This window comes from Streptomyces sp. NPDC052012 (assembly GCF_040689265.1).
Taxonomy (GTDB): domain Bacteria; phylum Actinomycetota; class Actinomycetes; order Streptomycetales; family Streptomycetaceae; genus Streptomyces.
Map to the genome: position 1 here is coordinate 1 of NZ_JBFAXA010000002.1, position 55,320 is coordinate 55,320.

The 55,320-nt window shown below is 71.6% G+C and carries 56 protein-coding genes, 1 rRNA gene, 1 pseudogene and 1 riboswitch (1 of these 59 only partly in view); of the genes and pseudogenes, 36 read left to right on the top strand and 22 right to left on the bottom strand.

The genetic code is table 11. The features are described 5' to 3' along the window. The first annotated feature begins 149 nt into the window (after window positions 1-149). The 11 genes from rrf (at window position 150) to AB0412_RS03685 (ending at window position 10,607) form a co-directional block, all read left to right on the top strand. A 5S ribosomal RNA gene (gene rrf / locus AB0412_RS03635) occupies window positions 150-266 on the top strand. Window positions 267-376: 110 nt separating this feature from the next. Continuing rightward, window positions 377-985, top strand: coding sequence for a CDP-alcohol phosphatidyltransferase family protein (locus tag AB0412_RS03640; RefSeq protein ID WP_366400817.1), 609 nt, complete (start codon window positions 377-379; stop codon window positions 983-985). 115 nt (window positions 986-1,100) lie between these two features. Beyond that, a complete protein-coding gene (locus AB0412_RS03645) occupies window positions 1,101-3,596 on the top strand; it encodes a mannose-1-phosphate guanyltransferase (protein ID WP_366400818.1) in 2,496 nt (831 codons plus the stop codon). A 111-nt stretch (window positions 3,597-3,707) separates the two neighbouring features. Next, the gene (locus AB0412_RS03650) at window positions 3,708-4,613 is read left to right on the top strand and encodes a DUF881 domain-containing protein (RefSeq protein ID WP_366400819.1); all 906 of its coding nucleotides are present in this window, start codon (window positions 3,708-3,710) and stop codon (window positions 4,611-4,613) included. Next, on the top strand, window positions 4,610-4,942 hold the full coding sequence (locus tag AB0412_RS03655) for a small basic family protein (RefSeq protein ID WP_003988855.1): 333 nt from the start codon (window positions 4,610-4,612) through the stop codon (window positions 4,940-4,942). The genes AB0412_RS03650 and AB0412_RS03655 overlap by 4 nt, the downstream gene beginning before the upstream one ends. Before the next feature lie 5 nt (window positions 4,943-4,947). Then, entirely contained in the window at window positions 4,948-5,868 is a 921-nt protein-coding gene (locus tag AB0412_RS03660; protein WP_366400820.1) for a DUF881 domain-containing protein, read from the top strand. A 61-nt stretch (window positions 5,869-5,929) separates the two neighbouring features. Beyond that, window positions 5,930-6,862, top strand: a complete 933-nt coding sequence (locus AB0412_RS03665; protein ID WP_366400821.1) for an FHA domain-containing protein — start codon at window positions 5,930-5,932, stop codon at window positions 6,860-6,862. Between the two features lie 39 nt (window positions 6,863-6,901). Next, the gene (locus tag AB0412_RS03670; protein WP_366400822.1) at window positions 6,902-7,642 is read left to right on the top strand and encodes a MerR family transcriptional regulator; all 741 of its coding nucleotides are present in this window, start codon (window positions 6,902-6,904) and stop codon (window positions 7,640-7,642) included. Window positions 7,643-7,725: 83 nt separating this feature from the next. After that, window positions 7,726-8,199: a bifunctional nuclease family protein gene (locus tag AB0412_RS03675; protein WP_026253112.1), complete on the top strand. Its 474-nt coding sequence runs from the start codon at window positions 7,726-7,728 to the stop codon at window positions 8,197-8,199. A 190-nt stretch (window positions 8,200-8,389) separates the two neighbouring features. Continuing rightward, window positions 8,390-9,073, top strand: coding sequence for a MerR family transcriptional regulator (locus AB0412_RS03680; RefSeq protein WP_366400823.1), 684 nt, complete (start codon window positions 8,390-8,392; stop codon window positions 9,071-9,073). 121 nt (window positions 9,074-9,194) lie between these two features. Then, entirely contained in the window at window positions 9,195-10,607 is a 1,413-nt protein-coding gene (locus AB0412_RS03685; protein ID WP_366400824.1) for a DNA polymerase IV, read from the top strand. Between the two features lie 509 nt (window positions 10,608-11,116). On the opposite strand, the gene AB0412_RS03690 is transcribed toward AB0412_RS03685, so the two are convergent. Continuing rightward, window positions 11,117-11,491 (bottom strand): PRC-barrel domain-containing protein, encoded by a 375-nt coding sequence (locus AB0412_RS03690; protein ID WP_366400825.1) that lies wholly within the window; start codon window positions 11,489-11,491, stop codon window positions 11,117-11,119. Between the two features lie 114 nt (window positions 11,492-11,605). Further along, window positions 11,606-11,701, top strand: a riboswitch (glycine riboswitch). A 173-nt stretch (window positions 11,702-11,874) separates the two neighbouring features. On the opposite strand from AB0412_RS03690, the gene gcvP reads away from it, so the two are divergent. Next, window positions 11,875-14,760, top strand: a complete 2,886-nt coding sequence (gene gcvP / locus AB0412_RS03695) for an aminomethyl-transferring glycine dehydrogenase (protein WP_366400826.1) — start codon at window positions 11,875-11,877, stop codon at window positions 14,758-14,760. Between the two features lie 60 nt (window positions 14,761-14,820). Here gcvP and AB0412_RS03700 read toward each other — a convergent pair. From AB0412_RS03700 to AB0412_RS03715, 4 genes and pseudogenes are all read right to left on the bottom strand, one after another. After that, window positions 14,821-15,855: pseudogene (locus AB0412_RS03700) on the bottom strand (ABC transporter ATP-binding protein); the annotation flags it as partial. Between the two features lie 465 nt (window positions 15,856-16,320). After that, entirely contained in the window at window positions 16,321-17,178 is an 858-nt protein-coding gene (modB, locus tag AB0412_RS03705) for a molybdate ABC transporter permease subunit (RefSeq protein WP_366400827.1), read from the bottom strand. Then, window positions 17,175-17,990 (bottom strand): molybdate ABC transporter substrate-binding protein, encoded by an 816-nt coding sequence (modA, locus tag AB0412_RS03710; protein WP_366400828.1) that lies wholly within the window; start codon window positions 17,988-17,990, stop codon window positions 17,175-17,177. Before modA ends, modB begins: the two co-directional genes overlap by 4 nt. Window positions 17,991-18,189: 199 nt before the next feature. Further along, a complete protein-coding gene (locus AB0412_RS03715) occupies window positions 18,190-18,585 on the bottom strand; it encodes a helix-turn-helix transcriptional regulator (RefSeq protein ID WP_366400829.1) in 396 nt (131 codons plus the stop codon). 292 nt (window positions 18,586-18,877) lie between these two features. Between AB0412_RS03715 and AB0412_RS03720 the strand changes: the two genes are divergently transcribed. The 4 genes from AB0412_RS03720 (at window position 18,878) to AB0412_RS03735 (ending at window position 23,252) form a co-directional block, all read left to right on the top strand. Beyond that, entirely contained in the window at window positions 18,878-20,170 is a 1,293-nt protein-coding gene (locus AB0412_RS03720; protein ID WP_366400830.1) for an extracellular solute-binding protein, read from the top strand. Window positions 20,171-20,176: 6 nt separating this feature from the next. Then, a complete protein-coding gene (locus AB0412_RS03725; RefSeq protein WP_366400831.1) occupies window positions 20,177-21,175 on the top strand; it encodes a sugar ABC transporter permease in 999 nt (332 codons plus the stop codon). A gap of 122 nt (window positions 21,176-21,297) precedes the next feature. Continuing rightward, complete coding sequence (locus AB0412_RS03730) at window positions 21,298-22,062, top strand: carbohydrate ABC transporter permease (RefSeq protein WP_366401484.1); 765 nt, start codon at window positions 21,298-21,300, stop codon at window positions 22,060-22,062. A 104-nt stretch (window positions 22,063-22,166) separates the two neighbouring features. Next, entirely contained in the window at window positions 22,167-23,252 is a 1,086-nt protein-coding gene (locus tag AB0412_RS03735; protein WP_366400832.1) for an endo-1,4-beta-xylanase, read from the top strand. A 126-nt stretch (window positions 23,253-23,378) separates the two neighbouring features. Here AB0412_RS03735 and AB0412_RS03740 read toward each other — a convergent pair whose 3' ends face one another. Further along, the gene (locus AB0412_RS03740) at window positions 23,379-23,585 is read right to left on the bottom strand and encodes a DUF5999 family protein (RefSeq protein ID WP_167996991.1); all 207 of its coding nucleotides are present in this window, start codon (window positions 23,583-23,585) and stop codon (window positions 23,379-23,381) included. 325 nt (window positions 23,586-23,910) lie between these two features. Next, on the bottom strand, window positions 23,911-24,495 hold the full coding sequence (locus AB0412_RS03745; RefSeq protein WP_366400833.1) for a hypothetical protein: 585 nt from the start codon (window positions 24,493-24,495) through the stop codon (window positions 23,911-23,913). A gap of 563 nt (window positions 24,496-25,058) precedes the next feature. Between AB0412_RS03745 and AB0412_RS03750 the strand changes: the two genes are divergently transcribed. Then, complete coding sequence (locus AB0412_RS03750; protein ID WP_366400834.1) at window positions 25,059-26,576, top strand: glutamate--cysteine ligase; 1,518 nt, start codon at window positions 25,059-25,061, stop codon at window positions 26,574-26,576. A gap of 511 nt (window positions 26,577-27,087) precedes the next feature. Further along, on the top strand, window positions 27,088-27,891 hold the full coding sequence (locus tag AB0412_RS03755) for a type II CAAX endopeptidase family protein (protein WP_366400835.1): 804 nt from the start codon (window positions 27,088-27,090) through the stop codon (window positions 27,889-27,891). Window positions 27,892-27,924: 33 nt separating this feature from the next. Here AB0412_RS03755 and AB0412_RS03760 read toward each other — a convergent pair whose 3' ends face one another. Next, window positions 27,925-28,734 (bottom strand): PhzF family phenazine biosynthesis protein, encoded by an 810-nt coding sequence (locus tag AB0412_RS03760; RefSeq protein WP_366400836.1) that lies wholly within the window; start codon window positions 28,732-28,734, stop codon window positions 27,925-27,927. Between the two features lie 173 nt (window positions 28,735-28,907). Between AB0412_RS03760 and AB0412_RS03765 the strand changes: the two genes are divergently transcribed. After that, a complete protein-coding gene (locus AB0412_RS03765) occupies window positions 28,908-29,546 on the top strand; it encodes a PadR family transcriptional regulator (protein WP_366400837.1) in 639 nt (212 codons plus the stop codon). Between the two features lie 110 nt (window positions 29,547-29,656). Here the strand turns inward: AB0412_RS03765 and AB0412_RS03770 are convergent, their stop codons facing one another. Then, window positions 29,657-29,845, bottom strand: coding sequence for a hypothetical protein (locus AB0412_RS03770; RefSeq protein ID WP_366400838.1), 189 nt, complete (start codon window positions 29,843-29,845; stop codon window positions 29,657-29,659). Between the two features lie 199 nt (window positions 29,846-30,044). Between AB0412_RS03770 and AB0412_RS03775 the strand changes: the two genes are divergently transcribed. The 3 genes from AB0412_RS03775 (at window position 30,045) to AB0412_RS03785 (ending at window position 32,975) form a co-directional block, all read left to right on the top strand. Continuing rightward, a complete protein-coding gene (locus tag AB0412_RS03775) occupies window positions 30,045-30,662 on the top strand; it encodes a Clp protease N-terminal domain-containing protein (protein WP_366400839.1) in 618 nt (205 codons plus the stop codon). A gap of 93 nt (window positions 30,663-30,755) precedes the next feature. After that, complete coding sequence (locus AB0412_RS03780; RefSeq protein WP_366400840.1) at window positions 30,756-31,760, top strand: EamA family transporter; 1,005 nt, start codon at window positions 30,756-30,758, stop codon at window positions 31,758-31,760. Window positions 31,761-32,012: 252 nt separating this feature from the next. Further along, window positions 32,013-32,975 (top strand): EamA family transporter, encoded by a 963-nt coding sequence (locus tag AB0412_RS03785; protein WP_366400841.1) that lies wholly within the window; start codon window positions 32,013-32,015, stop codon window positions 32,973-32,975. Between the two features lie 55 nt (window positions 32,976-33,030). Here AB0412_RS03785 and AB0412_RS03790 read toward each other — a convergent pair whose 3' ends face one another. Continuing rightward, a complete protein-coding gene (locus tag AB0412_RS03790) occupies window positions 33,031-33,714 on the bottom strand; it encodes a pyridoxamine 5'-phosphate oxidase family protein (protein WP_366400842.1) in 684 nt (227 codons plus the stop codon). Between the two features lie 35 nt (window positions 33,715-33,749). Here AB0412_RS03790 and AB0412_RS03795 point away from each other — a divergent pair, with 35 nt between their 5' ends. Beyond that, window positions 33,750-35,087, top strand: coding sequence for an aminotransferase class I/II-fold pyridoxal phosphate-dependent enzyme (locus AB0412_RS03795; protein ID WP_366400843.1), 1,338 nt, complete (start codon window positions 33,750-33,752; stop codon window positions 35,085-35,087). Window positions 35,088-35,351: 264 nt separating this feature from the next. On the opposite strand, the gene AB0412_RS03800 is transcribed toward AB0412_RS03795, so the two are convergent. Then, window positions 35,352-36,308 carry a DMT family transporter gene (locus tag AB0412_RS03800; RefSeq protein WP_366400844.1) on the bottom strand — a complete coding sequence of 319 codons (957 nt, stop codon included), beginning with the start codon at window positions 36,306-36,308 and terminating at the stop codon, window positions 35,352-35,354. Between the two features lie 74 nt (window positions 36,309-36,382). Between AB0412_RS03800 and AB0412_RS03805 the strand changes: the two genes are divergently transcribed. Further along, the gene (locus AB0412_RS03805; RefSeq protein WP_366400845.1) at window positions 36,383-37,285 is read left to right on the top strand and encodes a LysR family transcriptional regulator; all 903 of its coding nucleotides are present in this window, start codon (window positions 36,383-36,385) and stop codon (window positions 37,283-37,285) included. Between the two features lie 17 nt (window positions 37,286-37,302). Here the strand turns inward: AB0412_RS03805 and AB0412_RS03810 are convergent, their stop codons facing one another. Next, window positions 37,303-37,773 (bottom strand): pyridoxamine 5'-phosphate oxidase family protein, encoded by a 471-nt coding sequence (locus AB0412_RS03810; RefSeq protein ID WP_366400846.1) that lies wholly within the window; start codon window positions 37,771-37,773, stop codon window positions 37,303-37,305. A gap of 145 nt (window positions 37,774-37,918) precedes the next feature. Between AB0412_RS03810 and AB0412_RS03815 the strand changes: the two genes are divergently transcribed. Next, a complete protein-coding gene (locus AB0412_RS03815) occupies window positions 37,919-38,569 on the top strand; it encodes a cysteine hydrolase (protein ID WP_366400847.1) in 651 nt (216 codons plus the stop codon). Between the two features lie 4 nt (window positions 38,570-38,573). Here AB0412_RS03815 and AB0412_RS03820 read toward each other — a convergent pair whose 3' ends face one another. Then, entirely contained in the window at window positions 38,574-39,068 is a 495-nt protein-coding gene (locus AB0412_RS03820; protein WP_366400848.1) for a Rieske (2Fe-2S) protein, read from the bottom strand. A 170-nt stretch (window positions 39,069-39,238) separates the two neighbouring features. On the opposite strand from AB0412_RS03820, the gene AB0412_RS03825 reads away from it, so the two are divergent. Together AB0412_RS03825 and AB0412_RS03830 are read left to right on the top strand one after the other, a co-directional pair. Beyond that, a complete protein-coding gene (locus tag AB0412_RS03825; RefSeq protein ID WP_366400849.1) occupies window positions 39,239-40,003 on the top strand; it encodes a HipA family kinase in 765 nt (254 codons plus the stop codon). Further along, window positions 40,000-40,407 carry a DUF3037 domain-containing protein gene (locus AB0412_RS03830; protein WP_366400850.1) on the top strand — a complete coding sequence of 136 codons (408 nt, stop codon included), beginning with the start codon at window positions 40,000-40,002 and terminating at the stop codon, window positions 40,405-40,407. Before AB0412_RS03825 ends, AB0412_RS03830 begins: the two co-directional genes overlap by 4 nt. 13 nt (window positions 40,408-40,420) lie before the next feature. On the opposite strand, the gene AB0412_RS03835 is transcribed toward AB0412_RS03830, so the two are convergent. Further along, the gene (locus AB0412_RS03835) at window positions 40,421-40,858 is read right to left on the bottom strand and encodes an excalibur calcium-binding protein (RefSeq protein ID WP_366400851.1); all 438 of its coding nucleotides are present in this window, start codon (window positions 40,856-40,858) and stop codon (window positions 40,421-40,423) included. A 278-nt stretch (window positions 40,859-41,136) separates the two neighbouring features. Between AB0412_RS03835 and fabG the strand changes: the two genes are divergently transcribed. From fabG to AB0412_RS03860, 5 genes are all read left to right on the top strand, one after another. Then, window positions 41,137-41,898: a 3-oxoacyl-ACP reductase FabG gene (gene fabG, locus AB0412_RS03840; RefSeq protein WP_366400852.1), complete on the top strand. Its 762-nt coding sequence runs from the start codon at window positions 41,137-41,139 to the stop codon at window positions 41,896-41,898. A gap of 21 nt (window positions 41,899-41,919) precedes the next feature. Then, on the top strand, window positions 41,920-42,678 hold the full coding sequence (locus tag AB0412_RS03845; RefSeq protein ID WP_366400853.1) for an SDR family oxidoreductase: 759 nt from the start codon (window positions 41,920-41,922) through the stop codon (window positions 42,676-42,678). Between the two features lie 216 nt (window positions 42,679-42,894). Next, complete coding sequence (locus tag AB0412_RS03850) at window positions 42,895-44,481, top strand: ABC transporter substrate-binding protein (protein WP_366400854.1); 1,587 nt, start codon at window positions 42,895-42,897, stop codon at window positions 44,479-44,481. Window positions 44,482-44,595: 114 nt separating this feature from the next. Then, window positions 44,596-45,279: a uracil-DNA glycosylase gene (ung, locus tag AB0412_RS03855; RefSeq protein ID WP_366400855.1), complete on the top strand. Its 684-nt coding sequence runs from the start codon at window positions 44,596-44,598 to the stop codon at window positions 45,277-45,279. 450 nt (window positions 45,280-45,729) lie between these two features. Beyond that, a complete protein-coding gene (locus AB0412_RS03860; protein ID WP_366400856.1) occupies window positions 45,730-46,239 on the top strand; it encodes a hypothetical protein in 510 nt (169 codons plus the stop codon). Window positions 46,240-46,253: 14 nt separating this feature from the next. On the opposite strand, the gene AB0412_RS03865 is transcribed toward AB0412_RS03860, so the two are convergent. From AB0412_RS03865 to AB0412_RS03875, 3 genes are all read right to left on the bottom strand, one after another. Further along, window positions 46,254-46,739: a hypothetical protein gene (locus tag AB0412_RS03865; RefSeq protein ID WP_366400857.1), complete on the bottom strand. Its 486-nt coding sequence runs from the start codon at window positions 46,737-46,739 to the stop codon at window positions 46,254-46,256. 112 nt (window positions 46,740-46,851) lie between these two features. After that, window positions 46,852-47,364, bottom strand: coding sequence for a DinB family protein (locus tag AB0412_RS03870; protein WP_366400858.1), 513 nt, complete (start codon window positions 47,362-47,364; stop codon window positions 46,852-46,854). A 43-nt stretch (window positions 47,365-47,407) separates the two neighbouring features. Beyond that, window positions 47,408-47,998, bottom strand: coding sequence for a TetR/AcrR family transcriptional regulator (locus AB0412_RS03875; RefSeq protein ID WP_366400859.1), 591 nt, complete (start codon window positions 47,996-47,998; stop codon window positions 47,408-47,410). Between the two features lie 116 nt (window positions 47,999-48,114). On the opposite strand from AB0412_RS03875, the gene AB0412_RS03880 reads away from it, so the two are divergent. Both AB0412_RS03880 and AB0412_RS03885 read left to right on the top strand, forming a co-directional pair. Then, on the top strand, window positions 48,115-49,308 hold the full coding sequence (locus AB0412_RS03880; RefSeq protein ID WP_366400860.1) for an FAD-dependent monooxygenase: 1,194 nt from the start codon (window positions 48,115-48,117) through the stop codon (window positions 49,306-49,308). Window positions 49,309-49,321: 13 nt separating this feature from the next. Next, complete coding sequence (locus AB0412_RS03885; RefSeq protein WP_366400861.1) at window positions 49,322-50,227, top strand: Gfo/Idh/MocA family oxidoreductase; 906 nt, start codon at window positions 49,322-49,324, stop codon at window positions 50,225-50,227. On the opposite strand, the gene lnt is transcribed toward AB0412_RS03885, so the two are convergent. Together lnt and AB0412_RS03895 are read right to left on the bottom strand one after the other, a co-directional pair. Beyond that, the gene (gene lnt / locus AB0412_RS03890) at window positions 50,151-51,710 is read right to left on the bottom strand and encodes an apolipoprotein N-acyltransferase (protein ID WP_366400862.1); all 1,560 of its coding nucleotides are present in this window, start codon (window positions 51,708-51,710) and stop codon (window positions 50,151-50,153) included. The two genes, AB0412_RS03885 and lnt, sit on opposite strands and share 77 nt — an antisense overlap. A gap of 90 nt (window positions 51,711-51,800) precedes the next feature. After that, window positions 51,801-52,289: a nuclear transport factor 2 family protein gene (locus AB0412_RS03895; protein ID WP_366400863.1), complete on the bottom strand. Its 489-nt coding sequence runs from the start codon at window positions 52,287-52,289 to the stop codon at window positions 51,801-51,803. A gap of 98 nt (window positions 52,290-52,387) precedes the next feature. Between AB0412_RS03895 and AB0412_RS03900 the strand changes: the two genes are divergently transcribed. Together AB0412_RS03900 and AB0412_RS03905 are read left to right on the top strand one after the other, a co-directional pair. Then, complete coding sequence (locus tag AB0412_RS03900) at window positions 52,388-52,999, top strand: DUF4291 domain-containing protein (RefSeq protein ID WP_366400864.1); 612 nt, start codon at window positions 52,388-52,390, stop codon at window positions 52,997-52,999. A gap of 30 nt (window positions 53,000-53,029) precedes the next feature. After that, a complete protein-coding gene (locus AB0412_RS03905) occupies window positions 53,030-53,770 on the top strand; it encodes an SDR family oxidoreductase (protein ID WP_366400865.1) in 741 nt (246 codons plus the stop codon). 28 nt (window positions 53,771-53,798) lie between these two features. Here AB0412_RS03905 and AB0412_RS03910 read toward each other — a convergent pair whose 3' ends face one another. The 3 genes from AB0412_RS03910 to AB0412_RS03920 all read right to left on the bottom strand — a co-directional run. Next, window positions 53,799-53,978, bottom strand: a complete 180-nt coding sequence (locus AB0412_RS03910) for a hypothetical protein (protein WP_366400866.1) — start codon at window positions 53,976-53,978, stop codon at window positions 53,799-53,801. A gap of 68 nt (window positions 53,979-54,046) precedes the next feature. Further along, window positions 54,047-54,922 (bottom strand): undecaprenyl-diphosphate phosphatase, encoded by an 876-nt coding sequence (locus AB0412_RS03915; protein ID WP_366400867.1) that lies wholly within the window; start codon window positions 54,920-54,922, stop codon window positions 54,047-54,049. A 146-nt stretch (window positions 54,923-55,068) separates the two neighbouring features. Beyond that, window positions 55,069-55,320 carry the 3' portion of a helix-turn-helix domain-containing protein gene (locus AB0412_RS03920; protein ID WP_366400868.1) on the bottom strand. It continues 219 nt past the right edge of the window, so only the last 252 of its 471 coding nucleotides appear in the window; its start codon lies off the right edge, out of view; the stop codon is at window positions 55,069-55,071.

Sequence of the window (55,320 nt, forward strand, 5' to 3'; positions counted from 1 at the left end):
GGTTGATAGGCCGGATCTGGAAGCCAGGTAACTGGTGGAGGTGACCGGTACTAATAGGCCGAGGGCTTGTCCTCAGTTGCTCGCGTCCACTGTGTTGGTTCTGAAACCACGAACAACCAATGTGCCGGTTGTTGTTTGTTTCATAGTGTTTCGGTGGTCATAGCGTAGGGGAAACGCCCGGTTACATTCCGAACCCGGAAGCTAAGCCTTACAGCGCCGATGGTACTGCAGGGGGGACCCTGTGGGAGAGTAGGACGCCGCCGAACTCCTTTTAGAGCTCTGGCTCTTGGGCGTGCAGCCCGAGAGCCAGAGCTTTTTTGCGTTGAGGTAAGGTCAGGGAGCATCGTTGGCTCGTTTCCCCACAGGAGGCCCCCGGGTGGAGGTCCAGGAGACTCGCGTCCAGACGGACCGTGTCCTCACCATCCCGAACATCCTCAGCATGGCGCGGCTCGTCGGCGTCCCCCTCTTCCTGTGGCTGATCCTCCGGCCCGAGTTCGGCGGCCCCAAGAGCGACGGCTGGGCCCTGCTGGTCCTGGCCCTCAGCGGTGTCAGTGACTACCTGGACGGCAAGCTCGCGCGGCGATGGAATCAGATCAGCAGCCTGGGCCGGCTCCTTGATCCAGCGGCCGACCGGCTCTACATTCTCTCGACTTTGGTGGGTCTCACCTGGCGCGAGATTCTGCCTCTCTGGCTGACCTGCGTGCTGCTCGCGCGGGAGCTGGTTCTGCTGGTGATGGTGGGCATCCTCAGGCGGCACGGCTATCCGCCGCCCCAGGTGAACTTCCTCGGCAAGGCAGCCACCTTCAACCTGATGTATGCGTTCCCGCTCCTCCTGCTCAGTGACGGAACTGGCTGGATCGCGTCACTCGCTGCTATTTTCGGATGGGCGTTCGCCGGATGGGGTACAACGCTGTATTGGTGGGCAGGAGTCCTCTACGTGGTCCAAGTCCGCCGTCTGGTCCGTGCGGACACCATGGCCGATTGAACTCGCTGATTGGCACGCGCATGGCGGCGCGATGGCCCGCAGGGAAAAAGTGCGGGACAATCCTGGCGGGTGAAGTCGGCTAGACCGTCGTCTCTTCGAGGAGGACGCTTCCGACATGAAGGCCGTCGTGATGGCCGGGGGCGAAGGCACGCGCCTGCGCCCCATGACCTCAAGCATGCCCAAGCCGCTCCTGCCGGTGGCCAATAGGCCGATCATGGAGCACGTTCTGCGGCTGCTCAAAAAGCATGGGCTCAACGAAACCGTCGTGACCGTCCAGTTCCTGGCGTCGCTCGTCAAGAACTATTTCGGTGACGGCGAGGAGCTCGGGATGGAGCTCACCTATGCCAATGAGGAGAAGCCACTCGGTACCGCCGGAAGCGTCAAGAACGCCGAGGAGGCCCTGAAGGACGATGCCTTTCTCGTCATCTCCGGCGATGCGCTGACCGACTTCGACCTCACCGAGCTCATCAATTTCCACAAGGAAAAGGGTGCGCTGGTCACGGTCTGCCTGACCCGTGTGCCGAATCCGCTGGAGTTCGGCATCACCATCGTGGACGAGGAAGGAAAGGTCGAGCGCTTCCTGGAGAAGCCGACCTGGGGGCAGGTCTTCTCGGACACCGTGAACACCGGCATCTACGTGATGGAGCCCGAGGTCTTCGACTACGTCGAACCCGATGTGCCCGTCGACTGGTCCGGTGACGTCTTCCCGCAGCTGATGAAGGAGGGCAAGCCGATCTACGGCTATGTCGCCGAGGGCTACTGGGAGGACGTCGGCACGCACGAGAGCTATGTGAAGGCGCAGGCCGACGTCCTGGAGGGCAAGGTCGACGTCGACATCGACGGCTTCGAGATCTCTCCGGGCGTGTGGGTGGCCGAGGGGGCCGAGGTGCATCCCGATGCCGTGCTGCGCGGGCCGCTGTACATCGGCGACTACGCCAAGGTCGAGGCCGGCGCCGAGATCCGCGAGCACACGGTCGTCGGTTCCAACGTCGTGGTGAAGAGCGGGGCCTTTCTCCACAAGGCCGTCGTGCACGACAACGTGTACGTGGGCCCGCACAGCAATCTGCGGGGCTGCGTGCTCGGCAAGAACACCGATGTCATGCGGGCGGCGCGGATCGAGGACGGCGCTGTCATCGGTGACGAGTGCCTGATCGGTGAGGAATCGATCGTCCAGGGCAATGTCCGCGTCTACCCGTTCAAGACCATCGAGGCCGGTGCCTTCGTCAACACCTCGGTGATCTGGGAGTCCAGAGGGCAGGCGCATCTCTTCGGCGCCCGCGGTGTCTCCGGCATCCTGAACGTCGAGATCACCCCCGAACTCGCGGTGCGGCTGGCCGGCGCCTACGCGACGACTTTGAAGAAGGGCTCGACCGTCACCACGGCCCGCGACCACTCCCGAGGTGCGCGTGCGCTGAAGCGGGCGGTCATCTCCGCGCTGCAGGCGAGCGCCATCGACGTACGCGACCTGGAGAACGTGCCGTTGCCCGTGGCCCGGCAGCAGACCGCGCGGGGCAGTGCCGGCGGCATCATGATCCGGACCACGCCGGGGGTGCCGGACTCCGTCGACATCATGTTCTTCGACGGGCAGGGCGCCGACCTCTCCCAGGCCAGCCAGCGCAAGCTGGACCGGGTGTTCGCGCGGCAGGAGTACCGGCGCGCGTTCCCCGGTGAGATCGGTGACCTGCACTTCCCGGCGAGCGTCTTCGACTCGTACACCGGGTCGCTGCTGCGGAACGTCGACATCACCGGGATCGCGGAGTCCGGGCTGAAGGTGGTCGTCGACGCGTCCAACGGAAGTGCCGGTCTGGTACTGCCGAGCCTGCTGGGCAAGCTCGGCGTGGACTCACTGACCATCAATCCCGGGCTCGACGAGTCCCGGCCGACCGAGACGGCCGACATACGGCGCTCGGGGCTGGTGCGGCTCGGGGAGATCGTGGCGTCGTCCGGTGCCGCGTTCGGCGTGCGATTCGACCCCGTCGGTGAGCGGCTGTCCCTCGTCGACGAGAAGGGGCGGATCATCGAGGACGACCGGGCCCTGCTGGTGATGCTCGACCTGATCGCGGCCGAGCGGCGCAGCGGCCGCGTCGCGCTTCCGGTGACCACCACCAGGATCGCCGAGCAGGTGGCCGCGTATCACGGCACGCAGGTCGAGTGGACCACGACGTCTCCGGACGATCTCACGCGCGTGGGCGGTGAGGAAGGCACGATCTTCGGCGGTGACGGCAAGGGCGGTTTCATCGTCCCCGAGTTCAGCAGCGTCTACGACGGCACCGCGGCCTTCGTACGGCTCATCGGGCTGGTCGCGCGGACGCAGCTCACCCTCAGCCAGATCGACGCCCGTATCCCGCGGGCGCATGTGATCAAGCGGGACCTGGCGACGCCGTGGGCCGTCAAGGGTCTGGTGATGCGGCGGGTCGTCGAGGCGGCCGGAGACCGCTTCGTGGACACCACCGACGGTGTGCGGGTGGTGGAGACCGACGGTCGCTGGGTGATGGTGCTGCCCGACCCCGCCGAGGCGGTCACGCACCTGTGGGCCGAAGGGCCCGACGACGCCTCCGCTCAGGCGCTGCTCGACGAGTGGTCGGCGGTCGTGGACAGCGCGGGACGCTAGCCGCGGGACCGTGTACGAGCGGTAGGCCCGCGTGCCGGACATGCCTCCCCACAGGGGCCTGTCCGGCGCGCGGGCAGGGCCGTTCGAAGGCAGTGGGCGCGGCGTGCGACGATGTGCGGCATGCCGCAGCAACCCCCCGTTCGGAGCACTCCTCAGCGGCTCCCACGCCCGGATGCGTCGATGTCGTTGCTCACCAACGTCATGGACCACAGCCTCGACGACGGATACGCCGAGGCCGCCGCGCGGAAGAAGGCCGACGGTGAGGGCGGTCTGCCGAAAACCCTCAGGGCCAAGCTGGGTCTCGCGGTGGGGCTGGTGCTCGCCGCGCTGGTCGTGACGGTCGGGGCGGCTCAGGCGCGGGTGGCCGCTCCCGTCGTCGCCAAGGAGCGCGAGGAGCTGATCGACCGGATCGACCGGGAGACCGAGGCCGCCGACCGGCTCGAGGACCAGGTGGACGAGCTGCGTGCGGACGTCAGCGCCCGGCAGCGCGAGGCGATCGGGCACGGCGGCGGCAGCGAGCGGTCCGAGCTGGTGGGGATCCTGTCGGGCGCCGTGGCGGTACAGGGCCCGGGGCTGAAGCTCGTGGTCGACGACGCCAAGGACACGAGCGCGGGCGGGGACGGCGATCCGCGTTCGACCTCCGGGTTCTCCGACACGGGACGGGTCCGCGACCGTGACATGCAGCGGGTGGTCAACGGCCTGTGGGAGTCCGGCGCCGAAGCGATCTCGATCAACGGGCAGCGGCTGACCGCCCTGTCGGCGATCAGGGCGGCGGGAGACGCGATACTGGTCGACAACAGACCGCTGGTGCCGCCGTACACGGTGCTCGCGGTGGGGGACGGCCAGGGTCTCAGCGACCGGTTCCAGAACAGCGCGGACGGGCTGTATCTGCATGCCCTGCAGGAGAACTACGGCATCCGGACCGCCATCTCGGTGGAGGACGACCTCCGGCTGCCCGCCGCACCGAGTGTGATCGTACGAACTGCACAGCCGATATCTGAGAAGGGCACATCGTGATCGCCGTACTGGGCCTCGTCGTGGGAGTCGTGGCCGGCCTGTTGGTCCGGCCCGAGGTTCCGGCCGTCGTCGAGCCGTATCTGCCGATCGCCGTGGTGGCGGCGCTCGACGCCGTCTTCGGCGGGCTGCGGGCCATGCTCGACGGGATCTTCGACGACAAGGTCTTCGTGGTGTCGTTCCTGTCGAACGTGGTCGTGGCCGCGCTGATCGTGTTCCTCGGCGACAAGCTGGGCGTGGGGGCGCAGCTGTCCACCGGTGTGGTCGTCGTCCTCGGCATCCGCATCTTCTCCAACGCCGCGGCGATCCGCCGGCACGTGTTCCGGGCGTGAGGCCGATGAGCGAGCACGAGCACGCGAACGACAGCGAACGCGAGCAGGCGACACCCGAGCGGGCGGCCGAGACCGGGCCTGCGGCTGAACCTGCACCCGCGGCCGCGTCCGCGGGCGGCCTGCGCAAGGAACTGCCGGACGAGGTGCCGGCCGACGCCGCGGCATCCGCGGAGGAGGCACCCGAACAGGACGCGGAGCCTCGGCTCACCGGGCGGCAGCGGCTGATCAAGGGGCTGTGGCCGCCGCGGGTCACCCGGGCCCAACTGATCGTGGCGTTGCTGCTGTTCGGCCTAGGCTTCGGGCTTGCGGTCCAGGTGGCCTCCAACAGCGACAGTGACAGCGCCCTGCGCGGAGCACGTCAGGAAGACCTGGTGCGCATTCTCGATGAACTCGACGACCGCACGCAGCGTCTTGAGGACGAGAAGCAGGGACTCGAGCAACAGCGCGAGGAGCTGGAGAACAGTTCCGACCAGGCCGAGGAGGCCCGCAGGCAGACGGCCGAGAAGCAACGGCAACTCGGCGTGCTCGCGGGCACCGTGGCCGCGCAGGGCCCCGGCATCACGATGACCATCGAGGACACGAAGGGGACGGTCGAGGCGGACATGCTGCTCGACGCCATCCAGGAGCTGCGCGCGGCCGGTGCCGAGGCGATCCAGGTGAACGGAGTGCGGGTCGTCGCCAACACCTATCTGTCGGATTCCGGCAACGGAGTGAGCGTCGACGGGAACAAGATCACCGCGCCCTATCGTTTCAAGGTCATCGGCAAGCCGCAGGACCTGGAGCCGGCGCTCAACATTCCCGGAGGCGTGGTGCAGACGCTCGAGAAGGAACAGGCCACCGTAGCCGTGGAAAGGTCGACCAAGATCGTCGTGGATGCCTTGCGAGTGGCGAAGCGGCCTGACTACGCTCGGTCGTCCTCCCAGTGAACCGGGGGTGCATGGGGGACGTCCGGCGAGGGCATGAGGTTGCGGGGGGTCGGCGCACCGATTGGGTGGTGCGTGGTGGAAACTGTCTGGTGGATACGGACGTTGTGAGGATGTCCGGGTCGGTCAGTGTGTTCAGTCAGGGTTCGTCCTGCCCCACGGGCGGGTCTGTTTCGGTCAAGGGGAATCGCCCGTGAAGTTGTTTGCGAAGTTGTTCGGCAAGAGCGCGCGAGAGGGCAGCGACAACGCGACCGCTCGTCATCGCGCACAGCCTGACGCGGAGGGGCAGCGTCCGCTGTTCCGGGACGAGGTCGGCGGTCAGGGCGCGCCGTCGGTTGACCCTGCCCAGCAGGGCGGCATAGGTTTCGGACAACCGTCAACCTCAGGTACGGGTGGAGACTTTTCGGACCCGTACGCGTCCCATGCCCCCGGTGGGCAGCCGCGGCAGGAGGATCCGTCCATGTCGGCCCTGGTGTGTACGAGGTGCGGTAACCGCAACGCGGAGAACAGCCGCTTCTGCTCCAACTGCGGCGCGCCGCTGAGGCCGGGAGTCGCCCCGGAGCGCTCGTCCGAGACGACGTCCACCATTTCCATCTCCGGTATCGAGGCCTACGACGCCGAGGCCACCGGGCAGACGCCGGTGCCGACGCTGTCCCCCGAGGCGCAGGCGGCCGTCGACGCGCTGCCCGTGGGTTCCGCGCTGCTGGTCGTGCGTCGCGGGCCGAACTCGGGCAGCCGTTTCCTGCTCGACGGCGATCTGACCACGGCGGGGCGCCATCCGCAGAGCGACATCTTCCTGGACGACGTGACGGTCTCCCGGCGGCACGTGGAGTTCCGTCGCAGCCCGGACGGCTCGTTCACGGTCGCGGACGTGGGCAGCCTGAACGGCACGTACGTCAACCGCGAGCGGATCGACCAGGTCGCCCTGTCCAACGGCGACGAGGTGCAGATCGGCAAGTACCGGCTGGTCTTCTACGCGAGCCAGCGGGGCTACTGACCCTCCCCGGACGCCGACCGGGGACCCGAGGGAAGGCCCATGCTTCACACACCGAGCGGCGGTGCCGGGCACGGTACCGCCGCACCGGAGACCGGACTGATGAGCATCGGCACGGTGCTCAACGTGCTGCGCGAGGAGTTCCCCGAAGTCACGATCTCCAAGATCCGCTTTCTGGAGTCGGAGGGGCTGATCGAGCCGCAGCGGACCCCCTCGGGGTACCGCAAGTTCAGCGCCGCCGATGTCGAGCGCCTCGGCCATGTGCTCAGGATGCAGCGGGACCTCTACCTGCCGCTCAAGGTGATCCGTGAGCATCTGGAGGCCATGGAGCGGGGCGAGAGCGTCCAGCTGCCGGTGGTCGGGCGTCAGCGCGACGCGGACGCCGGCGGCGAGCCGCCGTCGGACGCGCCCACCGCCGCCCGTATCGGGCGTGACCAGCTGCTCGCGGCCGCCGGCATCGACGAGCGGGAGCTCGCGGAGTGGGAGTCGTACGGGCTGCTCACCCAGGTGGAGGACGGCGTCTACGACGCCGAGGCGGTCACCGTCGCCGGGCTCGTCACCGAGCTGGGCCGGTTCGGGATCGAGCCCCGGCATCTGAGGGCCATGAAGGCGGCCGCCGACCGGGAGGCCGGCCTGGTGGAACAGGTCGTCGCCCCGCTCAAGCGCCACCGGAACCCGCAGACCAGGGCGCATGCCGAGGCCCGTACGAAGGAGCTGGCCGGGCTGACGGTGAAACTGCACGCCGCGCTGGTGCAGACGGCGCTCGGGGTGCGCCTGCCCTGATCGGAGCGTCTCCGGCGACCGGATCGGCCACCCGTTCCCGGCCCGACTACCCAAACGTCCCGAGCACAGCCTAGGGTTGCTGTGTGAACGAGCTCGATGTCGTAGGTGTCCGGGTCGAAATGCCCTCCAACCAACCGATCGTGCTGTTGCGTGAAGTGGGAGGGGACCGTTACCTCCCCATCTGGATCGGACCGGGGGAGGCGACGGCCATCGCCTTCGCCCAGCAGGGCATGGCTCCCGCACGGCCGCTGACCCACGACCTGTTCAAGGACGTGCTGGAGGCCGTCGGCCAGGAGCTCACGGAAGTGCGCATCACGGACCTGCGTGAGGGCGTCTTCTACGCGGAGCTGGTGTTCGCCAGCGGGGTGGAGGTGAGTGCCCGGCCGTCCGACGCCATAGCGCTGGCGCTGCGCACCGGAACGCCGATCTACGGCAGCGACACGGTGCTCGACGACGCCGGTATCGCCATCCCGGACGAGCAGGAGGACGAGGTGGAGAAGTTCCGCGAGTTCCTCGACCAGATCTCGCCGGAGGACTTCGGGACCAGCAGTCAGTGACCGGCGGTCGCTGAGGAGCAGTAGCGCCACGCGGCTCGCACGGAGGCCATTCGGCTAGCCTTTCCCCGCGAAGGGGTACGGGAAACCACTCTTAGGGTGATTATCACTCGGCGTGCCGAGTGTGGCGATCGTTGACGCACCCTTGGTGACTGCCTACCGTCGAGGAGGCAGGTCAAGGACGGAGGTCGGCGTGAGAAGCAGCGGCGACGGTACGGCGGGGGGTGCCCCCGGGCGGAGTCTCGGGGCGGGCGGGCCGTACCCTCCCCCCAGCTCTCGGCTCCGGTCGAACCTGGGCTACCCCGCCCAGAGCAGCGCCGCCGATCACGCTCCGCAGCGGCCGACACCCGTGCCGGACAGCGGAGGGGCGGCGTCCATGGCGTCCGAGCAGATCGGCTATCGAGGGCCCACGGCCTGTGCGGCCGCGGGCATCACCTATCGGCAGCTCGATTACTGGGCCCGCACCGGGCTCGTCGAACCGAGCGTGCGGCCCGCCTACGGGTCGGGGACGCAGCGGCTCTACAGCTTCCGGGACGTCGTCGTCCTGAAGATCGTCAAGCGCTTCCTCGACACCGGTGTGTCGCTGCAGAACATCCGCACCGCCGTGCAGCACCTGCGCGAGCGCGGCTTTCGTGACCTGGAGCGCATGACGCTGATGAGCGACGGCGCCACGGTGTATGAGTGCACCTCGCCGGACGAGGTGCACGCGCTGCTCCAGGGCGGCCAGGGGATCTTCGGCATCGCCGTGGGCGTGGTGTGGCGGGACGTCGAGAGCGCGCTCTCGCAGCTGCACGGGGAGCGCATCGACACGGGCGAGACGCTGGTCGGGCACAACCCGGCGGACGAACTGGCGCGGCGGCGGAACCGGGCGGTCTGAGGGCGCCTGGCTGGGGGCTGAGGGCACCGGCTGAGAGGGGCATGGCCCGGCGGTACGCTGCGGCGCCCTGCCGGTACGTTGCGGCGAGGCATTGTCAGTGGTGTAGGGCAGCATCGGAGATGTGAGGTCCGCGCCTACGATCCTGCATCTCGACATGGATGCCTTCTTCGCCTCGGTGGAGCAGGCGTCCAAGCCGAGCCTGCGCGGAAAGGCCGTGATCGTGGGCGGGCTGGGGCCGCGTGGTGTGGTCGCCACCTGCTCCTACGAGGCCCGGGTGTTCGGGGTGCATTCGGCGATGCCCATGGCGCAGGCGCGGCGGCTGGCGCCGCACGCCGCGTATCTCGTGCCGCGGTTCGCGCTGTACCGGTCGATCAGCGAGCAGGTGATGGCGTTGCTGCGGGCGCTGTCACCGCTGGTGGAGCCGCTCAGCCTGGACGAGGCGTTCGTGGACCTGGAGGCCGGCGGGGCGGCCTGGGACGAGCGCTCGGCCCGTCTGGCCGGGACGAAGCTGCGCGCGGACATCCGGGCCGTCACGGGACTCACCGGGTCGGTCGGGCTCGCGGCCTCCAAGATGCTGGCGAAGATCGCGTCCGAGCAGGCCAAGCCGGACGGGCTGGTACTGATCGAGCCGGGGACCGAGCGGGCCCTGCTGGGACCGCTGTCGGTGCGCACGCTGCCGGGGGTCGGACCGGCCACCGGCGATCATCTGCGGCGGGCCGGGATCCACACGGTCGACGAGCTCGCCGAGGCGGGGGAGGACGAGCTCGTACGGCTGCTCGGCAAGGCCCACGGGCACGCGCTGTACGCGATGGCGCTGGCGCGGGACGAGCGGCCCGTGGTGGCCGAGCGGGAGGCGAAGTCCGTGTCGGTCGAGGACACGTACGACGTGGACATCCACGACCGGGTGCGGGTCGGGATGGAGGTGCGCAGGCTCGCCGACCGGTGTGTGCGCAGACTGCGTGGGGCGGGGTTGTCCGGGCGGACCATCGTGCTGAAGGTGCGGCGGTACGACTTCTCGACGCTCACGCGGTCGGAGACGCTGCGGGGGCCCACGGACGATCCGGCGGTGGTGCGGGAGGCGGCGGCGCGGCTGCTGGAGTCGGTGGACACGACGGGTGGGGTGCGGCTGCTGGGTGTGGGGGTGAGCGGGCTGGCCGACTACACGCAGGAGGATCTGTTCGCGCAGGCGGCCGGGGAGGGTGAGGACACGCCGGGTGGTGGCGAGGAGGCCGAGGTCGAGGCCGCCGAGGTGGAGTCGGCGCCGGCCGAGCGGCGCTGGGCTGCGGGGCATGATGTGCGGCACGCGGAGTACGGGTACGGGTGGGTGCAGGGGAGTGGGCTGGGGCGGGTCACGGTGCGCTTCGAGACCCCCGATTCGGCGCCGGGGCGTGTGAGGACCTTCCGTGTGGACGACCCGGATCTGGAGCCGGCGGAGCCGCTGCCGCTGGTGGCGCGAAGAACCGAAGGGAGCGGTGGAGAGGGGCTGGGCCATTCGGGCGCCGGTACCTGTGGCTCGGGGGCGGTCGGTCGATGAGCCAGGTAGGGAGGGCGGGCCGGGGGTGGGTCGCGCAGCCCGGCGCTGACGGGGTGCCGTCCGCGCCCACCCGTGCCGACTTGCGGCACGACTGCCCGCGGGCTGGACGGGGTGGGCGGGCTGGGTCTGCTGGTTGGGCGCCTGCGCGACGGCCCGCGGGATGGTCGGGCTGGGTGGCTGGGTCGGCTGGCTGGTCGCCTGTGCGGCTGGTCGCGGGATGGTCGGGCTGGGTGGGGTGGCTGGCTGGGCCTGCGGCGCGACGGCCCGCGGGATGGACGGGGTGGGCGGGCTGGGTCGGCTGGCTGGGCCTGCGGCGCGGCTGGTCGCGGGATGGTCGAGCTGGGCCGTGGGCGAGCCTGTGGCTGGACTGTGGGCCGGAGGGTGGGGGTGGGTGAGCGAGCCTGCGGCACGGCTGCCCGTGGGATCGGCGTGATGGGTGGGGTGGGCGGGACTGTGGCGCGGCTGAGCGCGGGGTGGGCGTGATGGCGGGCTGGCGGGGGCCCGGAGGGTCAGGGCTGTTTGTCCTTGCCGGCCAAGTCGCCGAAGTCGTGGTCTCTGAGCGGGGGTGGGGCGGCGACGTCCAGGCCGTAGTGGTGGTAGAGCTGGAGCTCCTGCTCCGGGGAGAGATGGCGGCCGACGCCGAAGTCCGGGGCGTCCTTGATCAGGGCCCGGTCGAACGGGACGTGGAGGGCGCCGTCGATCAGTTCGCTCGGTTCGAGGGGGACGAACGCGTCCCTGCTGAACAGGCCGGTGCGTATCGCCGCCCACTCCGGGACACCGGTGGCGTCGTCGAGGTACACCTCGTCGATCGTGCCGATGCGGGTGCCGTTGCGGTCGAACGCCTTGCGGCCGATCAGGTTGCGCGGATCGATGTCGGTCTCCACGGGCCCTCCACTGGTCGCAAACTCATCCGTAAGTACCACAAAAGGGCACAAACGGTGGAGCGGCCACTCGAAAGTCCGTGCCTTGCCCTCGCTGGTACGCTGGCAAACGGCTGCTGACCCCGTGCGGGAGAGTCCTCCAGGCACCATCGGAGGCGCCGAAGGAGCAAATCCTCCCCGGAATCTCTCAGGCCCACGTACCGCACGGACGAGGTCACTCTGGAAAGCAGGGCGGGTGTTCACGGCTTCCGCTCTCACCGACGGTGAAAGCCGGGTCCCTTACGGCGATCCGGTGAAGCTCTCAGGTTGAGATGACAGAGGGGGAGGCCGTCCGGGTACCCGCGCCGTGGTGCCCCTCGAAGGTCGTCAGACCAGGAGGCCTCCGCATGACCGCCCATCGCACTCCGCTCTCCGAGCTCGAACAGGGAACGCCCTTCGAGCAGCGCCACATCGGCCCCGACCAGGAAGCGCGGGCCAAGATGCTCGCCCAGGTCGGATACGGCTCGCTCGACGAGCTGACGGCCGCCGCGGTGCCGGATGTGATCAAGAACGCCGACGCGCTGGATCTGCCGGGCGCGCGCACCGAGGCCGAGGTGCTGGCCGAGCTGCGCGAGCTCGCCGACCGCAACGAGGTGCTCGGCTCCATGATCGGGCTGGGGTACTACGGGACCTTCACCCCGCCCGTGATCCTGCGGAACGTGATGGAGAACCCGGCCTGGTACACGGCCTACACGCCGTACCAGCCGGAGATCTCGCAGGGCCGGCTCGAGGCGCTGCTGAACTTCCAGACGATGGTCGCCGAGCTCACCGGCCTGCCGACCTCCGGGGCCTCCCTCCTCGACGAGGGCACCGCCGCCGCCGAGGCGATGGCGCTGTCCCGCCGCATGGGCAAGAACAAGAAGGGCCTGTTCCTGGTCGACGCGGACGCGCTGCCGCAGACCATCGCCGTGATCCAGACCCGCGCCGAACCGACCGGTGTGGAAGTCGTCGTCGCCGACCTGAGCGAGGGCATCCCCGCCGAGGTCGCCGGGCGTGAGATCAACGGCGTGCTGATCCAGTACCCGGGCGCCTCCGGCGCCGTACGCGACATCAAGCCGGTGATCGACCAGGCGCACGAGCTCAGCGCGCTCGTCACCGTGGCCGCCGATCTGCTCGCGCTCACCCTGCTGAAGTCGCCCGGCGAGCTCGGTGCGGACATCGCGGTCGGTACGACGCAGCGCTTCGGTGTGCCGATGGGCTTCGGCGGACCGCACGCCGGCTACATGGCCGTGCAGGAGAAGATGGCGCGCAGCCTGCCCGGGCGGCTCGTCGGAGTCTCCGTGGACGCGGACGGGGACCGGGCCTACCGGCTGGCCCTGCAGACCCGTGAGCAGCACATCCGCCGTGAGAAGGCCACCAGCAACATCTGCACCGCCCAGGTGCTGCTCGCCGTCATGGCCGGGATGTACGCCGTCTACCACGGGCCGGAGGGCCTGCGGACCATCGCGCGGCGCACCCACCGCTACGCGACGATCCTCGCCGAGGGGCTGCGCGCGGGCGGTGCCGAGATCGTCCACGGCGCGTACTTCGACACGCTGACCGTGCGGGTGCCCGGCCGGGCCGCCGACGTCGTCGCCGCCGCGCGGGACAACGGCGTCAACCTGCGGCTCGTGGACGCCGACCACGTGTCGGTCGCCTGCGACGAGACCACGAACCGGGCCATGCTCGCCGCCGTGTGGAGCGCTTTCGGCGCCGAGGGCGACATCGACGCCCTGGACGCCACCGCGCAGGACACGCTGCCGGACGCCCTGCTGCGCACCGACGAGTACCTGACCCATCCCGTCTTCCAGCAGCACCGCTCCGAGACCGCGATGCTGCGCTACCTGCGCCGCCTCTCCGACCGCGACTACGCGCTGGACCGCGGCATGATCCCGCTGGGCTCCTGCACGATGAAGCTCAACGCGACCACCGAGATGGAGCCGGTCACCTGGCCCGAGTTCGGGCAGCTGCACCCCTTCGCGCCCGCCGAGCAGGCCGCGGGCTACCTCACGCTCATCCGTGAGCTGGAGGAGCGGCTCGCCGAGGTCACCGGGTACGACAAGGTGTCGCTGCAGCCCAACGCCGGGTCGCAGGGCGAGCTGGCCGGCCTGCTCGCCGTCCGCGGCTACCACCGGGCCAACGGGGACGAGCAGCGCACCGTCTGCCTCATCCCGTCCTCCGCGCACGGCACGAACGCCGCCAGCGCGGTGATGGCCGGCATGAAGGTCGTCGTCGTGAAGACCGCCGAGGACGGCGAGATCGACGTCGAGGACCTGCGGGCCAAGATCGAGCAGTACCGTGACGAGCTGTCGGTGCTGATGATCACGTACCCGTCGACGCACGGTGTGTTCGAGGAGCACGTCGCCGACATCTGCGCGCAGGTCCACGAGGCCGGCGGTCAGGTGTACGTGGACGGCGCCAACCTCAACGCGCTGGTGGGGCTCGCCAAGCCGGGGCACTTCGGCGGCGACGTCTCGCACCTGAACCTGCACAAGACCTTCTGCATCCCGCACGGCGGTGGCGGCCCCGGCGTCGGCCCGGTCGGCGTGCGGGCGCACCTGGCGCCGTACCTGCCGAACCACCCGCTCCAGCCCGAGGCCGGGCCGGAGACCGGTGTGGGGCCGATCTCGGCGGCGCCGTGGGGCTCGGCGGGCATCCTGCCGATCTCGTGGGCGTACGTCCGGCTCATGGGCGGTGAGGGGCTGAAGCGGGCCACGCAGGTGGCGGTGCTCAGCGCCAACTACATCGCCAAGCGCCTCGAGCCGCACTACCCGGTGCTGTACACCGGCCCCGGCGGGCTGGTCGCGCACGAGTGCATCATCGACCTGCGTCCGCTGACCAAGGCGACCGGTGTGAGCGTGGACGACGTGGCCAAGCGGCTGATCGACTACGGCTTCCACGCGCCCACCATGTCGTTCCCCGTGGCCGGGACGCTGATGATCGAGCCGACCGAGTCCGAGGACCTGACCGAGCTGGACCGGTTCTGCGAGGCGATGATCGCGATTCGGGCCGAGATCGAGAAGGTCGGCTCGGGCGAGTGGCCCGCGGACGACAACCCGCTGCGGGGCGCCCCGCACACGGCGGCCATGCTCGGCGGGGACTGGGAGCACGCGTACAGCCGCGAGGAGGCCGTGTTCCCGGGCGGGGTGAGCGCCGCCGACAAGTACTGGCCGCCGGTGCGCCGCATCGACCAGGCCTTCGGCGACCGGAACCTCGTCTGCTCGTGCCCGCCGCTGGACGCGTACGAGGACTGAGCCTCAAGGAGTCGGAAGGGCTCCGCTTCGGCCGTGCGGCCGGGCGGAGCCCTTCGCCGTTCACGCCGGGTACGCGTGCGTCTGGGCCGCCTTGACCGCCGCCCACACCGTGGCGCCCGGATGCAGGTCGAGCTCGGCGGCGGCGACCGTGGTGAGGTCGGCGGCCAGGGCGAGTTCGCCGGTGAGTTCGGCGCGGATCTGATCGCCGTGGGTCTCGAGGCCGGCGACCTCGCAGCGCCACAGGTTGCGGGCGCTGGAGCCGGTGGGGCGGTCGCGGAACAGGGTCACCGCGCCGGGTGGGAACGCCACGAAGGCCGGGCCGGTCAGCTCCTCCGTCGTCGCGATGGCGGGGCCCGCGTCGAGCCGTACGGTGTGGCCGTCGGCCTGCCCGCGGTAGAGGTTCAGGCCGACGAGCTGGGCGATGTACTCGGTGCGAGGGTGGCGGGCGATGTCGGAGGGCGTGCCCTCCTGCACGATGCGGCCGTCCTCCACGACGACGAGACGGTCGGCCAGCACCATGGCGTCCAGCGGGTCGTGGGTGACCAGGACGGCGACGGCCTCGAACGCGGCGAGGTGGCGACGGAGCTGGGCGCGCACCTCCAGGCGGGTCCGGGCGTCCAGGGCGGCGAGTGGCTCGTCGAGGAGCAGCAGCCGGGGGTGGGTGGCCAGGGCGCGGGCGAGGGCCACGCGCTGGGCCTGGCCGCCGGAGAGGCGCCGGGGCTTGGCGTTCGCGTGCTCGGCCAGTCCCATGCGGTCCAGCCACTCGGCGGCCCGGGCACGCGCCTCCGCCTTGCCGGCGCCCCGGCAGCGTGGGCCGAAGGCGACGTTGTCGAGGGCGGTCAGGTGCGGGAAGAGCAGATAGTCCTGGAAGACGACACCGACCGGGCGGGACTCGGGCGGCATGCGCCGCAGATCGGCACCGTCGAGCCGCAGATGGCCGTCGGTGAGCGGGGTCAGACCGGCGAGGGCACGCAGGGCCGTGGTCTTCCCGGCACCGTTCGGCCCGAGCAGGGCGACGACGTCGCCGGGGGCGGCGGTGAGGACGATGTCGAGCCGGAACCGGCCGCGATCGACGACGAGCCGCGCATCGAGGCCGACGGCCTGGGTGGCCGGATCGGTGGCTGCCGGGCGGCTGGCGGCTGACGGGCCGGTGGCTGCCGGGCGGCTGGCGGCTGTCGGGCCGGTGGCTGTCGGATCGGTGGCTGTCGGGCCGGTGGCTGTCGGATCGGTGGCTGTCGGATCGGTGGCTGTCGGGCCGGTGGCTGTCGGGCCGGTGGCTGTCGGATCGGTGGCTGTCGGGCCGGTGGCTGTCGGATCGGTGGTTGTCGGGCCGGTGGTTGTCGGATCGGTGGTTGTCGGGCCGGTGGCTGTCGGGCCGGTGGCTGTCGGATCGGTGGTTGTCGGGCCGGTCGCCGACGTGGGGGTGGCCGAGGGCTGGGGCGGGGGCGCGGGCGTGGCCGTCGTCGGCTCGGAGGCGGTGGTGGGGTCGGTGGCCGTCGTCGGCTCCGGCGCGGTCGTGCGTTCGTCGGGGCGAGGTGTCCTGCGGGGCTCGGGCATCGGTCAGGCCGTTCTCATCCAGCGGTCGCGGAGGCCGGCCAGTACGGCGATGGACACCGCCAGCAGGACCAGGCTGAGGGCGATGGCCGCGGCCGGGTCGTTCTGGAGGGCCAGGTAGACCGCGAGGGGCATGGTCTGGGTGCGGCCCGGGAAGTTGCCGGCGAAGGTGATGGTCGCGCCGAACTCGCCGAGGGCCCTGGCCCAGGCCAGGACGGACCCGGCGGCGATGCCGGGGGCGATCAGGGGCAGGGTGACCCGGCGGAACGCGGTGAAGCGGGAGGCGCCGAGGGTGGCGGCGGCCTCCTCGTAGCGCGGGTCGGCGGCCCGCAGCGTGCCCTCCACGCTGATCACGAGGAACGGCATCGCCACGAACGTCTCGGCGAGGATGACGCCGGTGGTGGTGAAGGGCAGGGTGATGCCGAACCACTCGTCCAGCCACTGGCCGACGACCCCGTTGCGGCCCAGGGCGAGCAGCAGGGCGACACCGCCGACCACCGGCGGCAGCACCAGGGGGAGTGTCACCAGGGCGCGGACCAGTCCACGGCCGCGGAACTCCGTGCGGGCCAGCAGCCATGCCAGGGGGACGCCGACGACCAGGCTCAACGCCGTCGCCGCCGTGGCGCAGACGAGGGAGAGCCGCAGCGCCTCCCAGACCTCCGGGCTCGTCAGCTGCTCCGGCAGGCTCCGCCAGGGTGCCCGCAGGAGCAGGGCGAGCAGGGGGACCAGGAGGAACGCCAGGCCGAGCAGGGCGGGGACGAGGAGGGGGAGCGGGGCCCGGCGGCGGGCGGTCGAGGGCGTGCGGGCAGCGGACCGCCGCGGGTCGCTCCGGTCCGCCGTGCCGGTCGGGCTGGCCTTGGTCATGGCTTGAGGAAGCCCGCCGAGGTCAGGACCTGCCGGCCCTCGGGCGACCGCACCAGCTCGATGAACGCCTGGGCCCCCGACGGGTTCGGCGCGTCCTCGAGCCGGGCGATCGGGTAGTCGTTGACGGCCTTCGCCGACTCCGGGAAATCCACGCCCTCCACCTTGTCACCGGCCGCCTTCACATCCGTGCGGTACACGAGGGCGGCGTCGGCCTCCTTCAGCTGGACCTTCGTCAGGGCGCCCTTGACGTCCTGCTCGTAGGAGACCGGCGTCAGCTCGACCCCGGCGGCGGTCAGGGCGGTCTGCGCGGCCGAGCCGCACGGCACCTCCTTGTCGCACAGCACGACCTTCAGACCCGAGGCCGTCAGGTCCTTGAGGGACTCGATCCCCTCAGGGTTGCCCGGCAGGGTGGCGATCTGCAGACGGTTGCGGACGAATGTGGCCGGTGTGCCGGCCGCGGCGCCGTCGTCCGTGACGACCTTCATCGTCCTCGTGCTGGCGGCCGCGAAGACGTCCGCCGGAGCCCCGCTCGTGATGCTGGCGGCCAGGCTGTCACTGCCGCTGAAGTTGAAGGAGACCTTCGTCCCCGGGTGCTCCTTCTCGAACCGCTCGCCCAGCTTCGTGAAGCTCTCCTTGAGCGAGGCGGCGGCGAACACCGTGACCGTGCCGCTGATGTCGTTCCCTGACGACCCTGACGGCCCGGCCTCCGCGTCCGCGTCGGAATCGGCACAGGCGCTCAGCACCAGCAGTGCCACGGCTCCGGCACCGGCGATCCGAAGGGGCCGACGGGTCCGGTGCGCTGAACGGGTCATCTCGGTGTCGCTCCTCGTGGCTGCCGGAGGAAGGGCAGCACCGCGCCCTTCCGGTACTGCCGATCATACTGGCGCATTTGCCAGGCAGAAGTCCCTTGTCGTATCGCATGAGCGAGGTGGCTGTGTTGGCAGTGCTTGCATGTGCGTTCGCACGGAAGGCGGACTCCGTCGGGTGCGCTCCGTCAAGCGGGCTCGATCGTCAGGTGCGGTCGATATGAACGTTTGTCGACTTCACGCGGGCGGTGGCCTCCATGCCGACCTCCAGGCCCAGTTCCTCGACGGCCTCCCGGGTCAGCAGGGAGACGAGCCGGTGCGGGCCGGCCTGGATCTCCACCTGGGCGGCGACGTCGCCGAGTTTGATCGCCGTGACGATGCCGGGGAAGGCGTTGCGGGCGGAGGTGTACGGGGTGCCCTCCTCGGCGGCGGTCGACTTGGCGAGTTCGACCGAGAAGGCGGCCAGGTCGCGGCCGTCGACGAGGCGACGCCCGCTGTCGTCGCGGTGGGTGGTGATCCGGCCCGCGTCGGCCCAGCGGCGGGCGGTGTCCGGGCTGACGCCGAGCAGTCGCGCTGCCTGGCCGATCGTGTAGGACTGCATGCCGATCACGATAGGCCGGGGGCGCCGGACTGCCCGCCCGGCGCTGAGCCTCGGTTTCCCGGTGCCTGAACGTAACGTTCGGTCGAAGATCCGAAAGTTTCGCCCCTCCCGCGCTCGCATGCGCCGGGTGCCAGGCGCGCTGGCCGCAGATTCACCGCGTACAAGGGGTTGCCACCGTTTGGTGGCTGTCTCTAGGGTGCGGCAACAACGCATGTTTCTGGATCTCTTCCGAAACTTTCGATCCCGCGGGTGGACGTGGCGACGTCCACCCCGTACCCAAGGAGCGCATGACATGGGCGACCCGGCACTGTCCCGCCGCGGCTTCCTGGCGGCCTCCGCCGCGGCCGGCCTGGGCATCACGGCACTGAGCGGCTGTGGCGGCGACTCGGACGGAGGGTCGTCGGGGACGACCACGATCGAGTGGTGGAACATCTCCACCACGCAGCCCACGAAGGACGTCTGGGCCGCTCTGGCCAAGAAGTTCGAGGCGCAGAACCCCAAGGTCAAGGTAAAGATCGTTCAGCTCGAGAACGACGCCTACAAGTCGAAGATGACCGCGCTGACCTCCTCCGGGAAGCTGCCGGACATCTTCCACACCTGGGGCGGCGGTGTGCTCAAGCAGCAGGTCGACGCCGGTCTGGTCGAGGACCTCACCGAGCGCACCCAGGACTTCGCCACCGGCCTGCTGCCCGTCGCCAAGGAGCCGTACCTGATCGACGAAAAGCTCTACGGCATCCCGTTCGACATCGGCATGGTCGGCTTCTGGTACAACAAGGCGCTCTTCAAGAAGGCCGGGATCAGCGAGCCCCCGACCACCTGGAGCGGCTTCCTCGACGCCGTGACGAAGCTGAAGTCCGCCGGCGTCACGCCCATCGCCCTGGCCGGCAAGGAGACGTGGACCGGCATGTACTACTGGGCGTACCTGGCGATGCGCACCGCCGGCATCGACGCGATGGCGAAGGCCGACGCGGACAAGGACTTCACCGGCCCCGGGTTCGTCCAGGCCGGCGAACACCTGAAGGAACTCGTCGCCCTGAAGCCGTTCCAGAAGGGCTTCCTCGGCGCCGCCTACTCCACGCCCACCGGCCAGGCCGCGAGCGTCGGCAACGGCAGGGCGGCGATGGAACTCATGGGCCAGTGGGCCCCCGTGGTGCAGGCCGACGCCGGCAAGGGGCTCGGCGACGACCTCGGTTTCTTCCCGTTCCCGGCGGTCGAGGGCGGCAAGGGCACCATCACCGAGGTCTTCGGCGGAGGCGGCGGACACGCGCTGCGCCGCGGCGCGCCCCAGGCCGCCGTCGACTTCCTGAAGTTCTTCGCCTCCGAGACCACGGACCGCGAACTCGTCAAGAAGACCGGCGTCCTGCCCGTCGTCCCGGCGGCCGAGGCGGCCCTCACCGACCCCAACCTCCAGGCCGTGCAGAAGCAGCTCAAGAGCACCACCGGCTTCCAGCTCTACCTCGACCAGGCCTACGCCCCTGCCGTCGGCCAGGAGGTCAACGACTCCGTCGGAGCGCTCATCGCCGGCTCCAAGTCGCCCGAGCAGGTCGCCGAGTCGATCACGAAGGCCGCGAAGGAAGAGCAGTAGCCGGCGATGACCTCCACCTACCTGCCGGACAAACGAACCGGCCCCCCGACGGGACCGCCGCCCTCGCCCCGTGCCGCGGTGCGCGGGCGCAGGCGGCAGCGCACACGGAACTGGCTCACCGCGGTCGGCTTCCAGCTGCCCGCTCTGGTGCTGTTCGGCGTGCTGGTGCTGCTGCCGATCCTGTTCGCCGTGTACGCCGCCTTCTTCCGGTGGGGCGGCTTCGGCATGCCGTCCGACTACATAGGCGCCGACAACTTCACCCGGCTGTTCAAGGACCCGGTGTTCCTGGGCGACCTGTGGCGGTGCTTCCTGCTCGTCGCGCTGTCGCTCGTCGTCCAGTTGCCGTTCGCGCTCGCCCTCGCCGTGCTGCTGAACCAGCGGATGCGCGGCCGGGCGGTGTACCGGATGCTGTTCTTCGCCCCGTACGTGCTGTCCGAGGCCATCACCGGTGTGCTGTTCGCCATGATCTTCGCCCCGGGCGACGGTCTCGCCGACCAGGTCCTGGGCAAGGTCGGTCTGGAGGGGGTCGGCGGTGAGTGGTTCGCCGATCCCGACATGGTGATGGCGACCCTGTTCCTGGTCATGACGTGGAAGTACTTCGGCTTCCACATGATGCTCTACCTGGCCGGACTCCAGTCCATCCCGAAGGAGCTGACCGAGGCGGCACTGATCGACGGGGCGGGCCCCTGGCAGCGGTTCCGCAACGTCACCCTGCCGCTGCTCGCGCCCACCCTGCGGATCAGCGTGTTCCTGTCGGTCATCGGGGCCATCCAGCTCTTCGACCTGGTCTGGGTGATCACCCAGGGCGGCCCCGACCACCACTCCGAGACGATGGCCGTGACCATGTTCCAGTACGGCTTCAAGCGCTACCAGGTCGGCTACGCCAGCGCGATCAGCGTGGTCATGTTCGGCATCAGCCTCGTCTTCGCCCTCGCCTACCAGCGGTTCGTCCTGCGCCGGGACCTGGAGGGGGCCACCACGACCATGCGAGGAGGCGCCAAGTGACCCTCACCGACACGGACAAGCGGAACGCGGCCACGCTCACCGAACCCCGGTCCGGGCCCCGGCGCGGCAGGTTCCCGCGGACACTGCCGCTGCACGTCGTACTGATCGTCGTCGGCGCGGTCATGGCCGTGCCGCTGCTGTACGCGGTGCTGTCCGGGTTCAAGTCCACCGACCAGCTGTCGAGCAACCCCGTCGGGCTGCCCGACCCGTGGGTGGGATCCAACTACACGGACATCCTCGCCTCCACGGACTTCTGGCGGCTGGTCGGCAACAGCACGCTCATCGCGGTGGCCACCGCACTGATCGTGGTCGCGGTGTCGGCGCTGGCGGCCTTCTCCTTCGCGCGGTTCGCCTTCCGGGGGCGGGAGGTGCTGTTCACGCTGTTCACGATGGGGCTCATGTTCCCCTTCGCGGTGGCCGCCCTGCCGCTGTTCCTGCTGCTGCGGGCGATGGGGCTGCTGGACAACCCGCTCGGGGTGATCCTGCCGCAGGCCGCCTTCGGACTGCCGATGACGATCATCATCCTGCGGGGCTTCTTCCGGCAGATCCCGGGGGAGCTGGAGGAGGCGGCGACGCTCGACGGCTGCGGCCCGCTCGCCTTCTTCTGGAAGGTGCTGCTGCCCATGGCGCGGCCGGCACTCGGCACGGTGTCGGTGCTCGCCGTGGTCACCAGCTGGAACAACTTCTTCCTGCCGCTGCTGGTGTTCACCGAGTCCACGTGGTGGACCATCCCGATCGGCGTCCAGCAGTTCCAGGGGCAGTACTCGGCGGACACCGCGCGGGTCTTCGCGTACCTGGTCCTGGCCATGGTCCCCGCGCTCGCCTTCTACTCGGTCGCCGAGCGGCAGCTCGTCGGCGGCCTCACCGCGGGCGCGACGAAGGGATGACCGGCGCCCGCGACGCACGGCTCACTTCCCGCACGGAACGTACGGCTCACACCTGCACCGACACGCACGGCTCACACCCACCCACGCACGTGAGGAGTCGCACCATGCGCAGCACGCGCAGCACGATCCGCTCCCGGAACCGGCTCAGACTCGCCGGGGCGCTCGCCACCGCTCTGGTGGCCGCCGGTGTCGTCACCGGGCCGGCGGCCCAGGCCGGCGAGGAGCGGCACGGCAAGCCGCCCACGCTCGCGGAGCTCGCCCAGCGGCACGGCCGCTACTTCGGCAGCGCCACCGACAACCCCGAGCTCACCGACCGCCCCTACACGGAGATCCTCGGCAGGGAGTTCGACCAGATCACGCCCGGCAACGGCATGAAGTGGTACGCCACCGAGCCCGAACAGGGCGTGTTCGACTGGTCCAAGGGCGACGAGATCGTCGACTTCGCCCGCGCGCACCATCAGAAGGTGCGGGGACACACCCTCGTCTGGCACAGCCAGCTGCCCGACTGGCTCACCGGGCGGGAATGGACGGCGGGCGAGCTCAGGGCCGTGCTGAAGAAGCACATCCAGGCCGAGGTGCGGCACTACCGCGGCAAGGTGTTCGCCTGGGACGTCGTCAACGAGGCGTTCAACGAGGACGGCACCTACCGGGAGACGATCTTCTACAAGACGCTCGGGCCCGGTTACATCGCCGACTCGTTGCGCTGGGCGCACGAGGCGGATCCACGGGTGAAGCTCTTTCTCAACGACTACAACATCGAGGCGATCGGCCCGAAGAGCGACGCCTACTACCGGCTGGCCAAGGAGCTGCGCGCGCAGGGCGTTCCGCTGCACGGCATCGGCATGCAGGCGCATCTCGCGCTGCAGTACGGCTATCCGGACACCCTGGAGGACAACCTCCGCCGCTTCTCCCGGCTCGGTCTGGACACGGCTCTCACGGAGGTCGACATCCGGATGGAACTCCCGGCCGACGAGACGAAGCTGGCCACGCAGGCCGACTGGTACCGGGACGTCACCGAGGCGTGCCTCGCGGTGCGCCGGTGTGTGGGGGTGACCATCTGGGACTACACCGACAAGTATTCCTGGATCCCGGCGTTCTTCGAGGGCGAGGGCGCGGCCCTGCCGTGGGACGAGGAGCTGCGCCGCAAGCCCGCGTACTACGCGATCCGCGAGGCGCTGGGAGGGAGATGACGGGGTGGCGTGCCGTCACTCGGGCCCGTGCGCCGCATCACGGTGAGTGATCCGTGCCGGACACGCGTCGGGGCCGGTTCGCAGTGCTGCTGCGGTCCGGCCCCTCGTGTCCCCGGGCGGGGATGCTCAGGCGGTGGTCATCACCTGGGCTGTGCTCCGCGGACGCTGCGGTGCGATGATCCTGCCGTCGGGCAGGAGCTCGCCGGTGTCCTCGAAGAGCACGACACCGTTGCACAGCAGGCTCCATCCCTGTTCCGGGTGGTGCGCCACGAGGCGGGCGGATTCCCGGTCGGCGGAGTCTGCTGAAGGGCACGGTGGCTGGTGCTGGCACATGGGTGGGTTCTTTCGCTCTGTTGAGACCTGTGGGTCGGCTGTCGTGTCAGTTCTGCGGCTTGAAGCGTCGTTCATGGCCGCCCCCCGTTGCGATAAGTCGGTCGGAAACCAGTGTTGCCCCACGGGCGGCTTTCCGCAGGGATTTCGCGGCACCGCTCCTCACTGGTTCATGACGCATCACCCACGCGGACGGTTCATCTCAACTGCACTGTCACTTCGGGTGGTTCGACGTGGCCGGATGGGGCTAGTCCGGCCCGGGAGGGGTGTTCGTGCACAGAGCGTCGCCGCGTGCGGTGTCGGGCCGGGAAGCCGGGTACGTGGGGTGTCAGGCCGGGGAGCCGAGCAGGCGGGTGGGCGTCACCCTGAGGGTCAGCACCGGGAGGAGCTCGGCGACCCGGTGCGGACGGTGCGCGGCGATGCCCGGCGGCGCCGGAGCGAGCGGGACCAGCAGATCGGTGGCTGCCGGGTGTCCGGTGGCACCGTCCGCGGTCGGGTCGCCGTGCAGCCAGAGCGTCAGCATGTACAGGCCGGGTACCGACAGCAACCGCGGCTGGTACGGCTGGGCCATCGCCTCCGCCTGGCGCACGGCCAGCTCCGTGGAGCCGATGTACGGGCCTTCGAAGAACCGGGAGAAGGTCCAGCCGTCGGGCGTGAGCACCGCGTCCGCGGCGGCCACCGCGCGATCGCCGCTGCGGATCAGAAAGCGCCAGCCGGCCAGCCGGGTCGCGGACACGCCCTCGGCGGTGATCCGGTCCAGCACATGCACGGGCAGGGGGAGCTCGGGCGAGACAGGTCCCTGGGCGCTGAGCAGGGAGGGAGTTCGGGCCTCGCTGACCGCGGTGGGGGAGGAGAGCGCGGTCAGGACGGAACGCAGTGCGGGCGCGGGAGCCGGGGGGACATGCAGCGGCATGGTGGGTCGCCTCTCATTCGAAGGCACAGTGGCGCGAGGGCGGGGCGTGGCGGGGCGGACGGCGCTGTCAGCTCGCGAAGGTCAGAGAGGCAGGGGCCGGGGGTCTGAGCGCGCGAGGCGGGGGTGAGGCCTGCCGCACGTCGCCTCGACGGCTGGATCACTCGACCGTGGGCGCCAACCTTCTGCCTTGTTCGCGAAGTTTATACGACACGTGTTCAGACTATGTTTCGTCTAGCTGTTTCCGGCCCGGTGAGCAAGGGTACTTCTGGTCGGTGAAACGCGAGAATCATCCCGATTCCAGACAGGGTGCACGCCGGTGACCTCGGAAAACGCCCGCTAAGCGGTCGGCTAATTGTCGTCGGCGTTTTTCACGAGTTGTTCGCCGGTCCGTAACGTGCGTTTGGCGCCATGCCCGGTGAATGTGCCGCTGGTCAATATCGACCAGGGTAGCGGTCGACGCGTCCCGCCGGGACGTTATCGATCGCATCGGCTGGGCATCCTCCCCTGTGGACCGGGACCCGGCGGCCGTTCTGCGGCCCGCCCATCCGAGGAGGGACGCTTCGATGGGGGAGAAGGTCGTGGCAGGTCAGTTCGACCTGTCCGATCGCCAGCGCTACCGCGACAAGCTCCGCAGGTGCCTGACGGGCTTGGAGCGACTCCTGGCGGAGAAGCGGTTCGATCGCCCCAAGAATCTCATGGGGCTGGAGATCGAATTGAATCTGGCTGGTGCCGACGGCATGCCGAAAATGTTGAATGCGCAAGTCCTGGAGCGGATCGCCAGCCGCGACTTCCAAACAGAACTCGCCATGTTCAATCTGGAAGTCAACATCGCCCCACACCGGTTGGACGGACGCGTATTCGACCGGCTCGCCGAGGAACTGCGGACCTCGCTCTCGTACGCCGACCGGAAAGCCCGTGAGGTGGACGCGGGAATCGTGATGATCGGCATTCTGCCGACGCTGGACCGGGACGACCTGGTGTCCTCGAACCTCTCCGACGTCGATCGCTACACCCTGCTCAACGATCAGATCGTCGCCGCCCGGGGTGAGGACTTCAGCCTCGACATCGACGGCGTGGAACACCTGAGGTGCACCTCGAAGTCCATCGCTCCCGAGGCCGCCTGCACCTCCGTACAGCTGCATCTGCAGGTCACGCCGGCCCGGTTCGCCGATGTGTGGAACGCGGCGCAGGCGGTGGCCGCCGCGCAGATCGCGGTCGGTGCCAACTCGCCCTTCCTGTTCGGCCGCGAGCTGTGGCGCGAGTCCCGGCCGCCGCTGTTCCAGCAGTCGACCGACACCAGGCCGCCGGAGCTGCAGGCGCAGGGGGTGCGGCCGCGCACCTGGTTCGGGGAGCGGTGGATCACCTCCGCGTTCGACCTCTTCGAGGAGAACCTGCGCTACTTCCCGGCCCTGCTGCCGATCTGCGACGACGAGGACCCGCTCGACGTGCTGGACGGGGGCGGCACCCCGACGCTCGCCGAGCTCGTCCTGCACAACGGCACGATCTACCGCTGGAACCGCCCGGTCTACGGCATCGCCGACGGCGTCCCCCACCTGCGTGTGGAGAACCGTGTGCTGCCCGCCGGGCCCACCGTCACCGACGTCGTCGCCAACGCCGCCTTCTACTACGGCGTCGTCCGTGCCCTCGCAGAGGAGAGCCGGCCCGTGTGGACCCGGCTGCCCTTCGAGGCCGCCGCCGCCAACTTCGACGCCGCCTGCAAGCACGGCATCGACGCCCGCTTCACCTGGCCCCGGCGCGGACGGTACGGCGGCACCGCCGAGGTCGACGCGGTCGCGCTCGTACGTGACGAGCTGCTGCCGCTGGCCGAGGCCGGCCTGGACGCCTGGGGGATTGAGCCCGCCGACCGCGATCTGTATCTCGGGGTGATCGAGGAGCGGTGCCGGCGTCGCATGAATGGCGCGAGCTGGCAGGCGGCGACCTTCCACCGGGCCCTGGAGCAGGGCCTCGCCCGGGACGCGGCGCTGGCCGCCACCACCCGCCGCTACCGCGCCCTCATGGAGCAGGGCGACCCGGTCCACACCTGGCCGGTGGGCCTCCCGGAACCGGTCCCCACGGCCTGAGCCGGCTCCCCGGTGGCGGCGACAGCCCTGCCGGGCGGGTCACGGGTCTCACTCGGCCGTGGCGGTCCGTTCCCGCGTCGATCACGGCCGGGGCCGAGCGGCCCCCCCTGCGGCCGTCGCGCCGTCAGCCGGGGGGGGGGTCCCCAGCCGTCGCCTGCCGTTCGCGCGGCGATCACGGTCCGCCCCGGCGGCCGTCGCGCACCCCGCCCGGGTGTCACCCGGCCGCGGCCGTCCGTTCCCGGGTCGAGCAACGGCCCGGCTCGAGCGGTCGGCCCCGGTGGGTGTTGCGCGCACGGTGCGGGTGTCACCTGGCTGTGGTCGGCCGTGCCCGCGTCGGTCACGGTCCGGCCCGGGCGGTCGTCGCGCGCGCAGCCGGGGTCGCATCCAGCCGTCGCCTGCCGTTGCCGCGTTGATCACGGCCTGGGCCCGAGCGCGGTCTGCCCTGGTGGCCGTCGTGCGCGCAGCGCGGCCCTTCATACTGATCGGACCGGTCGGTGAAGTGGAGGCAGGTGTGCAGGCGGAGGCGGGCCCGGGGGCGGCCGATTCTCATGCTCGGGCAGGGCTCTCGCGGACGACGCTCCGCCACGAGACGCTGCTCGTGCTCGCGCTGTCACTCGGCGCGAGCGGAGTGTCCGCGCTGATCAGCTTTATCGGGTCGGTCACGAGACCCGGCGGTCTGAAGGACCAGGCGGCCACGCTCAACGCCTCGGCCGCGCCCGGCCGGCCGTGGCTCGACCTGGCCTGGCAGCTCTTCGGGATCACCACCGCGCTCGTGCCGGTCGCCCTGGTTGCCCACTTCCTGCTGCGCGAGGGCGCGGGCCTGCGCACCCTCGGCTTCGACCGCGGCCGGCCCTGGTCCGACCTGGGCCGCGGAGCGGCGATCGCGGCCGTGATCGGCAGCACCGGCATCGCCTTCTACCTCGCCGCACGGGGCCTCGGCTTCAACCTCACCGTGGTGCCGGAGGCGCTGCCGGACGTGTGGTGGAAGTACCCGGTGCTGATCCTCTCGGCGCTGCAGAACGCGATCGTCGAGGAGGTCATCGTCGTCGGGTATCTGCTGCGCCGGCTCGGGCAGCTGGGCTGGTCGCCGGGTGCCGCGCTGGCAGCCAGTTCGGTGCTGCGCGGCTCGTACCACCTCTACCAGGGCATCGGCGGGTTCATCGGCAACATGGTGATGGGCGTGGTGTTCGTCCACCTGTACCGCCGCTGGGGCCGGGTCGGGCCGCTGGTGGTCGCGCACACGCTGCTCGACATCGGGGCGTTCGTGGGCTACGCGCTGCTGGCCGGGAAGGTCGACTGGCTGCCGACGGCGTGAACCAGGGGCGTTCTCGGGCGGCCCCGTCAGGGGTCAGACCAGCAGGTCGCCCTCGATGACCGTCACCGCCCGGCCGCTCAGCAGGGTCCGCTCCCCGCGCAGCCGGGTGCGGACGCGGCCGGAGCGGGCCGAGGCCTGGAGCCCGGTGAGGTCGGTGCGGCCGAGGCGCCCGGACCAGTACGGAGCCAGCGCGGTGTGGGCGCTGCCGGTGACCGGGTCCTCGTCGATGCCGACGTTGGGGAAGAAGCAGCGCGAGACGTAGTCGTAGCCGTTGGCGGGGTCCGCCGCGAGGGCCGTGGCGATGATGCCCCGCTCGGAGTGGACGCCGAGGGCCCTGGTGTCGGGGCGCAGGGCGTGGACGGTCTTCTCGTCGGCGAGTTCGACGAGCAGGTCTCCGACCTGCGGGCCGGTGTCGAAGGCGGCGAGCGGCTCGGCGCCCAGGGCCTCGGCGACACCCTCGGGGATGCCGACGGCGGTGAGCGGTGCGGTCGGGAAGTCCAGGGTGATCGAGCCGTCCTCGGCGGGCGTGGCGATCAGGACGCCGCTGCGGGTGGCGAACCGTACCGGCCCCTCGTGGGCGCCGGTGGACCGCAGGACGTGTGCGGTGGCGAGGGTCGCGTGGCCGCACATCGCGACCTCGGTGGCGGGGGTGAACCAGCGCAGCGCCCAGTCGGCCTCGCCGCCCGCGGGGAGCGGGTGGGCGAAGGCGGTCTCGGCGTGGTTGACCTCCAGGGCCACCTTCTGCAGCCACGCGTCGTCCGGGAAGGCGTCCAGAAGCAGAACTCCGGCGGGGTTGCCGGCGAAGGGCCGGTCGGTGAAGGCATCGACGATTCGAATCCGCATGCCCCGACGGTAGGGGCCGCCCGCAACACCGGGCCAAGGCCAATCCACGAGCGCTGGACCGGTCACCGGTGCAGCGCTCGGGATCACAGCGGGCCGAGACTTGTCACGCGTACTGTTCCGATATATCGTTGACGCATCGCGACAGATCAACGATGGAATGGAGAGTGGTTGCGATGCGTACCCACGGTGATGAGCACGGACGCGGTCATGGCGGGCCTCGCGGGGGCCGGGGCGGGGACTTCGAGCGGCTGCGTGCGGCGTTCGGGCCCTTCGGACCGGGGGGTCCCGGTGGTGGCGGTCCCGGCTTCGGTCCGGGTTTCGGGCACGGCCCCTGGGGTGGTCGAGGGCGCGGCGGACCGAGGGGAAGGGCACGGCGCGGTGACGTACGGGCCTCGATCCTCGCCCTGCTGAAGGAGCGGCCCATGCACGGCTACGAGATGATCCAGGAGATCGCGGAGCGCAGCGGCGGGGCGTGGAAGCCCAGCCCCGGCTCGGTGTACCCCACCCTCCAGTTGCTGGAGGACGAGGGACTGATCACCAGTGAGACGGAGGGCGGCGGCGGCAAGAAGCTGTTCTCGCTCACCGAAGCCGGCCGTTCGGCGGCTGAGGAGGGCCCCGAGGCGCCCTGGGAGGAGGCCTCGCGCGGGGTCGACTGGGAGGCGCTGAGTGAGATCCGTCAGGCCGGGTTCGGGCTGATGGAGGCCTTCGGTCAGGTCTGGAAGACCGGCAGCAAGGAGCAGCGCGACAAGGCTCTCGCCGTCATCAACGAGGCCCGCAAGAAGCTGTATCTGATCCTCGCCGACGAGGACTGACAGGGGAACGGCATAAGCCGGCAGGGGGCCGACAGTCGTCGGCGGACCTGCTCGGCGCACTTGCACGGCGCCCCGCGGAGCGGTCCGCGGGGCGCCGTGGTGTGTGCGGGTCAGCCGACCCGGCGTATGACAGCCGCGTCGAAGACGTCCCACGCGCGCGGATGGGGGCCCTCGTCGTGGCAGTGCCACGCCTCCCAGAACAGGTCGGCGAGCAGCGCGTCCTCGGGGGCGTGGACACGGTAGACGTACTGCCTGCCGTCCACCGCAGGCAGGGCCACCAGCCAGCACCTGCTCTCCATGCCCGTGTTGGACCAACGGCACGCCCCTTCGGTTGCCCTCGGGGGCGTGGGTCAAGTCGGCGCGCGCCCCTCGGCGTGGAACGGCCTGATGTCATCCGCAAGGAGGAGATGCCGGCCGGCCGTGTCCACTTCCCGTGGGACGCGAAGATGCTCCCCGCCGGGGATGACCCGTGCCGACGGGACTGATGGGGTGGAGGATGTGCAACACCGTATTCCCCGGCAGTCGGACCGAGAGCCGCACCAGCAGGGCACCCAGAGTGCGGACAACGATGCCAGGCTCAGCGCGGAGCTGGCAGCGGTGGTCGCCGGTGCCCGTCGCCGGGCCCTCAGGGACGGGGACCGGCAGATCGACACCGCCCATCTGCTGCACTCGCTCCTGGAGAGCGACGCCGAGGTGAGCGCCGTCGTCGGTGACGGCCCGCAGACCGCCCGGCTGCTCGGGTATCTGGTCCAGCGCAGCATTGGTTACGGCCTGCGCTGGCAGAGCGCGGTGGAGGACTCCGGGTCCGTTCCCGTGGTGACGGAGGCCGCGGGCTTCTCGCCCCTGGCCGCCGGGTGCATGGAGTACGCCCGTGAGCGCGCCGCACGCCGCGACGACACCCCCGCACGGGGCGTGGACCTGCTCGCGGCGATCGTCGTGGACCCGCAGGCACGCGCGGTCGAGGTGCTCCGGCGTGCCGGGATCGACCCGCACGAACTGTTCGCCCGCATCGAGGCACGCACCGGTCGGCGCGACCTCGACGCCGGGGCGGACGGCCCGGCCGGTGACCGGAGCGGGGAGTGCGCGGTCGGGCGCGGTGATCCGGCGTCCTGGTGAGCGTGCAGACGCGCCCGTGCGACGCCTCCGCGCCGTCCAGTCGGTGAGACAGGTGCCATAGGGGGTGACGCTCCTGTCGGTGCCTGTCATCATGTGCCGGTGCATACGTCTGTCAGCACCCGGAGCAACCGCGGCAAGGGCGTCGGTCTCGGCCTCGCCCTGTTGTCCGCGGTGGCCTTCGGGGGATCCGGTGTCGCGGCCAAGCCGCTGATCGAGGCGGGCCTCGACCCGCTCCACGTCGTGTGGCTCAGGGTGGCCGGCGCCGCCCTCGTCATGCTGCCGCTGGCCGTGCGCCACCGGGGGCTGCTGCGCCGCCGTCCCGGACTGCTCGCGGGGTTCGGGCTGCTCGCCGTCGCCGGTGTGCAAGCCTGCTACTTCGCCGCCATCTCCCGCATCCCCGTGGGCGTCGCGCTGCTGGTCGAGTATCTGGCGCCGGCGCTCGTGCTCGGCTGGGTGCGGTTCGTGCAGCGCCGGCCGGTGACCCGGGCCGCCGCCGTCGGTGTGGTCCTGGCGGTGGGCGGACTCGCGTGCGTCGTGGAGGTCTGGTCCGGGCTCGGCTTCGACGCCCTCGGACTGCTGCTCGCGCTCGGCGCCGCCTGCTGCCAGGTCGGCTACTTCGTCCTCTCCGACCAGGGCAGCGACGCCGGCGACGACGCACCCGACCCGCTCGGCGTGATCGCCTACGGACTGCTGGTCGGCGCCGCCGTGCTCACCGTCGTCGCCCGCCCCTGGTCCATGGACTGGTCGGTGCTCGCCGGCAGCGCGGACATGAACGGCACCCCCGTCGCCGCGTTCGCGCTGCTCGCCTGGATCGTCCTCCTCGCCACCGTCGTCGCGTACGTCACCGGCGTCCTCTCGGTGCGCCGGCTCTCACCGCAGGTCGCCGGCGTCGTGGCCTGCCTCGAAGCGGTCATCGCCACCGTGCTGGCCTGGGTCCTGCTGGGCGAACACCTGTCGGCGCCGCAGATCATCGGGGGTGTGGTGGTGCTGACGGGCGCCTTCATCGCCCAGTCCTCCGCCCCGGCCAAGAGCTCCGAGCAGCCGGTGGCGAGCGGCGGGCCCGAAAGGGAGTTGTCGGCTCCCGGAAGGGCCGCATAAGGTGACGATCATGCATGCGCGCGCACTCGTTCTTCCGCCTCCGGCCGCCTGAGGCGGGCCCTTCCGTCCACACGCCCGGCGTGCCGCCGGGCGTGACGGTGCCGCCCGCAGACGAAGTCCACGGACGCCGCCGAGCCGGTGCCCCGTCAGGTCCGAGGACCTGACGCTCGCATCCGCTTCCGGTCCGGCGTCCTTTCCGAACTTCCGCGCCCACGCCGACCACGCGTGTGCGCGCTTCTGCGGAGAGAACCTGTGTCGAACACTTCCCCTGCCCTGCCCGTCGGGCGTGGCCTGCTCTATCTGATCGTCGCCGGTGCCGCCTGGGGCACCGCGGGCGCTGCCGCATCGCTGGTCTACCAGGCCGGTGACATGGGGCCCGTCTCCCTCTCCTTCTGGCGCTGTGCGGCCGGGCTGGTGCTGCTGCTCGCCGCCCGGCTGCTGCTGCCGCGCGCCCGGACCGCCGTACCCGAGCCGCTCGGGCGCAGGGCGCTGCGCGCCGGGGCCACCGGAGCGGGGCTCGCGGTGTTCCAGACCGCCTACTTCGCGGCCGTCTCCGCCACGGGCCTCGCCGTGGCCACCGTCGTCACCCTCGGCGCCGGACCCGTCCTCATCGCGCTCGGCGCGCGGGTGCTCCTCGCGGAGCGGCTGGGGCGTGGCGGGTCGGCCGCCGTGGCGGGCGCACTCCTCGGACTCGTCGTCCTCGTGCTCGGCGGCTCGGACACGACCGTGGACGCCTGGGGTGTCCTGCTCGCCCTGCTGTCCGCGGCCGGGTACTCGGCGATGACGCTGCTCACCCGGTGGTGGGGCCGGGACGGCCGAACGGACGCCTCCGGTACGACCGTCGGGGCCTTCGCCGCCACCAGCGCGCTGCTGCTGCCGTTCGCGGCCATCGAGGGGCTGGTGCCGCACACCGGCGAGCCGGCCGTCCTGCTGTGTCTGATCGCGTACATCGCGACGGTCCCGACGGCTCTCGCCTACGGCCTCTACTTCGCCGGTGCGGCCGTCGTGCGGTCCGCCACCGTCTCCGTGATCATGCTGCTGGAGCCGGTGAGCGCGGCGGTGCTCGCGGTCACGCTGCTCGGCGAGCGGCTCACCGCGGCGACCCTGCTCGGGACCCTGCTGATGCTCGGCTCGGTCGCGGGGCTGGCGGCGGCGGAGGCGCGCGGTGCGCGCGGCCGTCACGGCGGGGAGGCGGCCGACGCGGTTCCGGTGTGACGGAGCGGGGCCCTCGCGCCGCGCGGCGCGAGGGCCCCGCTCAGGTGTGCGTGCGTCACAGGGCCGCGAGGTACTCCGGGAGTTCGGTGCCGGGCGCCAGGTCCGGGTCGGCGACCGGGGTGCCGTACCCCTTGCGCAGGGGGAGGACGCCGGCCCAGTGGGGGAGGGCGAGGTCCTCCGGCTCGTCGTTGACGCCGCCGGTGCGGAGCTTGGCGGACACCTCGTTCAGGTCGAGGCGGATCACCGCGGTGGCGGCGAGCTCCTTCTTGTTGGCGGGGCGGGAGTCGGCTGCGCGGCCCGGCACCACGTGGTCCACCAGGGCGTCCAGGGCCTGACGCTTCTCCTCGGGGTCGGTGACGTCGTGGGCGAGGCCGTGCACCACCACGGAGCGGTAGTTGATCGAGTGGTGGAAGGCCGAGCGGGCCAGCACCAGGCCGTCGACATGGGTCACGGTCAGGCAGACCGGGAGGCCCGGATCGGCCTGGCCCGCCGCGCGCAGGGGGCGCGAGCCCGTCGACCCGTGCACATAGAGACGCTCTCCGACCCGGCCGTAGAGGGTGGGCAGCACCACCGGCGCGCCGTCGCGGACGAACCCGAGGTGGCAGACGTAGCCCTCGTCGAGTATCGCGTGCACCAGTTCCTTGTCGTAGGCGGCGCGGTCGGGGGAGCGGGTGGGGACCGTGCGCTCGGTGGGCGGGTAGGTGGTGGCGGTCTGCTGCGGCGGCTGGGTCCCCGGCATGGCGTTCTCCATTGCACTAGTGCATAATCGACTTTGTGCTAGGAGACTATCGGATCGAGGGCCGGCGTGCAGCGGAGATTTCCGCGAGCATCGAGCGCGCGGTGCGCGAAGGCGCGCTGGGGCCGGGCGAACCGCTGCCGCCCCTGCGGGAGTTGGCGCAGCACCTCGGGGTGAACCCCAACACGGTCGCCGCCGCGTACCGCACGCTGCGCGAGCGCGGGGTGATCGAGACCGCGGGCCGGCGCGGCAGCAGGGTGCGGCCCAGACCGGCGACCACGGGGCGCGAATTCATCCGGGTGGAGGTCCCCGCGGGCGTGCGGGACGTCTCCGACGGCAACCCGGACCCGGTCCTGCTGCCCCCGCTGGCCGAGGCGTTCGCCGCCGCGGCGGCACAGGGCGACCGGGAGCCGGTGCTGTACGGGCACGCGCCCGTGGAACCCGAGCTGGCCCGTCTCGCGCGAGCGGAGCTGGACGCCGACGGCGTTCCGGACGGCCCCGTCGCCGTCACCTCCGGCGCGCTCGACGCCCTCGAACGGGTCCTCACGGCGCAGCTCAGGCCGGGCGACACGGTCGCCGTGGAGGACCCGGGGTGGCGGAGTGTGCTCGACCTGGTCCCGGCGCTGGGACTGCGCGTCGTCCCCGTCGGCGTCGACGACGAGGGGCCGCTCGCCGACGACGTACGGCGGGCCCTGGCGGGCGGGGCGCGGGCGCTGATCGTCACCGACCGGGCGCAGAACCCGACCGGCGCCGCCCTGAGCGCCGCACGCGCGGGTGCCTTGCGGTCCGTGCTCGCGGAGCACCCGGAGACGCTGCTGATCGAGGACGATCACGGGCACCACATCGCCGGACTCCCGCTGCACCCGCTCGCCGGCACCACTCACAGCTGGGCGTTCGTGCGCTCGGCCGCCAAGGCGTACGGCCCCGATCTGCGGCTCGCGGTGCTCACCGGCGACGCGGTCACGCTCGACCGAGTGCGCGGCCGGCAGCGGCTGGGGCCCGGCTGGGTCAGCCTGATCGTCCAGCGGGCCCTGGTGCGGCTGTGGGCCCACGGCACGGTGGACCCGCGGGCGGTGGCGAACGCGTACACCCGGCGCCGGGAGGCGCTGATGGCGGCTCTGGCCCGGCGCGGGATCACGGCACACGGCCGCAGCGGCATGAACGTCTGGGTGCCGGTCACGGACGAGACCGGTGCCGTCGCCCGCCTCCTGCACGCCGGCTGGGCGGTGGCCCCCGGCGCCCGCTTCCGGATGAGCGCGCCGCCGGGTATCCGCGTCACCGTCTCGACCCTGACCGAGGACGACATCGAGCCCTTGGCCGAGGCGATCGCGGGTGCCCTCGGAGGGGCCGGGGAGGCGCAGAGGACGTACGTCTGAACGGCGGCCAGGGGTGCCGCGAGGTCGCGTCGTCCGCCCGAAGGGCGACCGGGCCGCTGCGGGCACCCCCTGGGACTCCCGTGTTCGGCACCCCCTGGGACACCCGTGTCCGGCACGCCCTGGGACGCCCGTTTCGGGCGCCCTCAGGACGCCCGTGTCCGGCGCCCCCTGGGACGCCCGTATCCGGCACCCTCAGGACGCCCGTATCCGGCACCCTCAGGACGCCCGTATCCGGCACCCCCTGGGACGCCCGTTTCGGGCCCTCTAGGGCACCCGTTTCGGCTTCACCTGGGTGAGGGCCGCGCCCGCCAGGACGATGACCGCGCCCACCGGCGTCGACCAGGTCAGGGTCTCGCCGAGGATCGCGATGCCCGCCGCGGCGGCGATGACCGGGACGAAGTACGTGACCATCTGGCCGGTGGTGGGGCCGACCTCGGCGACCAGGCCGTACTGGATGAGGACGGCGAGCCCGGTGCCGAGCGTGCCGAGGGCCGCGATCGCCAGCAGCGGGACGATCGCGAACTCGCTCGGCACGCTGGTGAACAGGGGGGTGACGACGGCCAGTTGGACGGTGGCGAGCAGAAGCTGGCCGCCGGTGAGGGACAGGTTGGAGTGGCTGCTGCCCGCCAGGGTGCGGCGGACGTAGATCCAGCCCACGGGGTAGCTCAGCGAGGCGAGCAGGGCCATCGCGGTGCCGCGGGCGTCCAGGCCGTGGAACCCCTGCCAGGCACCCAGCACCGTCAGCACGCCGAGGAAGCCCAGGCCGAGTCCCGCCACCCGCAGCCGGGTCGGGCGGTCCTCGGACAGGGCCACCAGGGACAGCGCCATGCCCCACAGCGGCGAGGTCGCGTTGCAGATGCCCGCCAGCGTGGAGGGGATCGTCAGCTCGGCGAAGGCGAACAGCGAGAACGGCAGGGCGTTGAGCAGGAAGCCGGCCACCGCGAGATGGCCCCAGGTGCGCAAGCCCCGCGGCAGCCGCTCCCGGCGCACCGCCATCGCCACCGCGAGCACCGCCGTGCCGAACGCCAGCCGGCCGAGCGTGACCTGGAAGGGCGCGTAGCCGTGGGTGCCGACCTTGATGAGGAGGAAGCTGAAGCCCCAGATCAGGGACAACGCGCCGAAGCGCAGGCGCCAGTCCGGGCGGGGCCGGGACGAGGGCGGCGACGCGGGTGGCGTGACCGGGCGCGAGGCGGGGGCGGTGGACGAGGTGACGCTGCTCATGGACCCCACGATGCTGGACAGGATCTCGTAGCACAATCGAGATTTCGCACCCGGTATCTCGTAGCATTGCTTATATGTTGAACCTGGAGCGCCTGCGTACCCTCGATGCCCTCGCCCGGCACGGCTCGGTCAGCGGCGCGGCCGAAGGGCTGCACATCACGACGTCCGCCGTCTCGCAGCAGATGGCCAAGCTGGAGCGTGAGGTGGGACAGCGGCTCCTCGCCAAGAACGGCCGCGGGGTGCGGCTCACCGACGCGGGGCGGCTGCTCGCCGAGCACGCGGCGCGCATCCTGTCCCAGGTCGAGCTCGCCCAGTCCGACCTGGAGGCGCAGCGCGGCCAGGTGGCCGGCGAGTTGCGCGTCTCGGCGTTCCCCACCGCCGCGCGGGGGCTGTTCCCCGTCGCTCTGGCGGCCCTGCGCGAGCAGCATCCGGCGCTGCGGGTACGCTCCCGCGAACTGGAGCCGGAGGCCGGCATCGCCGGGGTGGTGCGCGGCGACCTCGACCTCGCGGTGGTCCTCGACTGGTACAACAAGCCGATGCCGGTGCCCGACGGGCTGGTCAAGGCGCCCATCCTCGACGACCCCGCCGACGTCGCCGTACCGGCCGGGCACCGGCTCGCCGGCCGCGACGAGGTGGACCTCGCCGAGTTCGCCGAGGACGAGTGGATCACCTGGGGCGAGGGCGAGTTCTGCCACGAGTGGCTGATGTTCACCCTGCGCTCGAAGGGCATCGAGCCCGTCATCGGCCACCGCGCCGCCGAGAGCCACACCCAGCTCGGACTGGTCTCCGCGGGCCTCGGCGTCTGCATCGCCCCGCTGCTCGGCCGCAATCCGCTGCCCTCGGGGGTCGTCACGGTCCCGCTCAAGCAGCGGATGCGGCGCCATGTCTACGTCGTCTGGCGCGCGGACGCCGACCGCCGCCCGTCGATCCGGGCCGCGGTGCAGGCGCTTCAGGAGGCGGGCCAGAAGGTGGGGTGAAGGCGCCGCCGCTCCTGCTAGTGCGGTCCGCCCAGCTTCCTGAAGTCCCAGGAGACGATCTTCTCCGGGGTCAGCCGCACCCAGGCGTGCCGGCCGTCGTGCGGCATCTCGTCCAGGCCGAAGTTCTTGCGGGCGAACAGCGTCTCGGGGACGTCCAGTTCGGCGCACAGCTCACCGGTGCGGGGGATCTCGCCCACGAACTCCACACGCCCGGACAGCTCCGCCCCGCGCAGCTCGTCGTACTCCTCGCCGGTGTCCACCACCACCGCCACGCGCGGATCCCGGCGCAGCTGTGCCCAGCGCCTGCTGCGCACCACCGAGTACAGCCACAGCGAGGTGCCGTCCCAGGCGAACCAGAGCGTGCTGACATGCGGCGCGCCGTCGGCGGACACCGTGGCGACCCGGCAGGTGCGCTGTGCGGTGAGGAACTCGTCCAGCTCACCGGGCGTCATCATGATCTTCCGGCCCCGGCGCTGCGTGGCGGTCATACGGTCCCCCTCTTGTCCCGTCCTGCTCCCACGTCGTGCCAGAGATGATCCTCTGACATCACGTCAGAAAAGGATGGGGCGTCTTCCCTCCGCACGCAATGGTGACTAGCCTCACCCGCCCGGCAGCCGACGACCAGGGGGAACCGTGCCGTCGTACGATCAGCTCGGCGACCTGCTCGATCCGGCCACGACCGTGCTGCTCACCGTCGAGTGCCAGGAGGGCGTCGTCGGCGCGGACGGCGCGCTGCCCGAACTCGCCGAGGAGGCCCGCACCTCGGGCGCGCTCGCCAACGTGGCCCGGCTGGTGGCCGCCGCCCACGCGAGCGGGACACAGGTGATCCACGCCGTCGCCGAACGCCGGCCCGACGGCCGGGGTGCCAACCGCAACGCCCGCCTGTTCCGGGCCGCCGAACGGCTCCCGGTACGGCAGCTGACCGGCAGCGAGGCCGTTCGCGTCGCCGCGCCGATCGAGGTCACCGCCGAGGACCTCGTCGTACGCCGGCTGCACGGCCTGTCGCCCATCCAGGGCACCGACGTCGACGCGCTGCTCCGCAACCTCGGCTGCCGCACACTGATCGTCACCGGGGTCTCGGCGAACGTGGCGGTGCCCAACGCCGTGTTCGACGCGGTGAACCGCGGTTACACGGTGGTCGTCCCCACGGACGCCATCGCGGGCGTGCCCGCCGACTACACCCGCGCCGTGATCCGCCACAGCCTCGCCCTGGTCGCCACCCTCGCGACCAGCGACGAGGTCCTGGCCCGCCTGGGCCGGCAGCGCCGTACGGTCCGGCGCTGACGGCTCACGCGAGCGTGATGGAGTCCCCGCTGACGGTGATCTCCATGGCGGGCAGCGGCTTCTTGGCCGGTCCGCTCTGCACACTGCCGTCGGCGATGGAGAAGTTGCTGTTGTGACAGGGGCAGTTGATGACCCCGTCGGCGACGCTCTTCACCGCGCAGCCCTGATGGGTGCAGGTCGCCGAGAACGCCTTGAACTCGCCCGCCGTCGGCTGCGTCACCACCACCTTTTGATCCGCGAAGACCTTGCCGCCGCCCTCGGGGATGTCGGCGGTCGAGGCCAGGGCGGCACCGCCGGCGGCGGACCCGCCCGAACCCCCGCTGCCCGTCTCGCCGTTGTCCTGCGAGCCCGCGCCGGATCCGGCGTCCACGGAGGTGGAGCCGCCGTCGTCCGAGCCCGAGCACGCGGTCAGCGCGACGGCGAGGCCCGCCGCTCCGGCCGCCGCCACGACGGTTCGACGGGCCGGTCCCGATGCGGGCTGAAGCGATGCGCTGGTCATGCCGATGTGTTCCTTCCGGAGAGCCTGCGTGATCCGGTCAGAGGTACGGTCGGCGGGCCCGCCCTGTTCAGGGAATGCCGAGAGCCCGGCTCGCCGGAGGCCGCACGGGGGTGAGCCACGGCTGCCGTCGCGCGGGCGGGTCCCCCGGCACGCGCCAGTAGCCTGGGGCGATGCTCAAGGAAGTCATCGCGACGCGTTACATCGCGCCGCTGCGCGAGGGCGGCTCGCTGCCGGGACTGGTCGAGGCCGACGACCTCGGCACGTACGTCGTGAAGTTCACCGGCGCGGGACAGGGGCGCAAGACCCTCGTCGCCGAGGTGGTGTGCGCGGAACTCGCCCGCCGGCTCGGGTTCCGGGTGCCCCGCCTGGTGACCGTCGAGGTCGATCCCGTGCTCGGGCTCGGAGAACCCGACGAGGAGGTGCAGCACCTGCTCAAGTCCAGCGGCGGCACCAACCTCGGCATGGACTTCCTCTCCGGAGCCCTCGGCTTCGATCCGCTGGCCTTCGGGGTGAGCCCCGAGGAGGCCGGGCGCATCGTCTGGTTCGACGCCCTGGTGGGCAACGTGGACCGCTCCTGGCGCAACCCCAACCTGCTGCACCGGCGCCGCGAGCTGTGGCTGATCGACCACGGCGCGACGATGATCTGGCACCACAACTGGCCCGGCGCCGCGGCCTCCGCCGCCCGCCCCTACGACGCCGCCGACCACGCGCTGGCGCCCTTCGCACCGGACATCGCCTCCGCCGCCGCGGACCTCGCGCCCCGGGTCACCGAGGACCTGCTCGCCGAGGTCACCGCCGAGATCCCCGACGCGTGGCTGACCGGTGAACCCGGCTTCGACACCCCGGACGAGCTGCGCCGGGCGTACGCCCGGCCGCTGCTCGACCGTGCGGCCACCGTCCACCAGCGCATCCACGGACTCGGGAGCGACCGATGAGCGAGCGTCACGACCGTCACGTCAGCGACCGTCACGTCTACGAGTACGCCGTGCTGCGCGTGGTCCCCCGTGTCGAACGCGGCGAGTTCGTCAACGCCGGGGTGCTCGTGTACTGCCGTCCCCTCGCGTTCGTCGCCGCCCGCACCCATCTCGACGAGACCCGGCTGCTGGCCCTCGATTCGGACGTGGACCTGGAGGGGGTGCGGGCCGCCCTGCGTGCGGTCGAGGGCGTCTGCGCGGGCGGCGACGCGGCGGGCCAGGCCGCCCACGACGACGCCGGCCGGCGCTTCCGCTGGCTGATCGCGCCCCGGTCCACCATCGTGCAGCCCGGACCCGTGCACACCGGGCTCACCGCCGATCCGGCGGCGGAGGCGGAGCGGCTGCTGGAGGTGCTGGTGCGGTGACCGGCGTCCGGCGTCAGGAGCGCCGGCGCCTGACCAGGTGACCGCCCGCCATTGCCGAGCTCGCCACGAACACGGCCCCGACGGCCGTCTCCCAGTCGCTCGGCCGGTGCTCGACGCGCCGCCCGCCCCACCCTCCACACCCCGTGGCGGCGAGGGGGCGGCCGTGGTCGCGGGTACGGCGGGTGCGCTGGGGTGGGGGCCGCGGACGCGGGAGCTGCGGTGCCCGCGGGGAGCGTCGGGGCGGGCGTGGCGTTCCGGGCCTCGGGCGGCGCGTGGAGGACGTGGCGCCGCCGTGCCGGGGGAGTGCCTCGCAGGCGATGCCGTCGTCGGGACCCGCATCCTCGCCCAGCCGGTGCGGGTCACTTCGGTCCGCCTCGAACAGGAGCTGGGCGTCCTCCTGCCGGCGGAAGTCACCGCAGTCCAGCTCCCGGACGTGAGCTGTCCCGGCCACGAACGGCTCGCGCTTCGAGGCCAGGGTCGGCCCGGCGCCGGGGCGCGCAACCGTGGGCCGATCGAGTGCTCCGGGCGGCCGGCGCCCCGTGTCACCGCCCTGCGGGCACGACCCGGCTGAAGCTCTGACACGCGGGGAATGGATCACACACGCGCGGTGTGCCGTTGACACCGGGTGCCAGGGCTTCTAGCGTCACGTCTGCTGAAGGTACTAAGCGGTCGCTCACCACCAAGGGTCCGACCGCAGGAGCCGCATCCCAAGGGCGAGGAGAAGCAGCAATGTCCACCACTGAGCAGCGGGTCGCGGTCGTCACCGGCGCCGCACGCGGCATCGGCGCCGCCACCGCCGTACGACTGGCCGCGGAGGGCCGCGCGGTCGCCGTGCTCGACCTCGACGAGGCCGCGTGCAAGGACACCGTCGAGAAGATCACCGCCGCCGGTGGCAAGGCCATCGCGGTCGGCTGCGACGTCTCCGACGAGGCGCAGGTCGAGGCCGCCGTCGCGCGCATCACCGAGGAGCTCGGTGCCCCCACCATCCTGGTCAACAACGCGGGCGTGCTGCGCGACAACCTGCTGTTCAAGATGAGCGTCTCCGACTGGGACACCGTCATGAACGTGCACCTGCGCGGCGCCTTCCTGATGTCGAAGGCCTGCCAGAAGCACATGGTGGACGCCGGCTTCGGCCGGATCGTCAACCTGTCCTCCTCCTCCGCGCTCGGCAACCGCGGCCAGGTCAACTACTCGGCCGCCAAGGCAGGTCTGCAGGGCTTCACCAAGACCCTCGCCAAGGAGCTCGGCAAGTTCGGCGTCACCGCCAACGCCGTCGCCCCCGGCTTCATCGCCACCGAGATGACCAAGGCCACCGCGGAGCGGGTCGGCATGGGCTTCGAGGACTTCAAGGCCGCCGCCGCCACCCAGATCCCGGTGAACCGCGTCGGTGAGCCCGAGGACATCGCCAACGCGATCGCCTTCTTCACCGGCGAGGAGGCCGGCTTCGTCTCCGGCCAGGTGCTGTACGTCGCCGGCGGACCGCTCGACTAGGACGACTGGGGAACACACGACATGACTTCAGTGGAACTCTCGGGCAAGGTCGCCCTGGTCACCGGCGCGAGCCGGGGCATCGGCTACGGCGTCGCCGAGGCACTCGTCGCACGCGGCGACCGCGTCTGCATCACCGGCCGCAACGAGGACGCCCTCAAGGAGGCCGTCGAGCAGCTCGGCGCCGACCGCGCGATCTACGTCGCCGGCAAGGCGCACGACGAGGCCCACCAGGCCGTCGCCGTCGAACGCACCATGGAGGCCTTCGGCCGGGTCGACTTCCTGGTCAACAACGCCGGGACCAACCCGGTGTTCGGGCCGATCGCCGACCTCGACCTGAACGTGGCCCGCAAGGTGTTCGAGACCAACGTGGTCTCCGCGCTCGGCTTCGCCCAGCGCACCTGGCACGCCTGGCAGAAGGACAACGGCGGCGCGATCGTCAACATCGCCTCCGTCGCCGGCCTCGCGCCCTCGCCCTTCATCGGCGCCTACGGCGTCAGCAAGGCCGCGCTGATCAACCTGACCATCCAGCTGGCGCACGAGTTCGCGCCGAAGGTGCGGGTCAACGCGATCGCCCCGGCCGTGGTGAAGACCAAGTTCGCCCAGGCGCTGTACGAGGGCCGGGAGGCGGAGGCCGCCGCGGCCTACCCGCTGGGCCGGCTCGGCGTCCCCTCCGACATCGGAGGCGCCGCGGCCTTCCTCACCTCGGAGCAGTCGGACTGGGTCACCGGCCAGACCCTCGTGGTCGACGGCGGCATCTTCCTGAACGCCGGTGTCGCCTGAGGCGAGCGACACCTCATGTGCTGACGCACGACGATCCCGGCACGGGCGCCCATGGACGAAAACGGCGCCCGTGTCGGCGTATCGGGGCCGCACAGGACCGTTGACAACGTAGTCATCGGACGTCTCGTCTCAAGGACCGTACGGAGTGGGGCCACCGGCCGGAACACTGCGGTATGGTCTGCCGACCCTTGGTATGGCAGATCGAGGAGCGTGCGCGTGTTCAACCGGAACCGATGCCTGCGGCGGGTGGCGGCCATCGCGTCCATATCGTCCCTGGTCGCCGGCTGTGGCGTCCTGTCGTCGGACAGCCCCGACGACGAGGGGCCGATCGTCGTGGGTACGACCAGCTCCCCCAGCACGCTGGATCCTGCCGCCTCCTGGGACGGTTCCTGGGAGCTGTTCCGCAACATCTACCAGACGCTGCTCAGTTACCCGGTCGGCGCGAGCACGCCCCAGCCGGACGCCGCCAAGAGCTGCGAGTTCTCCGACGCCTCCAACCAGGTGTACCGCTGCGAGCTGCGCGAGGGCCTGAAGTTCTCCGACGGCGGCGCCCTCGACGCCAAGGCGGTCAAGCACTCCATCGACCGGATCCGCGAGATCAACGTCAGCGGTGGCCCGGCCGGTCTGCTGGGCAGCCTGGAGCGCGTGCAGGCGCCCAGCGAGCGCGAGGTCGTCTTCTACCTCAACAAGCCCGACGCGACCTTCCCGTTCGTCCTGGCGACGCCCGCCATGTCGATCGTCGACCCGGACGCCTACCCGGCCGACGCCCTGCGCAAGGACGGCGGCGTCGTCGGCTCCGGCCCGTACACCCTCGACTCCTACGAGGAGGGCAAGGAGGCCGAACTCGTCCGCAACGACCAGTACAAGGGGTACGCCGAGCGGAAGAACAGCGCGGTGACGATCCGCTACTTCCAGGACTCCGGCACCATGGTCAAGGCGCTGCGCGACAAGGAGATCGACCTCACCTACCGCGGCCTCGCCGCGAGCGACGTGGTCGACCTCCAGGGCAAGACCTCCAAGGAGGAGGAGATCCAGCTGGTCGACGGCACCGGGACCGACATCAACTACCTGGTGTTCAACCCGAAGGACCCGTGGGCCGGCAAGAAGGCCGTACGCCAGGCCATCGCCCAGATCGTGGACCGCGGGGCGATCGCGCACAAGGTCTACAAGGACACCGTCGACCCGCTGTACTCCATGGTCCCCAAGGGCCTGACCGGCCACACCACCGGCTTCTTCGACGACTACGGCGACCCCAGCGTCACCAAGGCCCGGCAGATCCTCACCGACGCGGGCATCACCGAGCCGGTCCCGCTCACCCTCTGGTACACCACGGACCGCTACGGCTCCGAGACCGCGCTGGAGTTCAAGGAGCTGGAGCGCCAGCTCGAGGCGTCCAAGCTGTTCGACATCACGCTCAAGAGCCGCCCCTGGAAGACCTATGTGGAGGGCTACCAGAAGGGCGAGTACCCGGTGTTCGGGCGCGGCTGGTTCCCCGACTTCCCTGACGCGGACAACTTCATCGCCCCGTTCGTCGGCAAGCAGAACGCCCTCGGCACGCCGTACGAGGCCACCGAGATCACCGATGTGCTGCTGCCCCGGTCCCGCCGGGAGAGCGACCGCGGCAACGTGGTGAAGGACTTCGAGGAGGCCCAGCAGATCCTCGTCGACGACGCGCGGCTGCTGCCGCTGTGGCAGGGGCGGGCCTACGTGGCGGCCAGCCGGGACATCTCGGGTGCGGAACGGGCCCTGGACCCGTCGACCATCATGATGGTGTGGGAGCTGTCGCGGAAGACCAGCTGGTAGGAGTCGCGAAGCCGCGGTCCTTCGGGGCACCGGCGGCCCGGTTGTCAGTGGTCGCCGGTAGGTTCTGAATCCCAGGGAGATCCTGGAAGTGACCGCGATCGTGAGGACGTTGACGTGACCGACATCGCCATGCTGCCCGAGTCCTGGCGCGGGGTTCTGGGCGACGAGCTGCAGCAGCCCTACTTCAAGGAGCTGACCGAGTTCGTCGAGGAGGAGCGGGCGAAGGGCCCCGTCTACCCGCCCCGAGAGGAGGTCTTCGCCGCGCTGGACGCCACGCCGTACGACAAGGTGAAGGTCCTCGTCCTCGGGCAGGACCCGTACCACGGCGAGGGCCAGGGCCACGGCCTGTGCTTCTCGGTCCGGCCGGGGGTGAGGATCCCGCCGTCGCTGCGGAACATCTACAAGGAGATGCACGCCGAACTGGGCACGCCGATCCCGGACAACGGCTATCTGATGCCGTGGGCCGAGCAGGGCGTGCTGCTGCTCAACGCGGTGCTCACGGTTCGCGGCGGCGAGGCCAACTCGCACAAGGGCCGGGGCTGGGAGCTCTTCACCGACGCGGTGATCCGCGCGGTGGCCTCGCGGCCCGACCCGGCGGTCTTCGTGCTGTGGGGCAACTACGCGCAGAAGAAGCTGCCGCTGATCGACGAGACACGGCACGCGGTGGTCAAGGGGGCGCACCCGTCGCCGCTCTCGGCGAAGAAGTTCTTCGGCTCCCGCCCGTTCACGCAGATCAACGAGGCGGTGGCGGCGCAGGGCCACGACCCGATCGACTGGACCATCCCGAACCTGGGGTGACCGATCCCGGGGCTGACCGGCCCGGGCCGATCACCGTGACCGGGTGCGGGCGGGCTGCCGGGTTCCTGCACCCGGGCGGGTCCCGGTCGCGCCCGGTCGCCCGGCCGGTGCCCCCGGTCGCACCGGGTCGTCTCCTGGTTGCGCCGGTCGTCTTCTGGTCGCGGGGGGTTGTCTTCCGGCCGCGTCCGGGCGTCTTCCAGCCCCGCCGGTCGTCTCCCGGCCGGCCCGGTCGTCTCCCCGCCCCGCCCGGCCGCCTTCCGGCCGCGCAGGTCCTCGTCGAGCGGTGTTCGGTCTGCGCCCGGACCGTGCTCGCCTGTTCGCCGCTCCACCGCCCGCTGCGTCCCCTGACGTGATCGGTTGCCCTCGGCGTCGCGGAGCCGCCTGTGAGGGATTGCCGTCGCCTGCGGTTAGCGTCGGACGGGAGATCCGGCGAGCGGTGTGGAGGGTGTGGTGGCGGAGTGGCAGGGGCAGGTGGCGGCGGATGCCGTGCTGACGCGGATCGGTCAGGTCGTGATGCTGCACCACGCCGGGGACCGGGAGGAGGCCCGGACCCGGCTTCTCGATCTCTGGGCGGAACTCGGTGAGCACGGCGACCCGCTGCATCGCTGCACCCTGGCCCACTATCTGGCCGACACCCAGGACGACCCCGAGGTCGAACTGGCCTGGGACCTGCGGGCGCTGACCGCGGCCGAGGAGGTCGCCGGTGACAGCGCGGCCGCGTACGAGGGCGCCCTCGCCCTCCGGGCGCTCTACCCGTCCCTGCATCTCGACCTCGCCGCCGACTACGCCCGTCTGGGCCGTCCCGACGCCGCCCGCACGCACCTCCACCGCGCCCGCCGAGCGGCCGGCACGCTCCGCGACGACAGCTACGGCGAGGGGGTGCGCAGCGCGATCCGGCGCCTGGAGATCCGGCTGGGCGAGGAGGGAGGGCCCACCGGCCCGCCGAGGCAGCGTCCGTAAGGCTCCCGGGCCGGTCATCTCCCGTAGGCGTCGCGGCAGATGGCCGCTTCCGGGCTGTCCGCGCGCCAGCCGCCGTACCGCTTGCCCAGACCGCAGACGTCCGGCGTGCCCCGCAGGTCGCGGCGGATCGACTCCGGGACGCCGGAGAGGTCCACGGACGGGCGTCGTGGGGTGTCGGTGCGATCGGGGGTGGGGCGTGGCCGCGGCTCGTGGCCCTCGGACCGCGTCGTGCCCTTCGGTGCGGGTGTCGCGGGGGCGGCGCGGTGCGACGGGGAGGCGGGCGCCTCGGTGGGGCGGGACGGGTCGACCATCTCCAGGGCCTCGCGCGCCGGTGCCTGCACGATCTGCGTCTCGGCCCGACCGTCCGGGCGCGGCACCGGCGGCTGGGACGGGGCCGGCGGCGGGCCGGGCGCGGTGGGACGCTGAACCGTCGTACAGCCCGTCAGGGCCGACACGGCCACCGTCACCAGAAGCGTTGCTGCGGTCGTCGTTCGATGCACCCGCGCAACTCTGCTGGCTCCGGTCCCCCGGCGAAGGGCGGACGGGCACAGGATGCCCCGCACGGGTGATCTCCGGCCCCGTACGGGGGCCGCGCGGGCACCCGGGGTGACGTCAGTCGCCGGTGGCGCCGTCGAGCCGCTCGCGGATCAGGTCGGCGTGGCCGTTGTGACGCGCGTACTCCTCGATCATGTGGGTGTAGATCCAGCGCAGGCTGAACGGCTCGCCCGAATTCTTGCTCCGGCCCTTGGACAGGTCGTCCAGCGCGAAGCCCGCCGCGTTGCGCCGCGCGATGTCGATCTCCGCCTGCCAGGCCGCGTTCGCCTCCTGCCACGTGTCCGCCTCGGTGAGGTGGAACTCGCCGTCCGGATCCGCGTCGCTGCAGTAGATCGGCCCCGGGTCCTCGTCCATCAGCACCTCGCGGAACCAGCCCCGCTCCACCTCCGCCATGTGCCGCACCAGCCCCAGCAGGGACAGTTCGGACGGCGGCACCGACGCGGTGCGCAGCTGCTCGTCGGTCAGGCCCTCGCACTTCCAGGCGAGGGTGCCGCGGTGGTACTCCAGCCAGCCCTCCAGCATCGTGCGTTCGTCGGCGTCGTTGGCGGGTTCGCGGCGCTCGGTCGTCATGGGGGCATCCTTGCGCAGCCGGGTCCGGCCCCACCAGGCCCTTTCAGGCTTCGATCATTCCCTCCAGCACCTCCCGCAGACTCTCCCGCACCGCCGCGAGGTCGGGCACCCGGGCGCTGAACGAGCCGGCCACGCAGGAGAACATCAGCCCGTCCGCCCAGGCGATCAGCGACAGCGCGTGCCGCTCCGGGTCCGTCGAACCCATCGCCGTGACGAGGGCAGTGAGCTGGTCACGGAAGCGGGCTCCGGCCGCGTCGAAGTAGGCGCGCAGTTCCGGGCGGCGGGTCGCCTCGAGGGCGAGTTCGTAGCGGGCCAGGGTGAGTTCGCGGTTGCGGGTCAGGGCGCGGTGGGTGGCCAGCGCGAGGGCGTCCACCAGCGAGCCGGTGCCGGCCGCCGGGTCCGGCATCTCGTGCAGGGCGAGCACCCGCGCCTCCCGCTCGGCGAGCCGCCGTACGGCCAGCTCCAGCAGGGCCTGCCGGGTGCGCGCCAGATTCGAGGTGGAGCCCTGGGGGAGCCCGGCCGCCTCGTCGACCGCCCGATGGGTGAGCCCGCGCATCCCGCGCTCGGCGAGCAGGGCGAGGGCGGCGTCGGCGACGAGATCGGCGCGGGCGGCGCCTGCGGTGTGTACGGACATGGTGGTCAAACTACCCGCCGCACTACGGCTGTAGTACAGTCGAGGCATACGGGCACTACAGCTGTAGTGACCATCGGGTCACTGCGGATGCGGTGATCAGTCGGCGAGGAGGCGTCATGGCAGACGTGAAGCGGGCCGTCGTGATCGGCGGTGGCATCGGCGGTCTCACCGCGGCGGCGGCCCTGCACCGGCGCGGGGTGAAGGTGACCGTCCTGGAGCGCGCCGGTTCGCTGGAGCCGGTCGGCGCGGCCATCTCCCTGGCACCCAACGCGCTGCGCGGGCTGGACGTCATCGGGCTCGGCGACCCCGTCCGCGCCCTCTCCGCCTGGCAGGGCGACGGGGGACTGCGCGCGCCCAGCGGACGCTGGCTGTCCCGGTCCAGCGCCGCGGCCGCGGCGGAGCGCTTCGGCGGCCCCCTGGTCCTGCTCCATCGCGCCACGCTCGTCGACCACCTCGCCGCACAGCTCCCGCCGGACGCCGTGCGCACCTCCGCCGCCGCGCACGTGGTCGATCCCGGAGACCCCGCCGACCCCGCCCGTCCGGCCCGCGTCGCCACCCCCGACGGCGAGCTGAGGGCCGACCTGGTGGTGGCCGCCGACGGCATCCACTCCGCCGTACGCCGGGTGCTCTTCCCGGAGCACCCCGGGCCCGTGTACTCCGGCTTCACCACCTGGCGGATCGTGATCCCGCTGCCCGGCGCCGAGTTCGCCTCGCACGAGACCTGGGGCCGGGGCCGCATCTGGGGCACCCACCCGCTCAAGGACGGCCGGATCTATGCCTACGCCGCCGCCCTCGCCCCCGCCGGCGACCGCGCACCCGACGACGAGCGGGCCGCACTGCTGCGCCGCTACGGCGACTGGCACGACCCGATCCCCGCCGTGCTGGCCGCCGCCCGCCCCGAGGACGTCCTGCGCCACGACGTCCACCACATCACCGAGCCGCTGCCCGCCTACCACCGCGGCCGGGTCGCCCTGGTCGGCGACGCCGCGCACGCCATGCCACCGACCCTCGGCCAGGGCGGCAACCAGGCCATCGAGGACGCCGTCACCCTCGCCCACCACTGCGACGACCTGCCCGCGTACACCGCCGCACGGCTGCCCCGCACCACCGCGATCGCCCGCCAGGCCGTGCAGGTGGCGCGCCTGAACATGATGAGCAACAGGCTCGGCATCGCCGTACGCGACAACGCGGTCGCCCTGCTGTCGAAGGCCGGACCCGCGCTGTTCCTGCGCGGCTTCGACGGGATCGCCGACTGGCGGCCTCCGCAGCAGCCGTATGCTTCGCAGCAGACCACGGCAGGCAAGGGCTAGAGGAGAACACCCCGTGAAGGTCGGCTGCATCGGACTCGGCGACATCGCGCAGAAGGCCTACCTCCCGGTCCTCGCCTTCCAGCCCGGAGTGGAACTGCACCTGCAGACCCGCACGCCCGCGACCCTCACCCGGGTCGCCGACGGCCTGCACCTCCCGGCCGGGCAGCGCCACACCGACCTCGATTCCCTGCTCGCGCAGGACCTCGACGCCGCGTTCGTGCACGCGCCGACCGCCGTCCACCCGCAGATCGTGACCCGGCTGCTCGAGGCGGGCGTACCGACGTACGTCGACAAGCCGCTCGCCTACGAACTCGCCGACTCCGAGCGGCTCGTGGCGCTCGCCGAGGAGCGGGGCGTGAGCCTCGCCGTCGGCTTCAACCGGCGCTTCGCCCCCGGCTACGCGCAGTGCGCGGACCATCCGCGCGAGCTGATCCTGATGCAGAAGAACCGGATCGGGCTCCCCGAGGAGCCGCGCACGATGATCCTCGACGACTTCATCCACGTCGTCGACACCCTGCGTTTCCTCGCCCCCGGCCCGGTCGACGACGTGAGCGTGCGGGCCCGTGTCGTGGACGGGCTGCTGCACCATGTGGTGCTCCAGCTCGCCGGGGACGGCTTCACCGCTCTCGGGGTGATGAACCGGCTCAGCGGCTCGGCCGAGGAGGTCCTGGAGGTGTCCGGCCAGGACACCAAGCGTCAGGTGGTCAACCTCGCCGAGGTGATCGACCACAAGGGCCAGCCGACGGTGCGGCGGCGCGGCGACTGGGTGCCGGTGGCCCGCCAGCGCGGCATCGAGCAGGCGGTGCTCGCCTTCCTCGACGCGGTGCGCGCGGGCAAGGTGCTCAGCGCCCGGGACGCGCTGGCGACCCATGAGCTGTGCGAGCGCGTGGTGCGTGCGGTTCAGGGGCCGGCCGCCTGAGGCGCAGGGCGGCCTCGGTGACGACCCAGGCCGCGAGGATCAGCAGCGCGGCCTGCAACGGCCAGTCGCCGTAGCGCACGTAGGGCGTGGTCCCGTGGGCGAGCGGGACGTCGTACACCTGCGTGGTGCTCGCGTCCGTGCCGAGCCAGGGGCCGATGCGCTGCCCGCTCGGGCCGTACACGGCCGAGACGCCGGTGAGGGTGGCGTGCACCATCGGACGGCCGGTCTCGGCGGCGCGCAGCGCGGCGAGCGAGGCGTGCTGCCCGGGCGCCCAGCTCTGCTGGAACGTCGAGGTGGACGACTGGGCGAGCAGCACGTCCGCGCCGTCCTCGGCGAGATTCCGGCTCATGTCGGGGAACGCGGTCTCGAAGCACACCATCGGGCCGATCCGCAGTCCGCCGCCCGCGTCCATCACCACCTGCCGGGTGCCCCGCATCCGGTCCTCGCCCGCCGCCTTGCCGACGGAGGTCGCCCAGCCCAGCAGGGAGCGCGCCGGGATGTACTCGCCGAACGGCACCAGCCGCATCTTGTCGTAGCGGTCGCCGGTGAGCCCCTCGGGGCCGACCAGCACCGAGCTCTTGTAGATGCCGGGCCGGTCGAAGCGGCGCGCGTCGACGTTGACCAGGATCTCCGCGCCCGTCTCGCGGGACAGCGCGGCGAGCCTGCGGGCCAGGTCGGGGCGGGCGGCCAGGTCGAAGCCGACGCTGCTCTCGCCCCAGACGATCAGGTCGACGTCCTGGCCTGCGAGCTCCCGGGTGAGCCGTTCCTCGCGGGCGAAACGGGTGTCGGCGCCGGTGACGACGCCCGGCTGCACCACGGCGATCTCCACATGGTCGTCGGTGCCCGGACGCGGCGACCACACCCACGCGGCCGACGCGGCGACGCCCACGGCGACCAGCCCTGCCACGGCGGGCACGCGCGCCCGGCGCAGGGCCACGAGCACGGCCAGCGCGACGTTCAGCGCCACGACCAGGAAACTCGGCAGCCATATCCCGCCCACCGACGCCAGCCGCAGCGCGGGCTCCACCTGCCACTGGCTCGCGCCGAGCACCCCCCAGGGGCCACCGAGCCCCTGCCAGGAACGGACCAGCTCGATCGCCAGCCAGCCCGACGGCAGCACCAGCAGCGCGGCCACCACCGCTCGCCCCGAGGGCACGCCGCCGAGCAGCCGGCGCACCAGCCAGCCCCACGGCGCCCACAGAGCGCCGAGCAGCGCGGCGATGACGAAGGTGAACACATGCAGATTCGGCAGCAGCCAGTGGTGCATGGCCAGCATGAAGCCGAACCCGCCCCACCAGCCGTCCCGCAGCGCCCGCTTCCCCGTCGGCGCGCTGCGCGCCAGCAGGATCCAGGGGACCAGCGCCACGTACGCGAACCACCACAGGGCCGGGGCGGGAAAGGCGAGGACGGGCAGCGCGCCCGACACCGCGGCGGCGGTCGAGCGCCGCCACGGGGAGGCGAGCCAGTGGCCGAGCGTCTTCATAGGCGCCTCTCTACCCCGTGCTGCCTCCAGTGTGCGCCCCGACGATGATCCCGCGACAGGGCGCGTCGATCAGCGAGCGGGCACGTCGGCTCAGTTGATCACATCAGCGGCCCGCCGATCGGGAAGGCGCCGCCACTTCTCCCGCACGACCACCTCGCTCAGCCGCCAGCCGTCCCGCGTACGCACCATCGCGAACGCGTACCGCCCGCCGCACACGAAGTCAGGTGCGGCGACACCCCGGTCGTCGGTCGCGCCGCGCCCCATCGGATTGACGTAGTCGGCCTGCACCATGGCCGTGTCGCCGGTGTCCTGCTCCCAGATCCCGAACCGCACCCGCCGGTTGACGATCAGATGCTGGCGCAGGGGAAGCCCGCCCAGGCTCTCGGCCAGCCACGCGGCCACCGTCGCGACGTCCCCCTCGACACCGCCCGCCGAGCGGTAGTCGGCCCGCCCGTCCACCGCGAACAGCGCCCGGAACGCCGTCCAGTCCCCGTCGTCGACCGCCACCGCGTACTCGGTGACGAGCTCGTCCACGGCCAGCCGGTCCCTCACGGTCGCGAGCTCCACACGCTGCGTCATCGGCTCAGTGTTGGGCATGCGACGCACGGAGCCAAGGGCCTGCGCGCATCGAAATAATCACTGGCCGCGGACGGGCCGCCGCGGCCAGTCTTGGCGGCGTGAACGATCAACCGACCGCACAGCACCCCCGCTTCGAGGTGCGCGCCCGCCACACCGAGTCCACCGTCACCGTCTACCAGGCCTACCGCCCCGGGATCGGCCGCGCCGCGGCCCGCCACGGCCGCTTCCCGTCCTCCTGGAGCCGGGAACGCATGACCTGGATCAAGCCGTCGTTCCTGTGGATGATGTACCGCTGCGGCTGGGGCACGAAGAAGGACCAGGAGACCGTCCTGGCCGTGGAGATCAGCCGCGAGGGGTTCGTCTGGGCGCTGCGCCACGCGTGCCTGTCGCACTACGTGCCCGTCCTGCACGGTGACCAGGCCGACTGGAAGCGGCGGCTGCGGCAGGCGCCCGCGCGGGTGCAGTGGGACCCGGAGCGGGATCTGCACCTCGATCCTCTGCCGTACCGCTCGCTGCAGCTGGGGCTCGCCGGGGAGGCCGCCGCGCGGTACGCCGACGAGTGGATCGTGGGCATCGAGGACGTCACGCCGCTCGCCACGGAGATCCATGCGCGGGTGCGCGCCGGTGAGCTCGACCGGGCGGCCGCTCTGCTTCCCGACGAGCGGCCGTACCCCCTCGACGAGGACGTCCTCGCTCATCTGCGAGCCTAGGGATCTTCGCCCCGTCACCAGGAGGAAGTCATGAAGCGTCTCGTCACCGTGGTCACCGGTGGGAGCCGGGGGATCGGCGCCGCGGTCTGTCTTCGGCTGGCGGCCGAGGGGCATGACGTGGTCGTGGGGTATGTGCGGGACGCGGCGGCTGCCGAGAAGGTGGTGGACGGGGTGCGGGCGGCCGGGGCGCGGGCCGTCGCCGTGCGGGGTGACACGTCCGTCGAGGCGGACGTCGAGCGGCTCTTCGCCGTGGCCGAGCGCGAACTGGGGCCGGTGACGGGTTTGGTGAACAACGCCGCGGTGACCGGACCGCTGGGGCGGCTCGCCGAGGCCGGCACCGACACCCTGCGCCGGGTCGTGGACGTCAACCTCCTGGGAACGCTGCTGTGTTCGCGCCGCGCCGCCCAGCTCATGAGCCCCAGGGGCGAGGGCGTGATCGTGAACATCTCGTCGGGCGCCGCCACGCTGGGCAGCCCCGGCGAGTACGTCCACTACGCGGCGACCAAGGCCGCCGTCGACGCGCTCACGGTGGGGCTGGCCAAGGAGCTCGGGCCGGACGGGATCCGGGTCAACGCGGTCGCGCCGGGAGTCGTCGACACGGAGATGCACGCCGCCATGGGCGCACCGGACCGGGCCCGGGAGCTCGGCGCGACGGTGCCGCTGCGCCGCGCGGGGCGGGCCGAGGAGATCGCCGCGGCCGTGGCCTGGCTGATGTCGCCGGACGCCTCGTACACCACGGGGACGGTGCTGCGGGTGGCCGGCGGGCGCTGAGCGCCTGGCCGGGGTGACAGGGGGGCGCTCACGCGGCCTCGATCACCGCGCCGCGGATCGCCGCCGCCCACTCGATCACCAGGAGTTCGTACTCGGCCCGTTCCTGCGGCGACAGGGAGCCGCCCGCGCGCAGCCACAGCGCACGGATCTGCTCGTTGACCTCGGCGGCAGACCGCACGGAACCAGGGGTCGTTAAATCGGGGGACATGCGGACCAGCCTAGGGCCAGGCACTGACAGTGCGCTACCGGACGGTCACACGGACCGTAACGGTTCGGTCAGTGCGCGGGCTCGCCCGCGTCCGGGCTCAGCGCACCCGTGCCGACCAGCACGATGATGAGGATGCCCAGCGCGATCCGGTACCAGACGAACGGCATGAAGCTCTTGGTCGAGATGAACTTCATGAACCAGGCGATCACCGCGTATCCGGTCGCGAAGGCGATGATCGTGGCGAAGACCGTCGGCCCCCACGAGACATGGCCGCTCTCGGCGGCGTCCTTCAGCTCGAACAGGCCGGAGGCGAGCACCGCCGGGATCGCGAGGAGGAAGGAGTAGCGGGCCGCCGCCTCGCGCCTGTAGCCCATGAAGAGGCCGCCGCTGATGGTGGCGCCGGAGCGGGAGACGCCGGGGATGAGCGCCATGGCCTGGCAGACGCCGTAGATCAGGCCGTCCTTGACGCTCAGGTCCGTCAGTTCCTTGCGCTGCTTGGCCGCGCGGTGCCGGCCCCCGCTCTCGTCCCGCGCCGCCAGCCGGTCGGCGATGCCGAGGACGATGCCCATGCCGATCAGCATGGTGGCGGTGAGCCGCAGATCGCGGAACGGGCCCTCGATCTGGTCCTTGAGCGTCACGCCCAGGACGCCGATGGGGATGGAGCCGACGATGACGAGCCAGCCCATCCGCGCGTCGTGGTCCCGGCGCATCTCCTTGTCCGTCAGCGAGCGGGTCCAGGCCGACAGGATCCGCCCGATGTCCTTGCGGAAGTAGATCAGCACCGCCGTCTCCGTGCCGATCTGCGTGATCGCGGTGAAGGCCGCGCCGGGGTCCTCCCAGCCCGAGAAGGCCGCGGTCAGCCGCAGATGCGCACTGGAGGACACGGGGAGGAACTCGGTCAGCCCCTGGACGAGTCCGAGGATGAGGGATTCAAACCAAGACATGAGGTAGCGGAGTCCAAGTGCCGATCGTGGAACGGGCGACGGGCACACCGAACCGCCGTGCGCGGTGATCGATGATCAGGCGTGCCGCGGGGGAAGCGTAGCGCCCCTGGATGACAACCCCGGCACAGGGGCCGAGAGGGCGGTGCTCAGGCCGCCGTCGGGCCGCTCACCGTCCAGCCGGGCGACTGCGGACGGGGTGTCAGATCCTCGTGGCGCACCGGGTCGCCGCAGGCGCGGCAGGTGACGACCGGGACCAGCTCGTGGCCGCAGGTGTGCTCCAGCACCATGGGCCGGTCGCCGTCCGGCCGCAGATGGCGGTTGCCCCACTCCATCAGGGTCATCAGCACCGGCTCCAGCTCCAGGCCCGCCCGGGTGGGCCGGTACTCGAAGCGCTGCGG

Excerpts from the sequence above, each read along its gene's own strand:
- AB0412_RS03645 (WP_366400818.1), top strand. The coding sequence starts at position 1,101 with ATGAAGGCCGTCGTGATGGCCGGGGGCGAAGGCACGCGCCTGCGCCCC.
- AB0412_RS03650 (WP_366400819.1), top strand. The coding sequence starts at position 3,708 with ATGTGCGGCATGCCGCAGCAACCCCCCGTTCGGAGCACTCCTCAGCGG.
- AB0412_RS03660 (WP_366400820.1), top strand. The coding sequence starts at position 4,948 with ATGAGCGAGCACGAGCACGCGAACGACAGCGAACGCGAGCAGGCGACA.
- AB0412_RS03670 (WP_366400822.1), top strand. The coding sequence starts at position 6,902 with ATGCTTCACACACCGAGCGGCGGTGCCGGGCACGGTACCGCCGCACCG.
- gcvP (WP_366400826.1), top strand. The coding sequence starts at position 11,875 with ATGACCGCCCATCGCACTCCGCTCTCCGAGCTCGAACAGGGAACGCCC.
- modB (WP_366400827.1), bottom strand. The coding sequence starts at position 17,178 with ATGACCAAGGCCAGCCCGACCGGCACGGCGGACCGGAGCGACCCGCGG.
- modA (WP_366400828.1), bottom strand. The coding sequence starts at position 17,990 with ATGACCCGTTCAGCGCACCGGACCCGTCGGCCCCTTCGGATCGCCGGT.
- AB0412_RS03715 (WP_366400829.1), bottom strand. The coding sequence starts at position 18,585 with ATGCAGTCCTACACGATCGGCCAGGCAGCGCGACTGCTCGGCGTCAGC.
- AB0412_RS03720 (WP_366400830.1), top strand. The coding sequence starts at position 18,878 with ATGGGCGACCCGGCACTGTCCCGCCGCGGCTTCCTGGCGGCCTCCGCC.
- AB0412_RS03725 (WP_366400831.1), top strand. The coding sequence starts at position 20,177 with ATGACCTCCACCTACCTGCCGGACAAACGAACCGGCCCCCCGACGGGA.
- AB0412_RS03730 (WP_366401484.1), top strand. The coding sequence starts at position 21,298 with ATGGCCGTGCCGCTGCTGTACGCGGTGCTGTCCGGGTTCAAGTCCACC.
- AB0412_RS03735 (WP_366400832.1), top strand. The coding sequence starts at position 22,167 with ATGCGCAGCACGCGCAGCACGATCCGCTCCCGGAACCGGCTCAGACTC.
- AB0412_RS03740 (WP_167996991.1), bottom strand. The coding sequence starts at position 23,585 with ATGTGCCAGCACCAGCCACCGTGCCCTTCAGCAGACTCCGCCGACCGG.
- AB0412_RS03745 (WP_366400833.1), bottom strand. The coding sequence starts at position 24,495 with ATGCCGCTGCATGTCCCCCCGGCTCCCGCGCCCGCACTGCGTTCCGTC.
- AB0412_RS03750 (WP_366400834.1), top strand. The coding sequence starts at position 25,059 with ATGGGGGAGAAGGTCGTGGCAGGTCAGTTCGACCTGTCCGATCGCCAG.
- AB0412_RS03760 (WP_366400836.1), bottom strand. The coding sequence starts at position 28,734 with ATGCGGATTCGAATCGTCGATGCCTTCACCGACCGGCCCTTCGCCGGC.
- AB0412_RS03765 (WP_366400837.1), top strand. The coding sequence starts at position 28,908 with ATGCGTACCCACGGTGATGAGCACGGACGCGGTCATGGCGGGCCTCGC.
- AB0412_RS03770 (WP_366400838.1), bottom strand. The coding sequence starts at position 29,845 with ATGGAGAGCAGGTGCTGGCTGGTGGCCCTGCCTGCGGTGGACGGCAGG.
- AB0412_RS03790 (WP_366400842.1), bottom strand. The coding sequence starts at position 33,714 with ATGCCGGGGACCCAGCCGCCGCAGCAGACCGCCACCACCTACCCGCCC.
- AB0412_RS03800 (WP_366400844.1), bottom strand. The coding sequence starts at position 36,308 with ATGAGCAGCGTCACCTCGTCCACCGCCCCCGCCTCGCGCCCGGTCACG.
- AB0412_RS03805 (WP_366400845.1), top strand. The coding sequence starts at position 36,383 with ATGTTGAACCTGGAGCGCCTGCGTACCCTCGATGCCCTCGCCCGGCAC.
- AB0412_RS03810 (WP_366400846.1), bottom strand. The coding sequence starts at position 37,773 with ATGACCGCCACGCAGCGCCGGGGCCGGAAGATCATGATGACGCCCGGT.
- AB0412_RS03820 (WP_366400848.1), bottom strand. The coding sequence starts at position 39,068 with ATGACCAGCGCATCGCTTCAGCCCGCATCGGGACCGGCCCGTCGAACC.
- AB0412_RS03825 (WP_366400849.1), top strand. The coding sequence starts at position 39,239 with ATGCTCAAGGAAGTCATCGCGACGCGTTACATCGCGCCGCTGCGCGAG.
- AB0412_RS03830 (WP_366400850.1), top strand. The coding sequence starts at position 40,000 with ATGAGCGAGCGTCACGACCGTCACGTCAGCGACCGTCACGTCTACGAG.
- fabG (WP_366400852.1), top strand. The coding sequence starts at position 41,137 with ATGTCCACCACTGAGCAGCGGGTCGCGGTCGTCACCGGCGCCGCACGC.
- AB0412_RS03845 (WP_366400853.1), top strand. The coding sequence starts at position 41,920 with ATGACTTCAGTGGAACTCTCGGGCAAGGTCGCCCTGGTCACCGGCGCG.
- AB0412_RS03870 (WP_366400858.1), bottom strand. The coding sequence starts at position 47,364 with ATGACGACCGAGCGCCGCGAACCCGCCAACGACGCCGACGAACGCACG.
- AB0412_RS03875 (WP_366400859.1), bottom strand. The coding sequence starts at position 47,998 with ATGTCCGTACACACCGCAGGCGCCGCCCGCGCCGATCTCGTCGCCGAC.
- AB0412_RS03880 (WP_366400860.1), top strand. The coding sequence starts at position 48,115 with ATGGCAGACGTGAAGCGGGCCGTCGTGATCGGCGGTGGCATCGGCGGT.
- lnt (WP_366400862.1), bottom strand. The coding sequence starts at position 51,710 with ATGAAGACGCTCGGCCACTGGCTCGCCTCCCCGTGGCGGCGCTCGACC.
- AB0412_RS03895 (WP_366400863.1), bottom strand. The coding sequence starts at position 52,289 with ATGACGCAGCGTGTGGAGCTCGCGACCGTGAGGGACCGGCTGGCCGTG.
- AB0412_RS03905 (WP_366400865.1), top strand. The coding sequence starts at position 53,030 with ATGAAGCGTCTCGTCACCGTGGTCACCGGTGGGAGCCGGGGGATCGGC.
- AB0412_RS03910 (WP_366400866.1), bottom strand. The coding sequence starts at position 53,978 with ATGTCCCCCGATTTAACGACCCCTGGTTCCGTGCGGTCTGCCGCCGAG.
- AB0412_RS03915 (WP_366400867.1), bottom strand. The coding sequence starts at position 54,922 with ATGTCTTGGTTTGAATCCCTCATCCTCGGACTCGTCCAGGGGCTGACC.